Origin of the sequence: Eximiradius sp. (assembly GCA_937127445.1) — a bacterium.
GTDB lineage: Bacteria > Bacteroidota > Ignavibacteria > Kapaibacteriales > UBA2268 > JAKIZO01.
Window position 1 is genome coordinate 57,672 of sequence record CAKZLY010000027.1, and the last position, 57,671, is coordinate 115,342.

A 57,671-nucleotide genomic window follows, 5' to 3' on the forward strand; every position below is an offset into this window, starting at 1 on the left:
GATAATTTTGCAAGTGCCTTTGCTATTTATGGTTCAGCTTTCGTTGCAGCGGCTGCTTATACTTTTAGCGATACATTTTGGTTTAATGCTGTTGAATCAGAAGTATATGCCTCTTCTTCGTTGTTTGTAGCTATCGTAATATATTTGATGATGCGATGGAACGAAGAAGCAGACAATCCGGGAAATGAAAAATACCTGCTTGTCATTGCATATTTAATTGGTTTATCAACAGGTGTACATTTATTGAGCATACTTGCAATCTTCTCGATAGTTCTACTTGTTTACTTCCGTAAATACACTTTTAAATTCACAACTTTTATTCTGGCAGGTATAGTATCAATTGTAGCTTTCTTCATTATTTATAATCTAATTGTTCAATCTATACCGGCTTTTTTGGCAGGACATACACCTGGACGCAATGAAGCGATGGAATATAGTATTAATAATTCTGTGGCTCTTCAAGTATTTGCAATCATTGCAATATTAGCAATAATTTATGGTTTTTATTATTCAATGAAAAATGGCAAGCAAATATTGAGATTGATTACTTCAAGCATTCTTTTGATGTTGATTGGATATACAACTTATACGCATATTTTACTGCGTGCAAATGCTAACCCTCCAATGAATGAAAACGAACCCAAAACATTCACCCAGCTTTCTTCCTACATAGGTCGTGAACAATATGGACAGGCTCCATTTTGGCCAAGACGCTATCAAAGAGAAGAGAGATTTATATATAGATACGAATTGCGAGATGAAGCCGGTAACTATGTATATGGGAAATGGGAACCTCCAACATACGAAACAGTTATCCGTTCCGATGGTACTATGATGAGTGTGCCTAAATTCACAAAAATCAATACTGCCGGTGAATTAGCATATCTTTGGAAATATCAAATTAATCATATGTATATTAGATATTTCTTCTGGAATTTTGTAGGTCGTATGAGTGATGTGCAAGATGCCGGAGTGGCTTGGTTCAACTATGACAAGAAAGATTACGAGACATTGAATTATAAATCTGGTTATAAAGATGAATTCCCTGTTAGATTTTTCGCTTTACCGTTATTATTTGGATTAATCGGGCTATATTTCCATTACGCAAAAGACAAAAAAATGGCATTTATTTATATTATTATGTTCTTAATGATGGGAGTACTTGCTGCAATACAGCAAAATCAGCAGGACCCACAACCACGAGAACGTGATTATTTCTACGCCGGTTCATTTATGGTTTTTGCGATGTGGATTGGTTTTGGTGCATTTGCTTTGATTGATTGGATTTCGAAAGATAAAATAAAGAATGCTTTTGTAATTCCTATAATTATAGTGAGCTTGCTGCTTGTGCCTTTTAATATGGCAGTTGGTGGTTGGAAAATACATTCGCGCGCTGGTAATTATTTACCTTTTGATTATGCATACAATATTCTGCAATCATCAGAAAAAGATGCGATTATTTTTACAAATGGAGACAATGATACATTTCCTGTCTGGTATTTGCAAGATGTTGCAGGTGTTAGACGTGATGTCCGAATAGTAAATCTCTCACTTGCAAATACACTCTGGTATATTGACCAACTGAAGAATAGAGAACCTTGGGGTGCAAAGAAAATTCCGTTATCTTTCCCTGATAGCCAAATTCAAGGAAAAGATGAAGACGATGAAGATGCGCTTTCTTATGAGTTTGGTGAAGCTCGGCAGGTAAACATCCCTGTCAAAAAAGAGATTTTAGCTAAATTTACTGACAAGAGCGATATAATTGAATCTAGGAAAATGAGTTATACGTTCGTTGGTTTACCTCAACAAGGTCGAGACGGAAAAACAAACTATATCTTTAGAGTTCAGGACTTAGTAATAAATGATATTTTGAAACAAACACGTTTCGAAAGACCTGTATACTTTTCAACTACTGTTGGAGGTGGAGACGTGTTTGTCGGTCTTGATGATTTTCTTCGCTTAGAGGGAATGCTGTGGCGGATTTGCCCTGTTAGGAAAAGTGATATGAAAACTGGCGATATTGAAGTTGATATTACTGAAAAATGTTTATTAAATTACGACAACTCTAATAATTATCACAAAGAACCAAATTACGGATTTAAGTTCCGCAATCTTAATAATCCATCTGTGTATTATGATGAAGTTCATAGAAGACTGATGGAAAGCTACCGAATTCTTTTCTATCAAGTAGCTGATAAATTAATTGAACGAAATGAAAAAGAACGGGCTAAAAAACTTTTAGATAAGATAAACGAACTTATTTCACCAGTTCAATTCCCGATGGTTCTCGAATCCGAAAGCAGATTGATTAGAACCTACGAAAAATTAGGTGATAATGAAAATTTACGCAAATATGCCCAAAACTGCTTGAACACCTGTTTAGAATTAATTGACAAAGAATATTTGAAACCTGAATATGTGCGTTGGGAAATTATGGGTAGGCTTTATGGTCCATATAAAATTGCTGCCGATATGTATGAAATACTTGAAAATATTGATGGTGCAAAGGCAATATTAACTCGTTTTGAAAAGCAGGTAGAATCCTACAAGAATTCTATGATTAATATGGGCTATCCTCAAAGCGAAACTAACATTTTGGACCAAAATCTTGCTGATACAAAAGTCCGTATAGATTATATGCAGATTAATATTTTGGTAAAACAAAATAAGCTCAAGGAAGCATACGAAGAAGCCAACAAATTGCTTGATAATTACAGGAGCAAAGAATCGATTGTCTATAAATATGCAGCTATGTATTTAACAAACAAAATTAATGAAATAGCAGCTAAAATGGGATTAGTTGCAGATACAACCAATTCTAATATTATAATGAAAAACCCGAGTGTTCAATAATTTGTTAAACTGAAATAATATTGAAATATGAAAAAAGAATTCTCAAAGGCTTATAATCCAAAAGATGTTGAAAGCAAGTGGTATAATAAATGGATTGAAAACGAAATTTTTAATGCCTATGAAAATACTGAAAAAAAGCCATATAGCATACTGATGCCACCTCCAAATGTTACAGGAATACTACATTTTGGACATGTTCTTAATATCACTTTGCAAGATTTATTTATTCGCTTGAAACGAATGAACGGATTTGAAGCTTGCTGGTTCCCTGGCACAGACCACGCTGGAATAGCAACACAATCTAAAGTCGAAGCTGAATTACGCAAAGAAGGATTAACCCGTTATGACTTAGGTCGTGAAAAATTTGTCCAAAGAGTGTGGGAATGGAAAGAAAAATATGGTGGTATTATTCTTAAACAAATTCGGAAACTCGGTGCATCCTGCGATTGGAATAGAACACTGTTCACAATGGATGAAAGTGCTTCTGATGCTGTGAAAGAAGTGTTTGTGCGTTTATTCGATGATGGTTTGATTTATAAAGGTAAAAGAATTATAAACTGGTCACCTCTTGCTCAGACCGCACTAAGCGATGAGGAAGTAGAATTTCGCGAAGTGAAAGAGTATCTATATACTCTTAGGTATTATTTCCCTGATAACAAGAATTACTTGAAAGTAGCGACTGTAAGACCTGAGACTATTTTTGGTGACACAGCTGTTGCCGTAAACCCAAACGACGCGCGATATAAGCACTTAATTGGGAAAAAGGTTCGCGTTCCGCTAACCGACAGATATGTGGAAATCATTCCTGATGAATATGCCGACCCTACATTTGGAACAGGGTGCGTAAAAATTACTCCAGCACACGACCCAAATGATTTTTTAGTTGGCGAACGCCATAATTTAGAAATCATTAATTCAATTAATGCTGATGGGACTTTGAACGTAGCGGCTGGGGAGTTTGCTGGTCTTGAACGATTTGAAGCCCGAAGAAAAATTGTTGATAAGTTGGAAGAAAATGACTTAATTGAAAAAATCGAAGATTATACACACAATGTGGGATTTTCCCAACGTGGAGGCGAACCGATTGAACCCTATCTCAGTGACCAGTGGTTTGTCCGGATGAAGCCGCTTGCAGAAATTGCTTTGAAACCTGTATTAGATGGACAAATCAAATTTCACCCAAATCATTGGGTAAAGACTTATGAACATTGGATGAATAATATTCGTGATTGGTGTATTTCCCGTCAATTGTGGTGGGGGCATCGCATCCCAGTTTATTATGCTCCTGATGGACGATATACAGCTGCTCGCAACGAAAAAGAAGCCCGTCAAAAGTTAGGAATTGCTGATGATATTCCATTGGTTCAAGACGAAGATGTACTTGATACCTGGTTTTCATCTTGGCTTTGGCCGCTAACTACTATGCGATGGCTTGTTGATGGAAAAGAAGATAATCAAACTTTGAAGAAATTTCTGCCTACTGATTTGCTAGTAACTGCTCCTGATATTATCTTTTTCTGGGTTGCAAGAATGATTATGGCAACAATGTACTTCAAAAATACCATTCCTTTTAAAAATGTATATTTTACAAGCACAATTCGAGACGGTAAAGGTAGAAAACTTTCAAAATCTCTTGGAAATTCACCTGATCCACTTGAGATAATTGATAAATATGGTGCTGATGCTGTTCGATTCACCATGCTTTATCTTGCCCCACTCGGTCAAGATGTTCGACTTGATGTAGATGTTGAGCATCAGGATATACCATCTTGCGAACTTGGACGCAATTTTGCCAATAAAATTTGGAATGCAGGACGTTTCTTAATGATGAAATTAGAAGAAAATGAAGTAAAACTCGAGGGTGAAATTCTAAATGAGAATGAAATGACAATTTCAGATCGCTGGATACTTTCTCGTTTCTACTCTACTTTGGAAAAAACTATTGATTCACTTGATAATTTCAAGGTAACTGATTATTCAAAGTTACTATATGATTTTATTTGGCGTGATTTCTGCGACTGGTATATAGAAATCTTAAAAGTCAATATTAATAATACAAAAAACGTCGAAAGTAAACAAAAATTAATACGTTTTGCAGTTAATTTATATCTCGACATATTGAAAATACTGCATCCTGTTATGCCATATATAACTGAAGAAATTCATAGTATTATTCTTAATTCTGATACTATCAGTATAAGCACCGAACAATATCCACAATTAATAAAAGACAGAATAAACGATGGAATAGAGCAAGATTTCGAACTTGTTCAGATGATTGTTGAAGAAATTAGAAGGCTTCGTTCATCTACCAATATTTCTCCATCACAAAAAGTTCCAGCTAAAATATCAATTAATAACGATGAATTGTTGAGCACTTTCAATGAACTATCAAATGTAATAGCTAATTTAGCAAAAACATCCCCACTGGAAATTGGTAAAAACCTCGAAAAGCCTCAAGGTGCAATTAGTTCTGTTGTTAGAGAAATTGAAATTATTCTTGAAGTTGCCACTTCGATTGATATTGAAAAGGAAAAAGAACGCCTAAATAAGGAGATTGAACGGCTCGAAAGAAATATCAAAGGTAGTCAGAGCAAATTATCAAATGAAAAATTTGTTCAAAATGCACCTGCTGATATAGTTCAATATGAAAAAGAAAAACTGGTAAGTATGCAAGAATCTTTGGCAAAAACAAAGGAAAATTTAAGAAATTTAGGTTTATAATCGCTTAATTAAATATTATACAATAATGAAAAAGGGCTGTCGTTATCTGACAGCCCTTTTGTTTTAGATTTGGTTCTTTTAGTAATTATCAATTTGTGCTCTTTGAAGTCTGTCGGAATAGTCAACATAAACTGTTTTCCATTCGGTAAAAATATCGAATACGGTCCAACCACCTTCGCGATGACCGTTGCCAGTTCCTTTTATGCCACCGAAAGGCATATGGGCTTCTGCACCAATAGTAGGAGCATTGATGTATGTAATACCGGCTTCGATATCACGAATTGCTTTAAATGCATGATTAACATTTCTGGTATAGATAGACGAAGATAAGCCATAATCACAATTATTTTGCAATTCGATTGCATGATCAAGCGATTCAGCTTTTGTAACAGCCAAAACTGGGCCGAAAATTTCTTCTTTAAAGATAGTATGGTGAGGTTCAACATCAGCAATAATAGTAGGTTTATAAAAAGAGCCTTTTGCTAAGTCACCTTCGGTTGCTCGCTCTCCACCACAAATTAAACGTCCCCCTTCTTGCAAAGCTTTAAGAACGTAGTTGTGTATGCTTTCGAGTGCTTTATTGTGAATAACCGGACCAACATCTGTTCCCTCCTTCAATCCATCACCAAGTTTTAATTTTTCAGCACGGTCTTTGAGTAATTGTAGCACTTGTTCGTAAACATCATTATGAACGATTAATCTTGAAGTAGCAGTGCAACGCTGTCCAGTTGTTCCGAATGCCCCCCAAAGAGCCCCTTCAATAGCCAATTCAAGATTAGCATCGTCCATAATGATTTGAGCGTTCTTACCACCCATTTCAAGCGAAACTCTTTTGTTTAATTTACCGCAAATTTCACCAATTTTACAACCAATGTCGGTAGAGCCTGTAAATCCGATTACTTTTACATCTGGATGCTCGACAATCATATTGCCCATACTACCAACACCAGTTAATACGTTGAAAACTCCTGGTGGGAGTCCAGCTTCTTCCATAATTTCAGCAAAGACTACCCCAGAATGAGGAGTTTCTTTTGACGGCTTATAAACAACTGTATTTCCAGCGGCAATTGCAGGAAGAATTTTCCAAGATGGAACTGCAATTGGAAAGTTCCAAGCAGTAATTACGCCAACTACGCCAATTGGAACACGAAAAGATAGATTCATTTTGTTTTCAAGTTCACTTGGAGCATTGTAGCCGAATAATCTGCGAGTTTCGCTTGCTGCATAATAAGCAGTATCGATTGCTTCTTGTATATCACCTTCTGTTTCAAAAGTTGGCTTACCCATTTCGCGAGTCATAATTTTAGCAATTTCTTTCTTCCTACGAGCAAAAATATCGCCAGCCTTACGAATTATATCACCTCTTTTTGGCGCTGGTACAAGGCGCCATTTTTTATAAGCTTCTTTTGCAGCTGCCACTGCATTATCTACATCTTCTTTCTCTGAATAAGCGAATTCACCAATAACATCTTCGTGGTTTGCCGGATTAATATTTTTGAAAGTCTTGCCCAAAACGGCATCAACCCATTGGCCGTTAATGTAATTTTTAAATTTTTCCATTTTACCTCCAATTATTTAAAAGTTGTGAAAATATAATCAGAAAATGATTAAACTAAAAAAATAATATATAAAAAAATCATTAATCTTTTGACAATAATTCTATGATAGTTTTACAAAAAATTGGTAAATCATTAGGATTTCGTGAAGTGATTATTTTACCATCAATTACAACCTCCTGATCTATCCAATAAGCACCTGCATTGACAAGATCATCTTTAATTGAATAAAAGCTCGTAACAGTTTTATTCTCAATAATTTTAGAGGAAGCCAAAACCCATGGACCATGACAGATTGCAGCAGTAATTTTATTTTGTTCATTCATTCTGCGAATAAAGTCTATTATTTGTGGGTCCCGCCTTAAATAATCAGGAGCAAAACCTCCAGGAATAATTGCAGCATCAAAATTTTCATGTCCTATGTTTGTAATTATTTCATCGGGTTTTGCCTTTAGTCCATTTTTCCCAATAAATATGCTGTTTGATGATGCAACAGAAATCACATTTGCTCCAGCTTCCTTCATACGATAGTACGGGTACCAAAATTCTATTTCTTCGTAAAATTCCGCTAAAAAAACAACAACATTTTTTCCATCTAAACACATTTGAAACTCTCAATTTATTTCTAAAAATATTACAAAAATATTCAATAAATCATATTAATTAACTTAAATTAAATCATTGAAAAATAATATTTTATTTTGTTTTCACATAATGATTTTTTATTTTTGTAATCTTAATTTTTTCATTTTAATGATTAAATGGTCGTACAGAGATGTACGTATGTTTAACTAATTTAAATATTTTTGGAGAAATTTAATGTCTGAAAATGAAACTCTTGTTCAAACTTCTGAGCAATCAGCACCGAATCCAATGGCAGAAGTTACCAGTTCACAAAACATTAGCGTTGATGCATTGATGAATTCTGTATCGAAAATTTTAGAAAACGAGTTTGAGAACGTATTAGACCTTGATGACACATCTTTTGAAACTCTTTTTGAACAAAAAGTTGGAACAATAAAAGAGGACCAACTTATTAAAGGTAGAATTGTCAAAATTGTTAAAGACGAAGTTTTTGTTGATATTGGATTCAAATCGTTTGGTGTAGTGCCAAAAGCAGAATTAATCAATGCTGAATCGTATCATATTGGTGATGAGATCGACGTTTATATCGAGAAAATGGAAGATAGCCAAGGGAGAGTTCTACTTTCACGTAGAAGAGCTGATTTCATGCGTATTTGGGACGATATTTTAAAGCTTTACGAAACTCAAGAAGTTACAAGAGTGAAGATTCTCCGCCGTATTAAGGGTGGAATGGTAGTTGATTTATTAGGAATTGAAGCATTTTTACCGGGTTCACAAATCGATGTACGTCCGGTTAGAGATTTTGATAGTTGGGTTGGGAAAAATATTGATGTACGAGTTGTTAAAGTAAACCATCCAAGTGAAAACGTTGTCGTTAGCCATAAAGTACTTCTCGAAGAACAGCTTTCAGAGCAGCGTCAAGCCATTATGGATAAACTTGATAAAGGTTTGGTGCTTGAAGGAACCGTCAAAGCAATTTCTGACTTCGGAGTATTTGTCGATTTAGGTGGTGTTGACGGTCTTGTCCATATTACTGATTTATCTTGGGGACGCGTTACTCATCCATCAGAAATAGTTGAATTAGATCAAACTGTTAAGGTAGTTGTCCTCGATTTTGATAAAGAAAAGAAGAGAATTTCATTAGGAATGAAACAGCTTACTCCTCATCCTTGGGACACTATCGGCGATAAGTATGAAAAAGGAACAAAAGTCGTTGGTAAAGTCGTAAGTTTAACAGACTACGGTGCATTTATTGAAATAGAAAAAGGTGTTGAAGGGTTGATTCACATCAGTGAAATGTCCTGGACACAACACGTAAAGCATCCATCTCAAATTGTTTCGATGGGACAAGTTGTCGAAGCTATAGTTCTCAATATAGATAAAGAAGAGAAAAAACTTGCTCTTGGTATGAAGCAATTAGAACCTGATCCATGGGAAGATTTAATGAAAAAATATCCTATTGGCTCGAAACACAGAGGTATTGTTAGAAACTTAACTAATTTCGGAGTATTCGTCGAACTCGAGCCAGGAGTTGATGGTCTTGTTCATATTAGCGATTTGTCGTGGACCAAGAAAATTCGCCACCCAGGTGAATTTGTCAAAAAAGGTGATGAATTAGAAGTTGTTGTTATCTCTGTCGATCCTGAACAACGTAGAATTGCATTAGGTCATAAACAAATTAATGATAATCCTTGGGATACTTTCGAAGAAACGTACAAGATTGGCACAGAAACAGAAGCCAAAATCGAAAGAATTATTGAAAAAGGTGTTATAGTTGAATTACCTGAAAGAGTTGACGGATTTGTTCCCATTTCGCAACTTTCATTTGCGCCAGTTAAAAATATTAGCGAATATTTTAAAATTGGTGACGTTTTACCATTAAAGGTTGTTGAATTCGATAAAGAAGCAAAAAAAATCGTCTTGTCAGTTGTTGAATGCTTACGCGACAAACCTGTTGATGTTATTGAGGCTTATAATAGCGCTCACCCTGTACCAAATGCTGATAAATACTCAAAAGGCGAAATGTCTCCGGATGAACTTCCAACATACAATCCAGAAGACATTCAAACTGATATATTTAACTATGAGTACCCACCTGATTATTTGCCTAAATCAGTTGAAAATAAAGAAGAAGAAAATACTGCAGAAAATCCATCAAACGAAAGTACCGACAACAATTGATTACCAAATCTCATCTCATATAAAAAAGGGCGGCAATTTGCCGCCCTTTTTTGTCAATTTATTTGATGCTCCGAAAGGTATCCTTACAATGCATAGTGAAAAACTATTATCACAAATTTATAACGAAAAACTTATATGATGTTTTTATTGTTAAAATAATTATAGTATCTTCAAATTTCTCAATTATCAAACTTATGTTTTGTAAGTATATTATTGAATTTTTTACTATATTGTAAAGATTATTTAATTATTTTTCTGTTATTTTTGAAACAAATAATGTAATGATTTTATTCTAATATATTTTAAAATTTTTGGAGGTAAAATGAAAAAACTATTATTTTTATGTTTCAGTTTACTATTAACATTTATGAGCCTCGAAGCACAAAAAAAATCGGCATCTGACAATCCATTCTTTAAGCCTTACAACACTCCTTATGATGTTCCCCCTTTCGACAAAATTAAAGAAGAGCATTATTTACCAGCCTTTGAAAGAGGATTGAAAGAAGCTTATGCTGACATCAAAAAAATCGCTGACAACAAGCAAGCACCTAATTTTGCCAATACAATCGAAGCATTAGAATTTTCAGGTGATCTATTGCAGCGAGTTTCTTCTGTATTCTTTAATTTAGTCAGTTCAAATTCAACTCCTGGTATGCAAAAAATAGCTCAGGAAATCACTCCCAAATTATCGAAATTCAACGACGACATACTTTTCAATGAAAAATTATTTGCACGAATCAAAGCTGTTTATGATAATCGTGAAAAAGAAAAACTTTCACCAGAACAATTGCGATTACTTGAACAAAAATATCAGGATTTTGTTAAAAACGGTGCTCTACTGGATAAAACCGCAAAAGAACGACTTGCTCAAATTAACCAAAGGCTTTCAACTCTGCAATTAAAATTTAGAGATAATGTTCTTGCAGAAACAAACAATTACAAGCTATACATTGAAAAAGAAGAAGATCTTCTTGGTTTGCCCAGTAGTATTGTAGAATCAGCAAAAGAGGCAGCAACCCGCGATGGACAACCAGATAAATGGCTGTTCACACTTCATAATCCAAGTATTATGCCTTTCTTGCAATATGCAGATAATAGAGATTTAAGAGCACAAATCCTTAAAGCATACTTAAATCGCGGCAATAATGACAATGAATATGATAATAAAGAAATTATTAAAGAAATAGTATCATTATCCCAAGAAAAAGCTCGTTTATTAGGTTTTCAAAATTTCGCTGAATTTGTTATTAGCGATAATATGGCAAAAACTCCTGATAGAGTTTTCGAATTGCTCTATCGTCTATGGGAACCAGCACGAGAAAATTCCATCAAAGAAGCTCAGGAATTGCAATCATTGATTAATAGAGAAGGCAATTCTTTTAAACTTGAAACCTATGATTGGCGTTATTATACTGAGAAATTGCGACGCGAGAAATATGAAATTGACGAAGAAAAACTTCGCCCATTCTTCCCACTTGAAGGTGTTATGCAAGGTGCTTTTACAGTTGCAAATAAATTATGGGGAATTAGATTTAAAGAAATTAAAAATGTTCCAGTATATGATCCAACAGTTCGTGTTTTTGAAGTAACAGAAGAAAACGGAAGTCATATCGGATTATTTTTCATAGATTACTACAATCGTTCGAGCAAACGTGGTGGAGCTTGGATGAACAATTTAAGAGAAAGAAAAATAAAAAATGGTAAAACAATTTATCCTATTGTGTTCAATGTATGCAACTTCCCTCCACCGACTGAAAACACACCATCATTGCTTTCACTGGATGAAGCAGAAACTTTATTCCACGAGTTTGGACATGCTTTACACGGATTATTTGCAAACAATGCTTATCCAAGCATAGGTGGAACAAATGTTCCACGCGATTTTGTCGAACTTCCTTCGCAAGTTATGGAAAACTGGTTTTCTGAACCGGAAGTATTACGTACTTTTGCTCGTCATTATCAAACAGGACAGCCAATTCCTGATGAAATCATAGAAAAAATCCAAGCAAGCAGTAAATTTAATCAAGGATTTGCCACTGTTGAATATTTAGCAGCATCTTTGCTTGATATGTACTATTATACAACTGATAGAATTGACGATGTAACTGAATTTGAGAATAGAATAGCCCAACAGATTAATTTACCAGAAGAAATTCCATTCCGCTACCGCTCAACATATTTTAATCATATTTTTGGCGGCGGATATTCTGCAGGTTATTATAGCTATATTTGGGCTGGAGTTCTTGACAGCGATGCTTTCGAAGCTTTCAAAGAAACTTCGCTTTTTGATAGAGCAACAGCTGAATCGTTTAGAAAAAATGTACTAGAAAAAGGTCATACCGATGATCCAATGAATTTATATATTAAGTTCAGAGGAAAAGAACCACAAATTGAGCCATTACTAAGAAAAAGAGGTTTAATGAATTGATTTTAAGTTAAAGCAATAAAAAGAAAGAGGCTGCCCATTAAAAAGCAGCCTCTTTGTGTTATGATAATTTCCAATGAACACTTTAAAAATATAAAAATTGATACTTTTTGAATTACATCAATTGAATGTATAGCAAAGGCAATATTTCATATAACAAATTTTTTATCATTGTTCGTCTATAGCATTGTTCGTCTATAGTCTATATAAAATTATTTATTATTTATTATTTATTATTTATTATCATTAAATATGCGTGATAAGAAAAAAGTACTGGTCGCAATGTCTGGTGGAGTTGACTCATCAGTTGCTGCCGCATTACTTGTCGAACAAGGCTTCGAAGTGATTGGACTAACCATAGCCACTCACAAGATTGATGACGACTGCCGTCCGGTGGAAAACAAAAAAAGTTGCTGCTCATATACAGGAAGTATAGACGCTTACCGAGTTTGTCAAATATTAGGAATTGAGCACAAAATGATAGATTTGACAGAAACTTTTAAAAATACCGTTATCAACAACTTTATCGAAGAATACTTACACGGACGTACTCCCAATCCTTGCGTAGAGTGTAATACTAAAATAAAATGGGGTCCTTTTCTGACAAAAGCAAATGAATATGGAGCTGAATATCTTGCAACAGGTCATTATGCCAAAATTATGAAAAATGAAAACAACGGAAGATATTTCATTAGAAAAGGTATGGATAAAAGCAAGGATCAATCATATGCACTGTGGGGACTTTCGCAGGAACAATTAGCAAGAACTATTTTCCCACTTGCTGAATATACTAAACAAGAAGTTAGAGAAATTGCAAAAAAATATAGTTTGCCTGTGTTCAATAAAATTGAATCTCAAGATATTTGTTTTATTCCAAATAATGACTATCATTCTTTTATTGAGAAGCAAGTCCTAGATATTAACGAAAAAGTAAGCAGTGGAAATATTATTTTCCGTGGGAAAATAATTGGAAAGCATAAAGGATTCCCTTTCTATACTGTTGGACAACGCAAAGGACTTGGTATTTCATTTAGCAAACCACTGTATGTAAAAAAAATTAACGCACAAGATAATATCATAGAGGTTGGTACTATCGAAGAAACATATGATAATGGGTTAATTGGTGAAAATGTAAATTTGATGAAATACAATGAGTTGTCCGCACCAAAGGCTTTCTCTGTTAAAATTCGCTATAACGACAAAGGTAAATCTGCCTCTTGTATAATTAATGAGAATGGGCTGTTGAAAGTTGACTTCATCGAGAAAAGGCAAGCTGTTGCTCCAGGACAATCTGTTGTTATTTACGAAGAGGATGATGTTGTAGGCGGAGCAATAATAAAAGAAGCATTTTAATGAAACATTGATTAAAAATCATTTATTTATCTATTAATAAAATAAAAATGCTTTATTTTTTAAATTAAATACTTTATTTTTGGAAAATAATCAGTAATTTTCTGTGTTGTAAACTATAATAGTGAATTTATTATGAAAAAAATTGCAATGCTTACAAGTGGAGGTGATGCTCCAGGAATGAATGCTCATATTAGAGCGGTAGTTCGAGCTGCGATATACAACGGATTAGAGATTTATGGAATCGTCGGTGGTTATTCTGGATTAATTGAAGGTAACTTTATTAAATTAACACGTAAAGAAACTGCCAATATAATAGCTTCAGGTGGGACCATACTAAAAACAAGTCGTTCAAAGGAATTTATGAATGCTGGCGGTAGAGCAGCTGCTGCTGAACAGCTGAAAGAAAACAGTATTGATGGACTTATTTGTTGCGGTGGAGATGGCACTTTTCACGGTGCTCATGCTTTGTGGGAAGAACATGGTGTTCAAGTAGTATGCACACCTGGAACAATAGATAATGACCTTTATGGTACTGATTATACAATCGGATATGATACTGCAATCAATACTGCTGTCCAGGCAATTGATAAGATTAGAGATACAGCAGATTCTCACGGTCGAGTGTTTTTGATTGAAGTTATGGGACGCCACGCTGGTTTTATTGCAATGGATGTTGGAATTTCTTGTGGCGCTGAATATATTGCAATTCCTGAAATCGCCACCAATTTGGACCTACTATATCAGAGAATTCTCAAGCAAGGAAGAACAAGGCGCACAATTATCATCGTTGGTGAAGGAGATGAATATGGTGGTGCTGCTGTAATTGCTGAACTAATGAAACAAAAATACGACATTGAACCTAAAGTATCTATTCTGGGACATATGCAACGAGGTGGTGCACCAACTGCAAGAGACCGTGTACTAGCAAGCCATTTAGGTGTAAAAGCAGTGGAAGCTTTGCTCGACGGTAAAACTGACGTTATGGTTGGTAAAACAATGCATGAAATTGTATATACCCCACTTGTTGAAACCTGGACGAAAAAGAAAAAAATATTTAATTATATGATGGAATTATCTGATATATTAGCGTAGTTTTACATTTTAGTATATAATAAATGAATAATTTTGTTCTTTACGAAATTTCAGAAAAACCTGATGTCATCAAATGGGCTGAAAAAGCAGCCCATATATTGTGTGAAGCAAATGTTAATTGTTTTGCGCGTCAAGAAGCAATCGAACAATTTTCAGATGAAATAAGGAGCAAGGTTAATCCCATTGAACTTAACGAGTTTGGGAAAGTCGCTGATGTAGTAATTACATTTGGTGGAGACGGAACAATTTTATCTGCTTGCCACAAGTTAATAAATTATGATGTGCCTATAATGGGTTTTAATGTTGGGAAATTAGGTTTTTTAGCTGAGTTTTCTGTACATAATTTAGAAAAATCACTTAAAAATCTATTGGATGGGAATTATAGGTTAATTGATCGCTCTGTATTAGAAACTCAAATTAACGGGAACACATTTTTTGCTCTCAATGACTTTGTGTTTGAGAAAAAAGATTCTCCGCGAATGATTACAATTCAAGCTTATGCAAATGATCATTATGTAGGTGAATATAGAGCTGATGGACTAATTATTTCAACTCCGACAGGTTCAACGGCATATTCTTTGTCTTGTGGAGGACCGATCATTTCACCTTCAACAAAAGCAATTTGTCTTACACCAATTTCTCCTCATTCACTCACATTGCGTCCATTAGTGGTTGATGACAGCAGCGAATTGAGATTTGTTGTATTCTCACCAACGGGAAAAGTTAATTTTGTTGCCGATGGACAGTTGCAAACAATATTATCAGATGGCGACACTGTCAATATTTATATTTCGAAAAACAGAGTGAAACTGATAAAACCAATGGAAAGTGCTTTTTATGACTTAATCCGAACAAAGCTCCATTGGGCTGTCAATCCTGTTCAGGGATTTAATAAAAATATTGAAAATTAATTTAATGTAAATTATGTTTTACTTATTATCAAATTTTCTAAGAAATTATTTTGATATACCAGGAATTGGATTATTTCAATACATTACATTTCGCTCGGCTGCTGCTGCAATTTCCGCACTAATCATTTGCTTCTACTTCGGACCTAAAATAATCAATAAGCTTCGAAGAAAACAGCTCGGCGAACAAGCTAAGAGAGAACTCGCAACAGTAGGCAATCACTCCCTGAAAGCTGGCACTCCAACAATGGGCGGTTTTATTGTATTGCTTGCCGTACTACTCCCTACTGTTCTTTGGGCAAATGTAACAAATATGTTTGTGATTCTAATTCTACTCACAACACTATGGTTAGGAATTGTTGGCTTTATAGATGATTATCTTAAAGTTGTCAAAAAACTTCCAAATGGCCTAATTGGTAGGTATAAAATTGTTGGACAAGTTTCTATCGGACTAATTATAGGTGCAACAATATATTTTTTCCCAGAATGGTTTTTCTCATCATTTAATAAATACAATACATTGACAACTATACCATTTTCAAAGAATTTTAATTTTGACTTTGGGATATTTTATATTCCAATGGTAATTTTTGTGATGACTGCTACTTCAAATGCAGTTAATTTAACAGATGGATTAGATGGATTAGCAATAGGCACTGTTGGAATTTCAGTTTTTGCACTTGCTTTGATTGCATATGTTTCAGGAAACGTAACTTTTGCAAAATATTTAAATATAATGTATTTACCGGGTAGCGGTGAAATAACAATTTTTGCAGCATCTATTATTGGTGCAGCTTTGGGATTTCTATGGTTTAATTCATATCCTGCCCAAGTATTTATGGGTGATACAGGCTCTCTCGCACTTGGTGGAGCATTGGGTGGTATGTGTATTTTATTAAAAAAAGAATTTCTTTTACCTATTGTTGGCGGAATATTTTTTGCTGAAACATTATCTGTAATCATTCAAGTATCTTATTTTAAATATACAAAAAAGAAATATGGCGAAGGTCGTAGATTATTCAAGATTGCTCCACTACATCATCATTTTGAAAAATGTGGGATTCACGAATCAAAAATAGTTACACGTTTTTATATTATAGCTGTTATGCTCGCAATAATTACTATGGCAACATTCAAAGTTCGTTAATTTGCTGGATATTCGACGTGTAAATCATATTCTTCCGCACGAACTATTTTTGCTTTAATAATAACGCCTGGTAAGAACTTCTTAGTGGATTTTATTATAACACCATTATCAATTTCAGGTGCATCGAATTGTGTTCTACCTATATAAAACTTTTTATTCTCATCATCTATAATAACATCTATTGTTTTACCAATTAGCGATTTATTTCGTTCAAGCGATATTTGCTGTTGTAATCGCATTATTTTGTCAAGTCTTTCATCTTTGATTTTTTGTGGAATAGGATCGCCAAGAGAATATGCAGAGGTACCTTCCTCTGGTGAATATGTAAATACTCCAAGCCTTTCAAATTTTTGCTCTTCTACGAACGTATATAGTTCTTCAAAATCCTGCTCTGTTTCGCTGGGATATCCCACAATAAAAGTTGTTCTAATCGCAACCTCAGGAATTGTATCTCTAATTTCCTTGATTAACTCAATAATATTCTCTTTTGTTGACCGCCGCTTCATTGAATGAAGCACATTGTTTGAAATATGCTGCAATGGCAAATCAATATATTTACAAATATTATCGTGTTGAGCAATAACTTTCAACACTTCTTTCGGGAAATTTGTCGGATATGTATAAAGCAGGCGAATCCACTTAAATTCAAAATTATCAGCTAAATTGTTAAGCAAAAACGGCAATTTATATGTTCCGTAAATATCTTTTCCATAGAAAGTTGTGTCTTGGGCAATAATATTTAGCTCCTGAACACCTTGTTTCAATAAATCTTTTGCTTCTTTTAATAATTCTTCCATACTGCGAGAACGATATTTTCCTTTAATAAGTGGTATAGCACAAAACGAACAACGATGGCTACATCCCTCAGAAATCTTTAAATAACTATAATGCGAAGGTGTCATCAAAAGACGAGTATAATCAGATACGTATTTTTTCCCGAAAGAATTTACAATTTGCTTGTAGGGCTCAATTCCGAATATCTCATCAATTTGTAATATTTGATTTTTCAAATCAGGATAACGTTGAGAAAGACAACCGAACACTATGAGTTTTTTTATTTTGTTCCTGCGGCGCAATTCAGCCATTTGTAGGATTAATTGAATACTCTCTTCTTTTGCAGGTTTAATAAAGCCACAAGTATTAATTATTACAGCTTCAGCCTCATTTAGATTGTGTGTTAATTCAAACTGTTTACCATCCAAAATACCAGCAAGACGCTCGCTATCAACTAAATTTTTATTGCAACCTAATGTAAATATTGCTATTTTTTTTATTTCGTTACTCACAATAAATCATCTTAATAAATAAAAGATAAATATACTAAAAATATGAATATTTCCAAAATAATATGAGAAATATCATAAGATTGGTATTTATAAATAGTTTGCAGGTGTTTGTAGCAACAATAAATTGACACTATCTATACAATTACATTCAAATCTTGCCTTAGCAATAATCCCATAAAAATAGTATCCGGCTATTATTCCAATTAATATCATTATTATTATCTTAATTCTATCAGAAAGTTTGAAAAAGCTAAGACCCCAAAAAATAAGTATAAATTGCCAGACGTAATTAGTCAAGTTGAAATTGATTGGAATAATAAAATTATGAATAATGCTAATTAATCCAAATGAAATAAAGAAAGTCCCGAAAAAAATACTCGATTTTTTCATAATTATTTTTCACTTTTTTTGGTAATCAACAATAATACACCAATAATAATAAGTATTATTGAGAAAAATATCCCTCTATCCCAAATTGGGAAAAATTCATTGATAAAAAACAATACTCCTAATACAAGAAGTATTATTCCTAATATTGTTCGACTTTGAAGTTTGTTTGAATTTATTTCAGTTTGTTGCTCTTCCTCCTCGACAACTGGTATAAAGTCACTTGAAAAAATTGGTTTTGGTCGTTCAGGAACAATAATCCAAAGAACTATATAAGCAATAAAACCAACTGCATAAGAAATCGTAGTAATGATAAATAAGGCACGCACAAGCACCGGGTCAATATCAAAATATTCAGCGATACCTCCGCATACTCCGGCAATTTTTCTATCAATATATGAGCGATATAATTTCTTTGTCATAACAATATTCCTTATTACATATTCTTTATTAAAATACGTAGTGAAAAATAAATATGTTTCAAAAAAATTAGAGTTCTAATTCTAATACAACCGGGCAATGGTCAGAACCAAATACTTGCGGTAATTGACGAACATTTTTTACGAATTGGACTAAATCATTAGATATAAGATGGTAATCAATTCTCCATCCAATATTTCTTTTGCGAGAATTTGCTCGATTGCTCCACCAAGTATAATGTCCACCCTCCTTGACAAACAATCGAAATGCATCTGTAAAACCAGTAGCGAAATATTCTTCCATTTTATCACGTTCTACTTTTAAAAAACCAGAGGTATTTTCATTTTCTTTTGGATTTGCCAGATCAATTTCCGTTCGAGCAGTATTGAAGTCGCCCATAATAATAACTGAGCGGCCTTTTTTCAAGATTTTTTTTATATAATCCAGCAAAGCATCGTAAAAGTCAAGTTTATAATCTAATCTTGGATCGTCTGTATAACCCTTTGGGAAATAAACATTAAATAAAACAAATTTATCGAAATCAGATTCAATAATTCGTCCTTCGTCATCAAATTTGGGAATTCCCATGCCATAGTTAATAGATTGAGGTTCTAATTTGCTAAAAAGAGCCACACCACTGTAGCCTTTTTTAACTTTACAAGAATTGTAATATGCAAAGTAGCCTGGTGGCACTCGAAGATTGTCAGCAATTTGTTCTGGAGCTGCTTTTGTTTCTTGTAAACCAATAATATCTGGCTGCTCCTGTTCAATAAAATTAAATAAATTATTATCAAAAGAAACATTATCAAGGCGAATACTTTTATTCTGCCCTGTAATTGCTCTATATCCGTTGATATTCCAAGTAACAATTTTCATTTTTTATCTTCCTTATGGATAAAGTCTATCTATTTGCCAATTACCGTCTGGTAATAATAAATAGCGAAAACGGTCGTGAAGACGACTGGGACGACCTTGCCAAAATTCAAATTGCTCAGGAATTAGTCTATAACCACCCCAGTGAGGTGGAAGAGGAACATTTGTTGGGTATTTAAGTATAAGCAAAGCTACTTTTCTCATTAGAGTAAATCGAGACTTCAATACTCTACTTTGCTCGGATGCCCAAGCTCCAAGACGGCTTGTATATGGACGCGATTGAAAATAATGGTTAGATTCCTCGGTAGTTAGCTTTTCAATTTTTCCTTCGATACGAACCTGACGCTCAAATTTATCCCAGAAAAAAAGCATTGCTGCATATGGGTTTTGTTGGATTTCCTGACCTTTACGACTTTCGTAATTTGAATAAAAAACAAAGCCATTACTATCATAACCTTTAAGAAGCAAAATACGTGAAGAAGGTTTCCCTTCGTTATTGACTGTTGATAAAGCAAAAGCATTAGGGTCAGCGAAATCACCTTTTAAAGCATCATTGAACCAAATTTCGAATTGCTCGAATGGATTTTTTTTAATGCTTTTTTCATCTAAACTAAATTTACCATAATCGTGACGAATACTTGAAATGTCTTCTCTGTTCATCAATTGTTTATTCCTCTAATAATTTTAGGACAGGTATAATATATGTTACCATTACTATCAACTTCTAAACTTAGAATCCCGTTTTCAGTAAGCGAGTTTAAAATAGTTTTTGCTTCTGTAGTTGACAAAGCAGTTTTTAAGCTAAATTGCACTTCATTGATTTTATTATCGTTCTCTGCCAGATATTTTAAGACAATATGCTCATATTCTCTTAATTTCCCTACTTTAATAGACATTTTATATTTTTTGCGCATTAAGTAACCAATAATAAGTGGGACAACTCCCATCAATAACACAGTGAAATCAGTTTCTTGAACAGAATTAGATAACAAAGACGATACAACAAAAGCACCACCAAAAACAGTATAGAAAAGCCCCCACACCCAAAGAAAATTTGCCCATCTTTTATATGATGGAGATTTTGGTAAATCAATATCCTTGAAATTGTCTGGCATAACAAGAATTAATATTTGTTTCACGCTCAAAAATAATCATAAAAAAATCAAAAAAAAACATATTTATTAAAAAAAATACTTGTTTTTTTATGGAAAAGTCTGTAATTTTGTATCCTTAATAATGATGATTGTTCTTTGATTTCGAAATAATTCCTGAGTAGCTCAGCTGGTTAGAGCATCTGACTGTTAATCAGAGGGTCGGGGGTTCAAGTCCCTCCTCAGGAGCATAAGAAAAGCCTTGAAAAACAAGTTTTTTCAAGGCTTTTTTGTTAGCCACTACACCCTATTTGTTTCTCATAATCCTGCACTTTTTTAAAAAATATTTTGGACTTTATACGGACAATTATTGTCTTGATATTTGAATTAATACCCTTAACCAATAAGCACATTAATATGTTTTAATATAAAAAAAAACTGCCTCCCAAAATGAGAGGCAGCTTTTTATTGTTTTGAATAGTAGTATTATTTCACTATTACTACGTTATGAACTGCTGTTTCACCATTTCCAGAAACTCGTAAGAAGTAGTTACCGCTTGGCAACTGACCAGTTGCATTAGTCAATTCTATTGTAAAGTTATGAGAACCATTAGCTAAATTAACATTATTAACGTAAACTGTTTCACCAATTACATTAACAAGTTCAATGCGATACAAACCAACATTTTCAACTTCGAGAGCAAATGAAATTCTGTCGGTTGCTGGATTTGGAGTTAATGAAGTAATATGCAATGTAGTTGCAACTTCAATTTCGTCTGCATCTTTACGCGAAGTCTGGCGAGTACGTGGATTGTTTGCTGATAGTTCAGAAGAAGTGTTGTAAATAATTGCTCCACTATTTTGGTTGTACTCAAATACGTGGAATGTGTAATATTGCAAGCGTTCAAGACCAGTTACAGTAATTGGACCACTACCGGTGCCGTTGTAAACGATATAATAATCTTCGCCATTAACTGTATGCTTAGTAATTAGATTGCCGAAGAATGGATCAGCAAGATAATTAGTGTTGTTTTGCGGAATGAAGGCATTTGCGGGCCAGCTATTTTGTTTAGTAGCTACTACAATGCGACCGTTACCAGTACCATTAGTCCAGCTTAGAGTAATTTGAGTACGACCCCAGTTAATCCAATTGATTTGTGTGGCCTGATTTGGTAGAGTAATAACGTTGAGCGTAGCTACATTACTTGGAATTGTAGTACAACTTGTTACTAATGCACGGTATTGGTTGCCGTTCATACTATTTAAAATGTAAGTAAGCGATAAGGTATTAGATGTAGCGCCTGGAATATCGTTCCAAGTATTGCTACCATAAGGTTTAACCTGCCATTGAACTGTATTTGTAGGATCTTGTGTAGCAACAGTGAAAGTAACATTTGTATATTCTTGTGCATAAAGGTCAGTTGGTTGAGCTGTTATTACAGGAACTGGAATAACTGTAATTGCAAATGTTCCAGAATTTACGCATCCATTATTGTCAGTATAGGTATAAGTAATGGTGTGAGTACCAGCACCAGCTGCAACTGGGTCAAAAATGTTGTTTGCAACACCATTACCCGAATAAGTTCCACCCACAGGAGTTGCACTTGTCAGTGCAAATGGCGGATCAATAATACATACTGTTGAAGCATTAGGAACATTGATTGGTGGTAATGGGTTGACTGTTATTGTAAACTGAGCTGAGTTTGTACACCCTTTATTATCAGTATAGGTATACGTTACTGTGTAAGAACCGACACCGTAAACAGATGGATTAAATGAAGTGACAGGAGTTCCATTGATTAAGTATGTACCGCCAATTGGTGTTGCACCTACTAGATCGAACTGAGGAGCATCAATACAAACAGAGATGTTTTGCGGTACATTGATTACAGGCAATGGATTCACTGTAATTGTAAATTGTGCTGAATTTGTGCAATTGTACTCACCTGTATATGTATAAGTAATGGTATGAACGCCTGCACCAGCAGTAGCTGGATTAAATGTGGTGATAGGAATACCATTAAATGTATAAACACCACCCGTAGGAGTTCCACCAGAGAGAGTAATCGGATTGGCGTCAATACAAACTTCAAGATTATTAGGAGCAGTAACTACTATTGAATTAATAACTGTAATTGTAAAGTCAGCTGAATTAGTGCAACCATTAGCATCTGTATAAGAGTAAATAATAGTATGAACGCCAACACCGGCTACTGACGGGTTAAAGATACCGTTGGAAACACCAGGTCCGCTGTATGTTCCACCAACAGGCAAGCCACCTGTAAGAGTTTGAGGAGAACCAGCAACGCAAATTTCAAAATTAGCGGGTGCTGTAACAACTGGTAATGAATTGACGACTGCTGAAAAGCTTGCAGTGCCCGTATTACCATATGTATCAGCAATATTAGCAGTTAGCAAAGCATTACCGATATTATTCCAAACAACATTAATACCATTTGCAGTTGTTGTAATCTGTGCATTTAAGTTTGAAGTCCAGTTAATATTTGCAACTGAAACGTTACCAAGATTAATAGTGTAACTATTAGTGGAACCTATACAGACTGAATTAGGACCTGAGATTGGATTGATTGGATATGTATTGACATTTTGTATAGATGACCATTCTGATACTGCTAAGCCACGCTTAGCACGAACTTTGTATTGATACTGAGTATTTGCAGTTGCAAACAAGTCTACAAAATATGCACCGCTGGTAGTAGCATTTCCAACATCAATAATGTCATTGTTTAACCAAAGTTCAAATCCATCTATTGGCTGCGCAACGTTATAGTTCCAGTTTGCTGTAAACATATCGTAAGAAACGTTTGTTGCGGGCGCAACAATAGGTGGAGTAACATTAAACGCTGTTTCAACAAGACGTGGATTCATTACACCGGCAAATGGGTTGTAGCGAACACCACTATTGGTGTAATATTCAACAACAAACACATTGTAACGGGTTGAAGGTGTTAAGCCGGAAATTGTAACAGTACGAGCAGCACCTGTGAGTTGTTTTACAACATAAGTTCGTTTGCTGCCATAACGCAACTCAACAGCGTTTGCAAGGTTTCCATTTGTAGCGGCATAATTAGATAAATCACTGCTTAACGTTGCTATTAGCTCATACCAATCGTTTGAAGAAAGCTCATCTGGTGAAACAAGAACTAATCTTCCTTGACCATTACCATTTATCCAAGCAGCATTAATGGAAGTTGTACCAATATTGTTGAAAACAATAAAGCGTGCAGCGACATCATTATATTCTGGGATGTTTGCACCCTTAACGTTATTGGAAGCATTTCTTGCTATGCCATAAATATCAGTAGATGTCAGAATTACTGGGCTAATGAAATCAGGATCTGACAATACAGCATAAGTAACAAATGGCATATTAGTTTGGAATGGAACAACTTTCATCTTTGCATTAGCATCTTTTGTTGTTGCAGTTTGCCAAGCGGAAAGTGTAGTGTGAGCAGTTGAGTTGTTGATAGTGTAACCAATTCGTAAGTTGGATGAACCAGCTAATTGATAAATATTATGATCTAAATTATCGAACAGTGATGCATTATGAACATAATAAATGTAGTTTTGTGCAGTTGAAGCAGTAGTTTTATTAACAAATATGTTGTTTCTTACATCAACATCTTGGACAGAAGTATTGCTTACAAATAGAACACCCGAATAGCCAACACCACTATGAAGCATTCCATTCATAAGTACAGTATTGTTATAAATCCGGATATGACGACCATTGCTAATAAGAATAGCATATGGATTGTTTTGAACATAAGTTGGATTGACACTACCGTAGCCAGAAATGCCCCAAATCATATTGTTTTCAATATTTATTGGAGTTGAAGCGCTATTGACTGCATTACCACTTATGTTGATACCATATGCACAACCATTAGCACCTGCAGTAAATAATGTACTATTCAAATCAAATATCTTGTTACCTTTTATTGTCAAACCTTGATTAGCACCAGTTGAAACAAATATACCACTAACATTTGCAATGTTGTTATTCAATAATCCTGCATTAGTAATTGAGTTGTTCAGAATTTGAGCATTTGCACTTGTCTGAACAAAAATACCATACAAGCGGAAATGTTTTACTATATTATGCTCAACAACGGCATTTGCAGAGCTTACAAGATTTATACCATATTGGGCACCAGGATATAAATCCGGTTTAGAAGTAAAGATTTCGTTGTCCTTAACAAGAGCGTTGTTTGCTGAATTAATCACAATACCAATGTTTTGAGGATTAATAACAGTGTTGTTTTCTACAATAGGTGCGTTTAAGCTATAGAGCTCAAAACCATTGTATAACAATCCTGCAAACTCTTCTGCACCGAATGTATTATTCTTAATTACAACACCAGTTGGACGGTTAGCAACATGTCCCTGGAAGAGAATACCGCGTTTAGCATTAAGGAATTTGTTGTTTTCAATTACAACATTATTATTTGGAGCAATTGGAGTTGCACCAATTGTAGTAGCAGCACCAGAGAAAATACCAGCAGTATTATACAAGTTAATATCTTCTGTTGCAGTTGCTAAAATAGAATTCTTAATTTCAATATTCTCTGCACCAGCTGCTTCAGTATTCATAGAAGCGAGCCAAATAGCTACACCATTGGCTGTTGCAGTATTAATAACTTTGAGTCTGTAGTTTTCACCATTGAATTTAATTCTGTTAGCACCGTTAAGCTTGAACACAGCTCCATCGGCAACGTTTGCAGATATGGTTCTCAATGCTAAATTGTCAGTAGTTATAGTTATTGTGTGGCCCGTACCAAAGTATTCAGGGAACTCAGAAATATTTACCTGACCAGGTTCAGTAATATCAGATATTGCAACAAGAGATACATTGCCACCTACTAACGCACCATTATTGTAGATCTCATTGAAAAATGCTGTAAATGTTGGAAAGTGCGCATTTGAACCAGTACCAATGTTATATGTACCCATTAATACATAAGGTGCAGTCGTAAATGAGCGAGTTTCACTCCAATCAGACACATTAAATGAGCTGATTGCACGAACCCGCCAATAGTATGTAGTTGTATATCCAAGCTGTAAAGTTGTAGAAGTTGAAGTTACTACTTCAGTTTTAATAATATTTGTGAAGTATTGATCAGTTGCAACTTGAAAACGATACATTGTAGCTTCGCTTACAGGTTGCCAGCTAAATGATACATTTGCTAACACATCAACTGCATTATTTGTAGGCGCTACTAATGTAGGCATAGTAAGCGGTTGAACTGAAAATCCAAAGCGAACATTTGGCAAACTTGAACTTGAAGTTAGAGAAGTTGGCATATTGTTATCATCTCGGGCTGCTCTATGACGATTTGGTGTAACTGATGTAAATGCATAAGTTGGATATGCACTGATCCATGATTGATTATGTTTAACAACCAAAACACTTAAATTACTTGTTCCATTATAAACAAAAGGTGTTGTTAAATTCACTTGCATCCAACCTGATGTAGCATTATTTGTAAAGCTACCGTGATATACACGAGTATAGGTAGCAGAATCATAAGAACCTGTTGCGAGTGAGTTATCAGTTGTATGCTTCATAAATATTGAAACAGGTCCAATTGGATTTACATCTGTACCACCAACTTTGTTGTAAGCAATTGAAGTTATTGTCATTGGAAAACCAATTTCATTTGCAAGGTATATCGCTTCAGAGGCACTCATATTATAATAACGATCTAGTGGATAGGATTGCCCTGATGTACCAGTACCAATAGTAATGAAAGGAGTTGGAGATGCTACTGTACTGAATGATCGAACTACACTCCAAGCACTTTGATATTGGGTATTGTAGGCTTTCACTCTCCACCAGTATGAAGTATTAAAATCTAAACCATAATAAATATAGTTTGTTGTACTTGTATTAATTTCTGCTACTTTGTTCATCAGATATGCATCAGAATATATTTCAAGAATATAGCCAGTTGCATCTATGTTATTTTGCCATTGGAAAGCAACATTTATATTTAATCCAGTAGCTCCGTTAGCTGGTGCTACAAGAACAACTGGGAAAATAGCAGGACGAGTTGTAAATTGGCGTGTTTCAGACCATAAACCAGTATAGTTAGTATTTTTGCCACGAACTCGCCACCAGTATTGAGTTTCGTATTGCAAGTTTACAATTACACTTAATTCGGTTGTAGTTGTTGTATAATAAAGATTTGAGAAGTTTTCATCTGTTGCAATTTGAATTTCATACTGTGTTGCATCTACATTACTATTCCACGAGAAGATACTTTGAATTGGCAAATTCTGAGTGTTATTAGCAGGAGAAACTAATACAATTGGATAAATCGCAGGACGAGTTGTAAATTTCCAAGCTGGTGTAAATAAGCTTGTGTTTTGGTCATTATAGCCTTTTACACGCCAATAATAATCAGTAAGATATTGCAAGTTTGTTAATGTATACGATGTTGCAGTTGTATTGACTTCAACTAAAACAGTTGTGAACGTTGGACTCGTGGAAACTTGCAATACATAGCCAGTTGCATCTAATGCAGGTACCCAAGTTAATACTACTGAGCCAATTGGATGGTCAGTAGAGTTATTGGCCGGTGATAGCAACTCTGGTTCAAGCGTTTCAATTTCAAGAACACTGTTACCCGTTTGAGCAGACGCCGATCCATAGCTCACAATTGCTTTATAGGTACCAGCGTGAGTTGGATTCGTTGAAGAAATGGAAAGTGTGTTGTTGTTTATAGTAATGTTATTTACTCCACTCGTTATAGGATTGTTATTAAACAACCATTGATAAGTAAAGCCTGGGAAATGACCAGCAGGAACTGTACGAGCAATTCCATCAGCGAATGCAGTAACCGCTGGGACAAATGTCAAATCAAATGTTGCATTTGAACCTTTCTTTGTAAGAACTGGCAAATCAGTTTGAATAGTTATTGCAGATGGTTGTGCAATATCTGCACCTGCAAGATTATTGACAGATGTTCTTGTTTCGCCGTGAATATCAGTTGCAGGGATTCCTGTAAAGAGTGGTTTACGCAATGTTTCATCGAGTAGTGATGCTCCTTGAACAATAGGATTATTATGAGCAATAAATGTCAAATCACCATAAGTTGAGTTCTGATCAAAACCAAGTGGTGCAACAGCAGAAAGATACGCACTATATGTTGAAAGAGTTGTTGAACCTAATACTGCAAATACTGGTTTATTACCGCCATTGAAATAATGGTTATAATCAACATAATATGATAATGAATCATGATATGTAAAGTTCAGCCAATAGATAGTAGATTGAGCATTTGAAGAAACTTGGTTTGTAGCGTTAATAATTATATTGTTTCGAATTCGAACATTTTTTACTGTATTCGACACTATAAATATTGCTGAATTCCTTGGATTTAGTGAATTCGGAGCAATCGTTCCTGCCATATTGATTGTGTTGTGATAAATATTCACACCGTTAGTTGTCCCACCAATACGAATAGCGAAATCATTATCTGTAGTGCTTGTATTAGTATAGCCAAAAGAATATAAGTTGGATATAATATTATTTGCAATAGTAGCATTTGTAACAGTGGCAGCAATATTTATTCCATAAGCGCCATAACCACCAGTAGAAGCATTTGAAAGCCCTGTTATAATGTTTCCTTCAATCACAGGGTTATTGAATGTGCCGGAGGCAAGTTCAATAGCAGCAAGGTTAGGCGATGAAGCTAGAACCATATTTCGAATAACATTGTTTTTGATTACTGGAGCAACGCAACCATTTAAAATAATACCACGGACTCGAACAGTCATAGCATCAGCGATGTCACCAATATTATTTCCGATAATTTGCAGACCAGTTAAGCCATCACCTAATATTCTAATTCCGTGATAAGCACGTTTAATATTATTATTCAGTATGCTCAAATTATGGCTGGTAGCATTGTTGTTTGAGGAGCCTGTAACGTCGCGAAGCAATATTGCATAAACAGACGAACCAGTTCCATCTGTACCGATAATATTGAGATTTTTCAAAGTAATATCGGTCGCTCCATTTGTTGAACTACCAATTATTTCTATAATATTTGAAGATGTTGCTGCATTGATGTTTTGGATTGTCAGAGAATTCTCACCATTCAACAAGCCATCAAAAGTAATTCTATCCGCCTGATTAATCACAATACAAGAACCTGATTTATTAAATGTAAGTGTTCTAGCTTGTTGCGAAGGTTTAATTGTAACTGTAAAACCACTACCGCCTTCTTCTACAAGCTGATTAAGAGCTACTGTCCCTGGTTCAGTAATATCAGATACAATTTCAATAGTAACATTACCCGTTAAAACACCATTGTTTAAGGCATTAAATAACCCATTTGAACCTGTTAGAGTTGTAAATGTCTGATTTTCACCAACTTGATATGTGCCACTATAAGCAAAGGACAAAACATATGATGTAGTTACCCCTGTTACTGGGAAATTCCCAGCTACAAGTTCAGTTGAGTTTGGGTTTGTAGCAAAAGTCCCACTTGATGCTCCCACCAAAGCATTCGAAGAATTATCTTGTGCAATAACAAAGTATTGAATGACATCACCCGGTGCAACACCACCATAAATAAGAGAATAATCAAAAGTAAAAGTATATTCGTCTTGACCGGTTAAATTGCCAACAGTATATTTCCATCCATCAGATGTATTGTTGTTATCAACAAATGTGTTAGCGTTAGTTGTCTTTCTGTAATACAATCGAGGTGAATTTGTTGGATGAATTTCACTTACATCTGTAATTGTTGCAATAAGTGTTCTGTTTGTAAGCAAAGCGGTATTGCCAAGAGGTGTAAATGTAATAGAAGGAGGTATGGCATCGCCACTTTGTTCATAAGCCCCTAAGGTTGGAGCAGTATTTGAACGAGGATTTCCCAGAATATCAATAGTTACTGTTGATATTGGAGTACCTAACCCAACTACAGGAGAACCAACGAAAGGTGTCAATTCAGTATTTGAATTAAATAGAGGATCAATAGAAACAGAATTTATATCCTGAGTAACTATTGCTTGCCAGTCAGTCAATGTAGCCCGATCGCTACCTACAAAACCAAGAACTGCCTGTGAACCAGAAGCATAGTAATCATTATAATTAATAGTTGAGCCTGTTAAATTACCTGTTCCTGCAAGATATATAGCATATGCTTTAGAACCAGTAAAGCTTTGTCTTGAATTTGCAAAGATGTTATTGCGTATATTCAAACTGGTTGAACTAGTTGTAGTAACAAGCAATGCAGCAGATAAATTAGCTGCAGCATTAGTTGCCGTAGCTGTGCCAAATAAATTAATACTGTTGTGGTATATTTGGTGACCTGTCCCAGCAGCAATCCTTATTCCAGCAAGTGCATACGAAAGAGTAGTTTTATTTGAATTATCGAAAATACCAGCAATTACATTGTTAACAACAACACAGTTGTTTGGACTTGTCCCACCAATCCAAATTCCTTCAGCTTGATACGAGGTTGATGTTGAGGTAGAATAAATATTCTTAATAATATTTCTGCTGAAATTTACATTAGCCGAACCTGACGAATATATACCACGAGCGTCAGCACCGCTAATGTTGCTAATAGTATTTAGATATACATTTGATGTACCGGAAGATGAAAGATAAATACCACCACAAGCACTTGTTGAGGTAATAGAGGTAATATTTGAAATTGTGTTGTTATAAATATTACTATTAGCACCGGAAACAAGATAAATACCGTAAGTAGTTGATGTAGTATTGCAATTTCTTATTATGTTGTTAAAGGTATTACCAGCACTTGAACTTGCATAAACCCCATAAAAAGTTGTTCCAGAGCAATTCTCTATAGTATTGCCAGAAACATTGAAATTACCGCTTGAACTTATAAAATAAATACCACCAAAAGTGGAAGCACTTGTAATATTTTTAATAGTATTATTTGAAACTGTTGCACCAGTAGAAGACGTGAAATACATAGGATAGTATGAAGAAGAACCTGTGGTCACGCAGTTTTCTAACGTGTTACTTGTAATAACTGCATTTGGGGAATTTCCAAGATAAATATTATATTGAGTGGTTGAAGTATTGATATTAAAAGCATTACTGATAATATTAGGAGCAGAGCAATAGGATAAATAAATTGCATAATAAAGTCCATCACCCGCTGTTGCATTATTACCAAAATTATTGTTCGAAATGTTGATATTTGTAGCTTGACCAGTAGATAAGCCATTAATCCTTATCCCATAGTAAATTTTACGAAAATTATTATACTCAATTGTAAGATTATTAATCCCCGTTGCACCAGTTGTCAAAGTTGTTCCCGTAGCACCAGCAAGAATACCATAAATTGTTGATGTAGAAGGAGATGAACCAACAAAATTTACATATCTAATTATGTTGTTTTGTGGACCATCGCCAGCTGTAGTTTTAGTTAAACGAATGCAAATACCATTAGCAGAAGCATCATTTTGAATTGTAAGAGCAGGGGTTGAACCAGCTTGATTAATACGCCCATCGATAGTAACGTTATCTGCATCTTGAAGCTCGATTATTCCATAAGCTACATTACCCGAAATAGTAGCATTAGTTGTAGGATAAATATTAACCTGAGCATAATTAGCAGAACCGACACCGGACGCATTAAGCACAGCAATATCAGTTTCAGTCGTATTGCCAGTAATTTCGACATTAATAATGCCCTGATGAGTACCAGCATTAATAGCGTCGAAAGCTGCTTTAAGATTGCTGTATTGAATTCCATTAATCATCACTTGCGCATTTGCAAATGATGCAGCAGCCAAAGCAATGGCTAAAATTGAATAAAATCGTTTGAAAAAATTAAACATAGAAAACCTTTTATATTGTTAAAAATACTATGGTAATAAAATTGATGACAAAATAACATAGTAAAGAAAGTCAGTTTTCACCTTCTTATTAGAAAAACATACATATTTGAAATACTACTAATATATAATTTACTCCCAAAAAACTATAAATAGCTATAATTAGTAAAGTATTCTCAGAAGTTAATTTAACAAAAAAATACTAAAAAACAATATTAAATTTACTTTGAATAAAAAGAAATAATCTATAACATAAGTAACCAATAATAGAGCCGATCATTGCACCAGCAATTACATCTGATGGATAATGAACTCCACAGTAAACTCGAGTATAAGCAATAATTATTGCAATAGAAATAAAAATATACCAGTACCGCTTAAAAAAACCTGATAGTAGAATTGCAGCTGCAAAATTATTTACAGCGTGCGACGAAGGGAACGATTTTCCACTACCGCAGCTAACTAACAACCGAACATCAATAAGTTCGTGACAGGGGCGCAATCTTCCTACAAAACTTTTAATTACAGAGCTACTAAGCTGATCGGAAATCACAACAGTGATAACTAACAATAATGCTACAATTTGTCCACGGCGCCCACCTTTCCATATCAAAATAAATAGAGCAATTGCATAAACTGGCAATAAATACTTCTCCTTTGTAAGAATAGGCATTATCGCGTCAAACACTGGATTGACAAAAGCTTGATTAAACAGTCTAAACAAATACAAATCTATCCCGAATAGTGTTTCCATCTCCTCCATCTAATTGATTATTTCAAAATGTATTGCTATATTTGCTAAAAAGTATAGGTAAAAATATGAATAATGAAATAATTAAACAAAACTTTTTAAATATTAAATCTATAATCGAACAAACTTCAAAAAAATTTTCAAAAAATCCAGAAGATATTAAAATTATTGCTGTCAGTAAAACTCATAGAATAGATGCAATTTCTGCTGCATATTCGGCAGGCGCAAGAATTTTCGGTGAGAATTACGTTCAGGAATTAGTTGAAAAGCAATCTCAATTATCCGAAAAAGGGATTTTGCCAGAATGGCACTTCATTGGTCACTTGCAAACAAACAAAGTAAAGTATATTGCTCCATTTATATCCTTAATTCACTCAGTAGATAGCGAAAAATTAGCTTCGGAAATTGCTCGTCAGGCTGAAAAACACAACCGAACAATTGATATTTTGCTGCAAATCAACACTTCCGGCGAAATTTCAAAATTTGGCTGCGAACCGGATGAAGCAGTAAGCCTTGCTGAAAAAGTTTTGGGATTGCCTAACATAAAACTCAAAGGACTTATGACAATTGGTACATTCTCCAATAATGGAACTGTAATTAGAAAGGAATTTCGATTATTAAAAAGTATTTTAGAAGAAATTAACAACAAACTTGGACTGAATTTGGCCGAACTATCAATGGGTATGAGTCACGATTACGAAATTGCGATTGAGGAAGGTTCAACGATGGTTCGTATAGGAACTGCAATTTTTGGTGAGCGATATTACAATCGTTAATCTTTTTTGAATTTTTCGAGTAATTTTTGCATTTTTTCTGGATCTTTTTCGATATCTTCTATTGCTTTTCGTGTTTCTAAACTTCCTTTCTCGATTCCAAGCGAACGAGCAATTTCATTTAATCTTGCAGTCTCAATAATAAATTCTTTGCCAAGTTTCTCAATATTTTTTTGTTTTATTTTTCTTTGTTCTTCAACGAGGTTCATAGCAATTTCAAATTTAGCAGAAACAGTTTTTTTAGGTTTGATATCTGGTTCTATATCGCAAGCTTGCAAGTTTGCTTCTTTCTCAGTTTGTTCGGAGCGTATTACATCAATAATATTTTCGATGGCTTTTTGTTTATCTTCAAAGTTAATGTTTTCAGGTTTTGGTATAGTTTTTTCTTGTTTTATTTCATCGATGGAAGGCTTTTGCTGTTTTGAATAAGCACGAGCCGCCATCAATTTTGCAGTTTGATCAGTTTTTTTCTTATCATTGGCTTTGGAAGAATTATTTTTATCTTTTGGCTTATGTGTTTTTTTGAGTACTTCTCGCTGTTTTTTCTGTCGCCAACGAAGGTATAAGTAAACAACAAGCAAAAATAACCCAGCAACAATACCACCGACATAAGTCAGAATTTGTTTATAAATCGCTGGGATCTCGTCTTCGTTTTGGACAGTATCTTTAAATATAGTTTCAAATTTTTTTGCTAATTCACTTGTATCTTTTGATGATGATTTATCTTGAATTATCTTTGGAACTAAACTTAAATGCGAAACAGGCTCCAAGCACACTGTATCAGTTTCAATAATGTTTGCAAGTGAAATTTTAGGAGAATAAGTAAATCCAGTTTTGGATTGAAATAACTTTGCATATTTAGATGCACTATCTAATTGATCTTTTAGAGCATAGATTTGCGAGATTGCCGCATATAAATCAGGGACATCAACTCCGTTCAATTCAGCAAAACGTAAATTATGCACGGCAGAATTGATTTTACCTTGTTGCAAATACAAAAGTCCCAGATAAAATGCAGCTAATGGCTCTTGACGAAGGCTTGCAGAAAATAGCAACCGTTGAGCAACGTCTGTAATATTGTCTTCCAAAGCAAGCAGTCCTTGACGAAGCGTATCTTCAGACGGTGTTAAATCCATCCAACGGAAAGTCTCGACAATTATTGAACGAGTAAATGGCAATGAAACAGCAGTATATCCAGTTTGTTCATTTAAAGAAATATAAATTGTAAGACTATTTTTTTGCGAATTAACATAAACGTCATTTATTATGCCTTTACCTTGTTTCATTCGAGATGTATCAGCGACCAAACAATTATTCAAAGTAAGAATAATTTTCATTTTGTCGTCGGACAAATTGGATTTAAAGTTTATAGGAAAATTTTTGAAAAATAAGAATACTCTATTTTTATTGTCAATAGTAATGTTTTTCAGCATTTGCTGAGACAATAGAACATTGCTGCAAAAAATAAACGCAAAAATAAAAATCAATATTTTGCAATTAATCTTCACTCTGTTTTTGCGATTGGTAATACAATCCTAAAAGTAGTGCCTTTGCCAAACTCAGAAGCAAAAGAAATACGTCCTTTGTGATTATTAATTATTAGCTTTGAGATATATAGATTTATAGCAAGTTTCTCTTTTTCAGTAAAATGCGGTTCAAAAATATTTTGGAAATCTTCTTCTGCGATGCCTTCACCTGTATCAGCAATGCTAATTGAAGCTTTTTTATCGCTTTGCTTGAAACAACCAATAGTTATTGTCCCACCATTTGGCATAGCATCCCGAGCATTGAGCAAAATATTTAGTAGAACATGCTGAATTTGGTTCCGATAGCATTCGCAAAATATATTTTCATTATCAAAAGAAGTAATAATTTTAACATCTTTATTTTCAATTTGATGCTGCAAAATCGAAATTGTCTCTTTAATCAGATCTTGCAATATTATGATTTCTTTTGCCTCACTTGCATTAATTAAATTCTTAATAAAACCATTGAGATATTCAATACGTTCAATATTGCTTTGAATAATCTCTGCACGGCGTTCAATATTACCGATAGAGCGAGCAATTAAATTAACATTCGCTTTGATAATATTAATTGGACTATCCATTTCACGTGCAACAACACCCGAAATTTCACCAACGGACATAAGAATAGAAGTGTTTAACAATTGACTATTCAGCACATTAAACTTATTTGAAATTTCTTCTATTTGCTTTAATAGAATTAGATTTAACAATGCAGAAGATATTATTTGCAATGTATTTTGAAAAACAATTATTAGTTCTTCTTCGATAGCGTCGTGCTGAAGTATTGTGCTTGCGAGAAAAACGCCAAAACGCTTTTCATTTCGAGCAATAGGGAAAATAAGTATAGAATTTTGTTTGATAGCAGTTTCGTCAAAATTTGGAATTGCTTTAAAGCAATTTTGTTCGAAAATCCAATCTAAAATGCCCTGTTCTTCTAAATGGTAAATATAGTTATCTAAAAAAACAGATGTTTCGGAAGTGCTTATTGGCTTTAGTTCTCCATTTTTATCATAAAAATAGAAATTGCTCTCAATTGCAGATGCATTTTGCACAAATAATTTATGAGTTTTGTCTGCAAATTCTCTATCAGAAACGCATAAAGAAATATCAATTGCTGAATTAATCAGGTTTTGATAATAATGATGCTTTTGATAAAGTTCTATTTTATTAGTATCAGATTTAAATCGCTCAATTTCATTTTTCAAGTAATCGATTGTATTTTCAAGAGTTTCGATATATTCCTTTTGTTCAATAGATAAATTAAACTTCTGTTCTTCATTGTGTTCAGATATTTTATATTTACGACGATCAGCCATTGGATATATACACTTTTAATGTAATTATCAAAAATAATACAAAATTGAGTAATAAAAAATAATTATTTGTTATAAAGAGAAATCTGCAAAAGTAAAATTCCCAAAGCAATCAGTTGTGCAATAAAAAGAGATAAGACAGTTGCAAATGTAAGTTTACTAATTACTTCAATTGGACGAGATTTGTAAAAATCATATTTGATAAATGGTAAATGTAGCAATATCATATAAAGAAGTGCAAAAATCAGGTACCTTATCTCATCAATACTCACAAAATCAAGATTACTCACTAAAATAAAAGGTATTATTTTATCGAAAACAATTTTTCTTTTTGCAAACAATTTCTTTTCGTTGGTAATTAGTATAATTGAAATAGGGACACAAGCTACCGAAACGAGATTGATAAAAATAATTCGATAATCGTAAGGAACAATAGAAATTGCAATAAAAGCTATTAAAATTGGCAGAGCCAACTGCAAATGCTTTAACTCTCCTGTTCCCCAAAAATTTAAGATATCGATTTTTTTAACCATCAATTTTTGGAGTTAATAGTTGGTAAACGTATTCTATCAATGAAATTAGTGAAATAATAGTTATCAATAGCATTGAGTAATAAACATAATCAGAAAAAATTAAATTTCGAATAGTCATAGATGCTTCACCTTTTAAGTAAAAGCTTGAAAGATTAAGAGATAGAATTACGAAAATAAAAATCATTTGAAGTGTTGTTTTGAATTTTGCTATGAAAGACGTTTTGATTCTTTTATTCGAAACTTTTACTAATCTTAAAAAAGTTGTCAAAAAATCTCGCAATAGAATGATAACAACCATCCAAATAGGAACAATTTTAACAATCACAAAAGCAATAAAAACAGATGTAGTAAGGAATTTATCTGCAAGTGGATCTGCAAAAGCCCCCCATTCAGAAGTAGCATTCATTTTTCGAGCTATATATCCATCAAAAAAATCAGTTATTGCAGCTAACACAAAAATAATAGCAGCCAAAAGAATAAAATCTCTATTACTGCTCAGGAACAGCACAAAAAACAATGGTGCAGCCAATGCTCTAAAAAAAGTCAGAATATTAGGTAATTTGTTTATCATACGATATATTTTTCGGCTGTTTGAATAATGCTACAAAAACTATCACCTTTAAGAGAAGCTCCACCAATTAAACCACCATTTACATTCTCAATAGATAGTATCTCATCCGCATTTTTTTCAGATAGACTACCACCATATAGTAGATAAATATGATTAGCATTATCTCCAAATTTGTTAACCAAAAGTTGACGTAAAAAATTATGAGCTTCTTCTACTTGCTCTCTTGTTGCAGAAATACCTGTTCCAATTGCCCAAACAGGTTCGTAGGCTACAACAACTCTTGCAATTATTTCATTAGATACACCCGCCAAATCCTTGTCCAATTGATTTTTGAGAACATCGAAAGTTTTACCTTGATTTCTTTCTTCCAGTGTTTCGCCTATACATAAAATTGGTGTTAAATTATGCTCCAAAATAGCTAACAGTTTCTTATTAATTAATTCATCATCTTCCTTAAAATAAGAACGTCGTTCTGAATGACCAATAATGATATGACTAACGCCACAATATTCAAGCATTGGAATTGAGATTTCACCTGTGAAGGCACCTTTTTCCTCAAAATAGCAATTTTGAGCACCTAAAAGTAGTTCAGTATCCTTCACAATTTGTCCAATAGCATAAACACTTGTAAAAGGTGGACACACAAGGACACGAGATTTGAGCGTTGCATTAGTTTTCATAAATCCCAAAATGTATTCGACAAGCTTTTGCGATTCGAATACATTTGTGTTCATTTTCCAATTCCCAGCAACCAGCATATTTTTCATTGTTTTACTCCACTAACTTTATATATTTTATAATTTTTCAAATTTTGATCCGATTCAAATCCAAACCCTTCAATAATTTCAGATGGAGAAGTAATCCGAACAAAAACATTAGAAAAAAACTTTTGCTGGGAATGGCTCCATTTTAAGAAAGATGTTTCCAATCGAGTATTAGTGCTATCTGAATATACCACAATGTTCCCGAAAGCAAACATATCGAGGCTGTTATCATCAACACGTGCACTATCAGCAATCAGCCAGGTAGTTAACACTTGATTTTTATTGAACAATTCAAGCCTCAATCCACCATCAATTAAAGTTTCACTCCGTGAAGAGAAAACCCTACCTCGTTTTCCTTTAAGAATTGCTCTTGTCCAGTTCGAATCAATAAATCGGATATCAAAATTTTGAGCAATTTGGTCAGGTTGAATATCTAAATCAAGCGAATCAAGAGTATTGGGTCTTGAAGCTTTTTCCTCTTCGCAAGATGTTGTGGCAAAAATTAATGTTAGAAATATAAAAAAATAAACGATATTTTTTGTCAACAATTTAAGCATTCAGTTGCCGTTTGATAAATTCATTTAATTCTAAAATATTGTAAATAAAATTGTCTGATTCATCAAGTTTAATTTGAGTAGCTGAATCACTTTTTGCTTTTTCAGGTTCGGGATGGGTTTCAAAAAAAACACCGTCTATTCCAATTGCAACAGCCGAGCGAGCAAGTGATTTAACAAACTGACGATAACCACCTGATTGTTCTCCAAGCGATGGTTGCTGAAGTGAGTGTGTCGCATCATAAATTACAGGCAAACCGCTGCTTTTCATAACAATTAAAGAACGCATATCAACTACTAAATCGTGATAACCAAAAAAAGTTCCACGTTCAGTAAGCCACACTTGTTTGTTACCAGTTGAGATTACTTTTTCAGCAGCTTTTATTGCGTCTTTGGGTGCCATAAACTGAGCCTTCTTGATATTTACAATTTTACCTGTTTTTCCTGCTGCAACAAGTAAATCGGTTTGACGAGAGAGAAAAGCTGGGATTTGCAAAACATCAACATATTTTGCAGCAAGTTGGGCATTATCTGGACCATGAATATCCGTTAGGGAACGAAGATTATATTTTGAAGAATATTTCTTAATCCATTCAAGGGCAATTTCATCACCAACACCTTGAAAAGAATTAACACTTGTTCGATTTGCTTTTCTGAAGGATGCTTTATAATAAAAAACACAATTGTATTTTCTTGCTATCTGTGATAAGTGCTCTGTTGTCTGTGCAACAATTTCCTCACTTTCGGCAAGGCAAGGACCTGCAATAATAATAAATTTATTATCCATAGCTACTTCGATTTAAGTTGTTGAATTTCTTTTTCAGCTTTCTCAATATATGAAGAAAGCCCAGGGACACTATCTGCAATTTTAATAAATTCAGAAAAATCATTTATGGCATTCTCATTTTGTCCAATCATTTTATAAGCAAGAGCTCTATTGAAATATACTTGTGGTTGATTAGAATTAATTAGCAAGGCTTTAGAGAAATTTTCCACGGCTTTGGAATAATTTTTCAAGTTGTATTCAGCATTGCCTGCTTTAATGAAAAGATTTGAATTATTCGCAGAAATATCAATTGCTTTGTAATAATAAGTTAATGCTTTATCGAATTCATTTTTCTCAAAATGGACTTCCCCAAGACCAAAATTAGCATTAAAATTCTGTGGATTGATTTGTATTACTTTCTCATAATCACTCAAAGAGCGTTCATACATTTCAAGCTCAAAATATATTGCAGCACGATTAAGCAAAGCGTTTTCATTGAAACCGTTTTGTTCAATCACTTTATCTAAATCACTAATAGCATCAATTTTTTTCCCCATTTCATACAAAGCAATAGCACGACCAAGCAAAGCATCTTTATCGTTTGGATTTGCTTGAAGATATTTATTAAAATCACCCAGGGCATCTTTATAGTTATTCAATTGTGACAAAATAAAAGCTCGCAGACGATAATTTAAAATTTGGTCTGGGTTTAACTTAATAGATTGATTAATATCGAATAGAGCTCTTTGGTATTCAGCAATTAGATAATACATTTCTGCACGAGCTTGATAATAATTAGGATTTTTAGGACTGAGATTAATTGCAGCGGAGAAGTCGGCAATTGCTTTCTGATAATCTTTCTTTTCTGAATGAAGAACTCCACGACTATAATAAGTGGAAGATTTTTCTGGGTCTATCTTTATGATATTATTAATTTCATCGATTGATTCATCAAATTTCTTTTGTCTCATCAATGATTGCACTAAATTTTCTCGATATTCAATTGAATTGCTATCAAATTCAATTGCTTTTCTAAAGCACAATTCAGCTGAGTAAGCACTATCCATTGCAATTAATATAGCACCTTTAAGATTATAAGTATGTTCGTTTTGAGCTTTTAGTAGCACACTATCTATTAATGATAGAGCTACTTGATAGTTTCTATTGTGATATTCTTGAACAGATTTATTGAACATAAGCAAAACATCATCACTTAGTTGAGCACGAGACAAGTAAAAAGAACAGATAATAAATATAAAAATATAGTTTTTCATTTCAAATACTCATTAATATCTATGACTTCACCTTTTATTTTGAAAATTGTTTCAATCTTTATTTCAGTGTTTAAGCTTCTTGAAACGGGGCAACTTTTAATAATGTTTACGAATAGTTTTTTGCCTTCTTCATCAAGATATATTGGGAAATCAATATCAAGATAAATAGTAGAAATTCTTCTATAAGGAACGTTTGTCATTTCCTTTTTAGCAGAAATACGCAAACCTTGAATATCAAGATTGCGACCACGAGCAGCAATACCCATAATTGTTGCTATACACGAAGCAATAGAAGCAGCTGTAAGATCAGTAGGTGATATATATTCAGCTCTACCGTGGTTATCTATGGGTGCATCTGTTAAAAAACTTGTTTGAGAAGGTTCGTGAGTAACCTTACAATGCAAATCACCTAAATATTCGACATTTATTGTAACCATATCTGCCTAATTATCTAACAATGTTTATACAAAATTAACAAAATGACATAAATATTTATGTTTTATTTGCAATCGATCCTCCTACAATAAAATCCAATGCCATAAGCAGTAAAAAAATACCATAAATAATTTTTACGTATTTAGTTCTTAGAGATAAAGTAATTTTTGCACCAATAATTGCTCCAAAAACAATGCCAATTGCAATAGCAATAGCAAAATTCAATACAATAAAACCATTGTTGAAATAAACAATCACGCCTGGCAACCCAACCGGCAGTAGCAATGCACCTAATGATGTACCAATCGCATTTTTGGGATGAAACCGAAGCACATACATTAGAAATGGTGTAATTACAAGCCCACCACCAATACCAAACATTCCCGAAAGAATTCCAGCTAGCACTCCAATAAACAATGGGAATAAGGGCGAAACGGTATTTTTATATTCATAGACAATTTTTTCAGACTTATTCTTTTTTATAAGCTCTAATGGCTTAATAAAATAGAAACTCACAAATAATAGAAAAATACCGTATATTATTTTTAAAATTTTAGAACTAATAGCTGCAACAGCTTCTGCTCCAAAATATACTCCAATAGATAACCCCAAAGCAATCAAGGCAGCAACTTTAATATTTAAAAAACCAGATTTATAGAATTTTATACAGGCAAAAATCCCAACAGGCAATAAAAGTGCGGCAAGAGAAGTCCCAGTGGCTATGTGCAAAGGCAACGAAAAGATAATAATTAAAGCTGGAACAATTACTACCCCACCACCAATGCCAAACATACCAGCCGCAATTCCAGCAATAGTACCAATTATTAGAGCAATTATTATATCGAACATTAATAATCTTCTCCTTTTTGGGCAAGTTCCAAACGTTTTTTTTCGATTATTTTTAGTTTATTCGCGACAGCTTTGGCAAGATTAATTTTCCGAGCATTTGCATAATTTAGTAAAGCGATAAAAGTATCTGCAGCTTCATCAGCTATTTGTTCCAGTTGGACAAATTTTCCTTTCCAAATTTTTTTTTCTAAATTAGCTAATTCTCCTGCTTCTCCATTTAATTCTAAACAAAAAAATTCAGGGCTACGTTGTAGAAAATATTGATTTTGGTAACCATCAAAATCTCTTTGGATGTTAGCCAGGTATTCTTCTAATAATTCAAAATATCCATTAATCATTTCTCCACTCCATTATTTTCAAGCACTATAAAAGTAAATATTGAAAAATTTCTATAGTAATCCCATTAAATAAAAAGACTTATATTCAAATTTTCTCTCAAAGTGAAAACTAAAATATTTTTCGAAAAACGACAAAACCTTTGAGAATGCAATTTTGTTTTCAGGGACAGTATCTAAAAGATTCAGTGGTAATCTAAATATATTTTGTAAATATAAAGCAGTTTGATAATCAAAAATTAATGTATTTTTCTGATTTGAGCCTAACATAATTGGTCGTCCATCTTCAATAGAAAAGGCATATTTTTCGTTTTTCGGTAAATCATTATCAAGCATAAAATCAAATTGAAGCCAAAAACCAAGAGTTTCTGCAAGCTTAAACTGTGAAGCAACAAAAAAATTAAACGGATTTGAAGAGATATTGTTTAATAAATTTAAAATATTTACTGAATAATCAAACAAGTCTTCAAAAGCATTGTTTTCACCTAATGAAAGATAGAAAGATTCTATCATCATCATTCCACAAGTAATGTGCTCGAGCGAAGAAAAAATTGCATTCATTGGTACAACATTCGATGCAGATGCCAGTAAATGCAGCCCTTCCCTATTTTTGTCATAGTAAGTAATTTCCAGAATACTCATCGGTTGCGATACAAAATGCAATTTGCTTTTAGGATTGCGCAGTCCTTTTCCAATAAGAGATATTCTCCCTTTTTCGCGGGTAAAAACCGAAATAATTTTGCTCGATTCACCGAAATCAAACGAATGTAAAACAATAGCAAGCTGCTTCTGGATCATCACTTCAAATAATTATTTTGAGCTAACATATCAACTTTTGCTTAATATGTCTTTCATTTTGGAAATTAGCGGTATTGGTGTAGGGTCTTGTCCATTAAGCAAAGCAAGCCAATAGCTTACCCAATCACCTAAATAGATTAAATCGAAAATACGTTCAAGCAAACTATCAGCATCACTTTGAAGCTCAATTACTACATTACCCATATCAGAAAAAATTTGTTTAATTGCTTTAAAACGCTTTGAAATTTGTGGATTTTCGTCTTTATCACGTAGCAGAATAAAAACAAAGTGATTGATTAACAAACTTGGTTCAATCCAGGAATTAATTTCGTTATGATTCATTTCAGGAAGCAATCCACCAAAAGCTAAATTCTTGGAATTTTCTTGAATTTGACCACGCCAACGAAGATTTACAACGTCTAATGTATTTTCGGATGAATAAATTACAGGTATTTTCCCTTTAATTTGTTTCGCAATTGAAAATGAAAGATTACGATTGGTATTTTCTGAATAGATTTTTGATTTGTTGATTAATAACTCTATGGTAGTTTCAATATTATTTAATATTATCTTTGAAATGTTGTTTTTGGTAGCATTAATGCGAATTAGAAACAATAGCAAGGTGAAAAAAGAATAACCAAGTGCGCATCTTGGCATAAAACCTGATGGAATATTTATAACAGGATAACCGTCTTTTCTGGCTAATTCTTCGAGTTTTCCCCCACTTGTAATAGCTAATATATTTTTTGTACGACTCTTTGCTAAATTATAAGCAGAAATGGTTTCTTCTGTTCCTCCTGAATAAGATGATGCAACCACATACCAGCTTTCGTCAATATAGTTTGGAATTTCATAATTTCTGTTAATGAAAATTTGAAGGTGATTCGCACCCGGCATTTGTTTGCAAAAAGAACGCAGCAAATCGCCGCCAATTGCCGAACCACCCATTCCAAGTATTAAAAATTTAGTCGGCAAAATATCAATATTATAATAAATTTCACAATTTCTAGCAATTTCGATCGCTTCTTTTATTTGTTGTGGGAAATCGAGCAATACTTGAAACATTGAAGCAGAATCAAATTTTCTCAAATCATCAAAATTCTCAATCATCTTTAACCTTTTTCGATTTACAATTAATTAACATGAAAATTACAAAAAATTTCAATACAATATTAATCTTATTGACCTTTGTTTAATATTTTTTTATGTTAAGAAGAGAATTAAAATAGAACTATTCATATTTTTTTACAATTAATAAAAAAAGAGGCTGATATAGAACTCAGCCTCTTGATAAATGATATATAAACTAATTAACCTTAGGAGTGCCAGTATCGAAACCTTCAAACAGTTTCCCCATAGGCCCATCAATATTGATTTCGCCAAAAGTCGTTTCGTATTTACGAATATTATCGTTTAAAGCACGAAGTAGTAATTTTGCATGTTGGGGTGTCATAATAATTCGCGACATAACTTTTGCTTTTGGCACACCTGGAAGCAACCGAGTAAAATCAAATACAAACTCCGCAGGCGAATGCGAAATAATTGCTAAGTTCGAATAAATACCTTCGGCTTCTTTTTCGCCGAGTTCTATACTGATCTGTTGTGGCTGATTTTCTTTCTTATCCATAAAAACACCTATATTATTTAAGACTTTCAAATTTTGACTGAACTTCTTTAAGTTTCTTTTCGTTTTTCATATCACTATAGATTTTAATCATTTTTAGATAATAATTGGATTTTTTACTATCGTCAATTTTATTTTCAATTGCTTCTAATTTAAAAACAACAGCATCTAATTTATTCTTTTCGTTTGTTACTAAATAAATATTGGCAAGTTCAGCCAGAACGTCCATATCATCTTTGAATTGCTCGGTATTAAGAGAGCGTTCAAAATAATCAGCTGAATTTCTAAGATGAGGCATAAACGCTTCAACATTAATTTTGTATTTAGGATCCTTGTCTAATTTATCTTGCTCAGAAACCTGGATTTTATATGCTTTGTTTTTGTATGCAGACGCAATATTTCTTAGCGCAAAATCATAATTTGGGTCAATAGATAGTGATTTTTGATATTTTTCAATAGCACTATCATAATTACCGAAATTCATCAATAATGAGCCATATTGTTCCCAATAAATTTTATTTTCAGGATCAGCTTTGATCAGTTCTTCCATTTCTTTAATAGCAACATCTTTCTTATCCAGTTCAATATAAAGGTTAATCAAAGAAGTGTTTGCATCGGCATTATAAGGTTCTAAAATTGTAAGCAATTTAACATAACTGAGAGCAGCTTCTTTGTTTTTCAAACTGTGATAATAATATGATGCAAGAGCTCCTATTGGAGAACTATTAAGTGGAGTGAATTGCGTTTGCTCGGCAGGCAACCAATCTCTTGGTGGATTAACACGCCAACCTGCAACTTGCCATTGACCATTTGCCTTATCAGAGAAGAAATAAACAGTACGACCTTTAACAACATAAGTATCGGTTCTGATTGAATCGCCCGACATATTGATTGAAGAATTTACTTTTGATGGCTTTCCAAACTTTTCAGATAACTTTTCAGTTGGGAAATTAATATAAACATTGTTTGCCTTTGCAAAATCTAATTCAGGTTTAATATTTTCAACATATTTGTTGTAAGCTTCCATTGCTTTTTCTTGGTCGCCTTTAAGCTCGTGAAGGCTTGCTTCAATAATGTAGAAGTCAACAATACGAGGCATATAATATGTGCCAATTTGAGTAAAAGTAACGCCTTTGATGTATGCTTGTTCATCTTTTGTTTTATTATATTTAGCATAGTTGTTCCAAGCCTCGTTATATGCATTTACCCAAAGAGCATTTCGCATACCAACTTTTCTTTCTTTAATAATACTAATAGTATCTTTATCCATCAACTCTTTGAAAACAAGATGAGCATTTTCAATGTCACGCAGTTGAATATATGAATCTGCAAGTAAAAGTTTTGCTTCATAATTATTAGGATTTTTCTGAATTTCAAGTTTCGCGAATTCAACTGCTTTTTGGTAATCTTTGTTTTGATACGCAACTTTAGCTGTGGTCATTTCACGTGAAGAACACTGTGAACCTTGCATCAACAATGCAGAAACTACCAAAATTAATACAATTTTAAAGCACTTTTTCAATTTTTTGTCTCCTATAATTATTTGTAATTTTCAGTTTATAAAAAATATAATTTATTGAAAATAGTCGAATTCTCAAAATTAATATAAGAATTATTGGCAATCATAAATTATCATAGAATATAAAATCGATTTTTTGATTAATTTTGTTTTTTCCAAAATTATAATTATAATTATAATTATTATGATTTTAACAAAAGTTCAAAAATGGATGAAATATGGCAAGGAATGGATGGAGAGCTTTGCAAACAAGCCTTATGCCTTTCAAGCGTTATTTATTATTTCTTTCATAGAAGCTTCTTTCTTTCCGTTGCCACCTGATATATTGTTGCTTGCAATTGCAATAAGCGCTCCGGAACAAGGATTTAGAGCTGCTTTTTGGTGTACAATTGGTTCAGTGATAGGTGGAATTGGTGGCTATTACATTGGTTGGGGATTGATGGAAATAGTTGGCAACAGAATCATCGATTTTTATCACGCACAAGATGCTTGGCTAAGAATTGTTGAAGCATATAATAGTGAAGTTGGGATATGGTTTCTTGCTTTAGCTTCATTTACACCTATACCTTATAAAGTTGCTACAATTGCAGCTGGTGCAGTAAATATGGAGTTTTTCTCATTCGTTGGGGTTTCCCTAATTGGAAGAGCTGCAAGATTTACTCTTGTTGGCGGTCTAATTTATTTCTTAGGTCCCAAAATAAAATATTTCATAGACAAATACTTCGATAAATTATCAATTGCTTTTGCAATACTCTTAATTGGAGGATTTGTAGCAATAAAATATATATTTTAAAATGGATTACAAAACCAAAACTGTTCAGGTTCATATTATTCGCTTCAATAAAAATGAAGAAAAATATGAGCAATTAATTCTTAAGCGCAATGAAAACGCTAAGCCATATCCCAATGTATGGCAAGTGGTAACTGGTTGTATTGAAAAATTTGAAGCACCAATCGAAACAGCTATTAGAGAAGTATTCGAAGAAACTGGGATTGTTCCGGTTAAATTGTGGAACCTGCCTTATTTAGCTTCTTTTTACAGCTATCGTGAAAATGAAGTGAATTTTTCACCAGTTTTTGTCTTTGAAGTATATGATGATGCAAAAGTAAATATTTCACATGAACATTCAGATTACAAATGGATTGCATTAAGTGATATTTCAAAATATGTTATGTTTCCGAGCCACGTTATTGCTTCTGATTATATTGAGAAATATATTATTACTAACGAAAATAATCATTTCTACCTAATTGACGAAAGCATATGGAAAAAATAACTGCTTGTGTGGTAACATATAACAGGCTCGATTTATTGAAACAAGTAATTGATGGACTTAGAAATCAAACTCGTAAAATTGATGAAATAGTCGTAGTGAATAATTGCTCTAATGATGGGACCTACGAATGGTTAGTAGAACAAAATGATATTACAACGATTACTCAGGAAAATCTCGGAAGTTCAGGGGGCCAGTACACTGCTTCAAAATATGCATATTCAAAAGGAGCTGATTATATCTGGCTAATGGACGATGATGTAGTAGCAAAACCAAATTGTCTGGAAATTTTGCTTAAATATCGAAATAAATATGATATTTTATGCCCATTAAGGTATAATATTGAAGACGTTTATTTGAATGATGTAAAAAAAATAACTCTTGACAACCCTTTTAAAAGTATCTGGAGAGAAATAATTTCAGATGATGATTTAAAAAACGAAGCCATTCCAGTTGAAGCATTTACATTCGAAGGACCGCTTATTCATAAAACTGTATTTGAAAAAATTGGACTTCCTGAAAAGAATTTTTTCATTTACGGTGACGACACAGAATTTTCAGTTAGAGCATTAAAAAATAATTTCAAAGCAGCTGTAATAAGAGATGCTATTTTTATCAGATTAATTACTCCTGTACCTGATAAAGCAAAATTCACTTGGAAAACGTATTATATGGTTCGTAACTTGTCAGCAATTGATAAGCTTCACGGGGATGGATTTGTTCCGTATATAAGGCCAATTGGCTATTTTTTAACATTTTTGAAAACAGTGGAGAACTTTAAACAGCTCAAAACATTATTCAAAGCATTAATTGATGGCTATAAATACAAAAGTACAAATTAAGCTTCAACGGGTAATCCATTCTTTTTCAGCCACTGCCTGATTTGCATTGAATTATTAGAAGCAGGTGCAAGTTTCAGGAATTGATTGAAATCTCTCGCAGCATCAGAAAATTTATTGTCAGCTCGGAAAGCGCTACCTCTATTTAGATAACCTAATGGATTATCTGGTCTTATTTCAATTGCTAAAGTAAAATCCTCTTGTGCTTTTTTATAATATCTAAGTTTCATAAAACAATTGCCCCTTCCAATATAAGCCTGGTAAAGCCTTGGATTGAAAGTTATCGCTTTACTATAATCTTTAATTGCCTCTTTGAAATTACCGAGGACATAATTAGAATTGCCTCGTCCCAGATAAGCATTGGCAAATTTTGGTTCAATTTCGGCAGCCTTATCGTAATCAAGAATAGCATCGAGATATCTTTTGGAATTATAATATGCATTTGCTCTATTGTAATACAAAACAGATGAATTTGGATTAAGATTGATAGCACGGGTATAATCTTTTGCAGCCTCTTCAAAATTTTTCAAAAAGAAATTTGCAATTGCCCTGTTGCTAAAAATATCTGGTATAGGAATTTTCTTCTCAATTAAATAGTCGAAATCTTTGAGTGCCTTATCGTACTGTTTTAGTTTAATTAATGTTAGTGCTCTATAGTTATATGCTATAGGATCATTTGGTTTTAATGCAATGGCAGTAGAAAAATCTTCGATAGCATTTCTATACATTCCTAACGCCCCATAAGCAATACCCCGAGAAATAAAAGCTGTTTCGTTAGATGGCTCCATAGCAATAACTTTTGAGTAATCCTCGATGGCCTCTTTATATTGCTTCAATTCAAAAAAAGTGTTTGCACGATATAGAACTGCTTCGAAATATGTAGGATTTAAATCGATTGCTTTATTGAAGTCTTCAAGTGCTTCCCGATATCTTTTTAATTTTAAAAAGCAGACACCTCTTTTGAAATATGCAAAAGGAAAGTCAGAATTTAGAGCAATTGCGGAATTGAAATCTTCGATAGCAGCTTTGTAGGATTTCATCTCTAAATATATTGAACCTCGCTTAAAATAAGCAAATGAGAGATTTGGGTTCAATATAATTGCGTTATTTAAATCGCTAAGAGCTTCGTCAAGTTTATTTATGTTGATGTAAAGTTGCGCCCGCTTGAAATAACCATATGCAGCACGTGGATTAATTTCCAAAGCCTTGCGATAACACTCCAACGCTTTTTCAGTTTCACCAGATTTTGCAAATTGGTCGCCTCTATCTATCCAAAGTTCTGATTCTTTAAGTGTTTCGTTCATCTAAACTCCGAAAGTTCAGTAATGAAACAAGCAATAAACATACCAATAATATCGATTTAACTTGCAAATTCTTTAATATAAAACGTAGAAATTTGGATAAAATTAGATTTATTAAAAAGAGAGAAAACAATCTTAGCGAATTCACAATTTTCGCTTTACAAAAAACCTTTTAATACTACACAAAATTACACAAAAAGAAACTTATTCCAGCTTTCTTCCGAAATATTGGCAAACTGCTTTAACAAATGAATGTGGCTGGGCTTTTTAGGTTTGTTTAAAAGTTTCACTCCAGCTTCTTCGGGTGTTCTATTGCCTTTTTTTGAATTGCAAGAATGGCAAGCTGTAACAAGGTTTTCCCAAGTGTCTTTACCTCCACGAGAACGTGGTAAAACGTGGTCAATAGTAAGATCGGACTTTGTTTTACCACAATACTGGCATTGATAATTATCGCGTCGCATTATATTTTTTCGTGAAATCTCGATATAATTCGAAGGGCGACGAACAAAACTAAACAGCCTAATGACGCTTGGATAAGGGAAAACGCTTGAAATAGTGTGAATATGCATACCATTTCTCACTTCAATAATTTCAGCTTTCATTAGCAAACTCAGGATAATTGCTTTGCGAGGTGAGCAGACACTTACAGGCTCGTAACCTTGATTTAAAACGAGCACCCTACCATTTAGAATAGGATTTTTAGAATTGTAATTTTGTGTTTTTTCAGCTATTTGCAATTGATAACTGAATTTTTAAACTCCTAAAAATAATTTAATAATATTCTAAATTACAAATAATATTTTTGTAAAAAAAGTGTTTGACATAAAATTAATTTTATTAATCATAAATTAACGGTTAGTATGATGCTCACATCAAAAAATAACAAAAAAACATTCACATTAGGAATACTTGGGGGTGGTCAGCTTGCTAAAATGATCGCACTCGAATCGTATCGTTTAGGTTTGGAGGTCGCAATTATTGAAAACGGAGCTCACTCGCCAGCTGGAGATATGACAAAACTTGAATTTACCGAAGGATGGCATAATCAAATCAATCTTGATGAATTTATCAAAGCTTCTGATATTGTTACGTTAGAAAATGAGTTTATTGAGCCGGAAATACTTGAATATATCTCTAATTTCATTAATGTATTTCCTTCGGCAAAAACTATGCGTTTTGTGCAAGATAAATTTAATCAAAAAACAGTATTTTTTAATAATAATATTCCAGTCCCTGATTTTTCATCAGTCGATACGATAGAAGAAGCATCTAAATTTGGAGAAAAATTTGGCTATCCATTTCTTATCAAAACAAGAACGCTTGGATATGATGGATATGGCAACTATACAGTAAAAAATATAGATGATATTAGCACAGCCTTCGCCAAATTTAGTTCAGATGGCAAGCAAAGAAAACTTATGGCAGAACGGTTTGTTGATTTCAAGAGAGAACTTGCAGTGATGGTTGCACGAAGCCTTTCTGGAGAAATTGCTGTTTATCCAGTTGTAGAAACCATTCAAGAAAATCATATTTGCAAGGTTGTTTTAGCACCGGCTGATATTACTGCTGAACAAAAGAATATCGCGCAGGAAATAGCGGTAAAATGTGTTGAAAGCATCGATGGTATTGGTATTTTCGGGGTTGAAATGTTCGAGGATAGTAATGGTGAAATTATCGTCAATGAAATTGCGCCAAGACCACATAATTCAGGACATTACACAATAGAAGCATGTAGAACTTCACAGTTCGAAAATGTGATTCGTGCAATAACTGGACTTCCACTTGGTTCAACTGAAATGATCGCTCCCGCTGCTTGTATGGTGAATTTACTTGGTGAAAGAGATGGCTCGGGTATCCCTGCTGACGTTTCGAAAGCATTGAGTTACGGCAAAATCAAATTGCATCTTTATAATAAAAAAAGCTCAAGAAAAGGAAGAAAGATGGGGCACATCACTGCACTTGGAAATACAACAAAAGAAGCATATGAAATTGCTATCTTAGCATCTCAATCAATTGTTTGGTAGAAGTATATTTGGTAAATTATAAATAATTTTCAGTTGCTATTTTTTTCAATATTTTTTAGCATTCTTTGCATAATAAATTTGAATGCTATTCCGGCACATATTACAAAAACACCACCAAAAGTCAATAATATTTCCTTGATGATTATTCCTGCTACAATAAATGCTAATCCTGCAATCACATTAGAAACAACTATAATGATCGATGCAGATCTGATTTTTTTTTGAAGAGAATCAACCATTTTTTCGTCCAATTTTTTTTCTATATAATGAAACGTTTTTCAAATGTTCTTCATAAGTTCGAGCAAAATTATGCAACCCAGAACCATCTCCTTTTGCTACAAAAAATAGATAATCATGTTTTTCATAGTTCAACACTGCATCAATTGAACTTTTGCTTGGCGAATTAATCGGACCAGGTGGCAATCCAACATATTTATAAGTATTATAAGGGCTATCATAACTCAAATCTGAATATGTTAGACGTGAAAATTTATTTATTGCATATTGGACAGTGGGATCTGCTTGAAGAGGTATTCCTTTTGCCAATCTATTAATATACACACCAGCTACTTTCGGTCTTTCTTCAAGAACCGGCGTTTCTGCTTCAACAATTGAGGCGAGCGTTATCACCTGATGCCGGTTCATATCAAGCGGAAGACTCTTTCCCAAAAAATTATTCTGCCAAATATTTTCGAATTGATTAATAAGAAAAACAATCATTTCTTCTTCGCTTTTCCCATAATCAATAAAATATGTGTTAGGGTATAAATAACCTTCAACGGTTGCCGCTGGAATGTTAAACTTCTGAACAATTTTGGAAGAATGTGCTAACTGAGCAAACTTAACACTATCAATATCGAGCTCTTTTTGGAAAATTGAAGCATATTGTGCAGTATTCATACCTTCTGGCATAGTTATTTTCTTTTTGAAAACAAATTCCCCGGTATAAAGACCAAGAAAAAGCTTAAAATTACTTGTGTTCGGTGGAATAATAATAGTGCCTTGGTTAATAGTTTTATTTTTGGGAATAAACACGCGAGAAATCATCAAATAGAGTTCTTTATGCTTTAAATATCTGTGTTTATTTAATTCATCGAATATTTTAGAAACGGTATAACCTTTGTTGATTTTAACCACAACACTCTTATTTATATTCGGAGAATAGAAGAGAGAGTAAATTATATAAATAGTAGTAATTAATAAAATAGCAAAAAATATCAGAATGATTTTTTTCATAAATTATTTAATTCCATATTCGATAAGTTTTCTATAAAGCGTTCTTTCACTAATTCCCAAAGCACGTGCTGCCATTCTACGATTATTGGAAAATTTACTCAAAGCAGCAATTATCATCTCTTTTTCAACTAATTCTAAAGGTTTTATTTGAATTTCATTTTCTAAAATATCACTTTGAAAATGGAGGTTTTGCTTTAAAGAATGGATTTCTTCAAATAATAAATCAAAATTCCCAGCAATTCTACCTAAAAAATGTTTGATATCAACAATATCATTTTTAATTTCTAAAATTGATTTGAAAAGAAGGTTGGTATCTGTATCCGGCAAGTCTTTTGAAATAGAAATAATTGAGTTTGTCTTAGGTATTTCGCTACGTTTATATTCAGGCAGAGCTGGTGGAATATATTTAAGTAAAATTTCACGAGTAATAAAAGCACCTTTTTCTAAGGTAACTATTGTTTCGATTAAATTTTTAAGTTGTCTGATATTTCCTGGCCAAGGAAGCGATTTGAGTATTGTGATTGCTTCATACGAAATTCCTTCAAATTTGAATTTATATTTTTCAGCGATACGTTCAGCAAAAAATTCAACCAGCAAAGGAATATCTTGAACGTGTTCTCTTAATGGAGGAAGTTCGATTTGGACAGCATTCAGCCTAAAATACAAATCCTGACGAAAATCCCCTTTCGCAACTTCCTCTTCAAGATTACGATTTGTAGCAGCAATTACTCGCGCATCCACTTTTCTTATTTCAGGTGAGCCAAGCCGAGAAAATTGCCCCGTTTCAAGGACACGTAATAATTTTACTTGTGTCCCAATAGGCATCTCTCCTATTTCATCAAGAAAAATAGTGCCTTTATCTGCTGTTTCAAAGAAACCTTTACGAGTTTCGACTGCACCGGTATAAGCACCTTTCTCGCTTCCAAACAGTTCAGATTCAAGCAAGGTTTCAGGTATTGCTCCGCAATTAACACTCACAAATGAGAATTTTTTTCGGTTACTTAATGAATGAATCGCATTTGCAAAAACTTCTTTGCCAGTTCCAGTTTCACCTGTAATGAGAACAGTTAAATCAGTAGGTGCAACCATTTCTACGGTTTCAATAGCTTTCTGAATTTCGGGTGAATCACCAATAATTCCGTATCTTAACTGCAGCAAATATCTGAAATCACGCTTAATATTAGTATCGTCCATTGATTTAGCTCCTAACCTTTGCACTCCATTCTTCCCAACCACCTTCGTATAAGAACACTCTTTTAAAGCCAAATGAATGTATCAATATTTCCGCTAAATGATGACTTACATCACAAGAACCACCATCACAATATACAATTATTGTTTTATCTTTAGGAAGAGATAATATTTTAGGAATTAAAGTTGCTTCTTCCTCGTAAGCAAATATGTTTATTGAATTTGGTATATGAGCAGTTTGATAAGCCTCAGGTTGGCGAGCATCAATAATAATAAATTTATCTGATTCAACAATTCTTTTCATTTGTTCAAAAGATACTATTTTGAAATCGCCGTGGCTTTTGGCATCACTTTCATCACTTAAAATAATATTTTTATTTGCAGGTAGGCTATCTTTAACAACTGTTTTAAGGGTATCAATTTTAGAAAGTGGTTGATTAATTAGTGTGTCACTCTTAGCTTGGTCAATGAGATTTGATTCATCGAACAAAAGTGAATCCGCTATGATTTTACTTTTTTGGGGTAGCAAACCAAGACCGTTCGGATTTAAAGCATTATAGATAATAGCAATTACAATTGAAAACGAAATAATTATTAATGATTCATTAAAAACTTTTTTATTAAACATTAAAAACCTCTTTTTTTCCGTAATAAGTTATAAGCTTCATTAATTTCTTTGGTCTTTTGTTCTGCCAACAATCTTATTTCTTTTCCCATATTTTGTACTTTGTCTGGATGATACTCCTTTATTTTAGATAAATATGCTCTTTTTATTTCATCATTCGATGCATCAGATGCAATTTCTAAAATAGAGAAAGCCATTTGCTCATCTATATCAATAGTAAAATTACTTTTCCGATCATTCTTTTGATTATGAGATAAATTTTCAAACTCTTTTTTTAAGTCATTATCCAAATCAACATCAAAAAAATCATTACTATCGGTTGAATTCAATTCTGATTTCAATATATTTTTAATTCTATCAAAAATTTGTTTCATTTAGCTATCCAAAGTACTTATAAATATTATCAATAACATCATCTATTGTTTCGGCATAATCAATTAAGTAAGATCGCTCAAGAAGTGCTTCTGAATAAAAAGACATAGTTTGTATAACTTCATTCCATTGGTCGCCGTAACAAACGATTGGTTTATTTTCTCCCATAACTCCTTTTTCTTTCAAAGCCCAAACAGCAGCGAATTCAAGAAGTGTTCCAGTTTCTCCAGGAAGAACAATATAAGCATCACCTATTTCAATTAGTTTTTTCAGCCTATCGAAATAATTATCCAATCTTATTTCTTCATTAATATATTTATTAGGTTGCCTATTCTCAAAAAAATTTGTTGTAACTCCGATCCTCTTGATGTTGTAATCTTTTGCGCCTCGTAAAACAGCTTCCATAATCCCGGAATATCCACCAGTAGCAATATGGAAATTCTTTTCGGCAAGTAATTTGCCTATTTCCAAGCCACTTTGATACTCTGGTGTACCTTCAGTATAGGTCCCACCACCAAAGACAGTAATAACCGGCATAATAACACCTAAAAAAATACTAGTTTTTAGACGTAAAAGTATGTTGTTTATTAACAAAGATAAATAACATAGTTGAAAAATTATGCTATTTTTTTATATATTTGCAATTATTAACTAGTAGGGAATATCAAAATGGCTAAAATACTTGAAGGTTTTTTTAGTGCAAAAGGGAAAAAGTTCGCAATTGTGGTTTCTCGCTGGAACCAGTTTATAGTTTCCAAAATGCTTGATGGAGCTTTAGATGCTCTTAAAAGAAATGAAGTCGACGAAGAAAACATAACAATTGCTTATGTTCCTGGTGCATTCGAAATACCACTTGCTGTAAAGAAATTTGCCGCAACTCAGAAGTATGATGCAGTAATTGCTATCGGTGCTGTTATTCGTGGGGCAACACCACACTTTGAATATATAGCATCGGAAGTAACTAAAGGAATAGCTTTAAGTTCATTAGAAACTGGTATCCCCTGCATTTACGGAGTACTAACTACCGATTCGATTGAACAAGCTATAGAACGTGCTGGGTCGAAATCAGGTAATAAAGGCTTCGAAGCAGCAATGAGCGCTATCGAGATGGTTTCACTTTTTGATAACCCAGAATTCAAATAAGATGTGGAAAAAGATTCTATTCCTAGTTTGCTTATTATTCTGCAAATCAAGCATATTTTCACAAAATCTTTTTTTGTTTGATTGGCAACTATATACCTCATATAAAAATGTTACTGTTTCAACCGTTGATAATTATGGTAATATATGGTGTGGAACTAATGGTGGTATTTTTGTCTACTCACCATCAGATAAAAGTTTTAAAACATTTAATTCGATGAATGGTCTTTTGAGTAACAACGTTTCAGCTATTCATTCCGATTCGATTTCAAAGTTAATTTTTGCAGGTTTTTCAGACGGAATGATTGAAATTTTCACTAAAGACTTCAATATTCGCCACATAACAAGTATCTCGACAAGTGATTTTCCTAACTTAAAAATAAACAAAATTATTTCTTATAATGGGTTTTTATATATTGCAACAGGTTTTGGAATCGTTGTATACGACATCAATAAAGGAATTTTTACAACAAGTGTTGTTAAAATTGCAAATTGGGATAGAACGGAGAATATAAACAGTATTTATATAGCAAACAATAAAATTTGGGCTTCATCTAAAAGCGGAATTGCTTATTGCGAACTAACTAAATTCATTGAAATCCCAAGCAATTGGGAAGTAGTTGAGTTTTTATCTACAAACCAAAATGTGGTTTCAATTACTCCTTTTCAGAATCAATTGCTTTTTTGTAATTCAAGAGAAGTATTTGCTGTTGATAATAATTCAATAATAAATATTGCTGAAGTGAATGATGAAATTATTGAACTGATTTCAAGTAGAAATTCATATTGGATTGTTACTCGAAATGGCATTATAGATAAAGAGGGCAATAATATTTACACGAATGAATGTAATGGTGGATTCCTAAATGACAATCTAATGCTTATCAATACAACGTCGGGAATAGTAATTTTTCAAAATAATAATTCAAGCAACCCAATTTCTCCAAACTCACCTTCGAATAATACTTTTTCGAGCCTTGCAATTGACAAAAATGGCGTTTTATGGTCCACAAGTGCACACTTGCAAGCACTTTTTTATAAGGGTGGTATTACAAAATTTGAAAACGGTATTTGGGAAAATTTTACATCTAAGGAATTCCCGATATTTATTACAGACAATTTTTACAACGTTGCAATTATTAACGATCTTCTTTATAGCAGCAGCGTTGGTGGAGGTGTTGCTTATTGCAATCCTTACCAAAGACCTTTACAATTCTCATTTCTTTCAGAAAGAAATGAAAAATTTGTTGGAACGAAAACTGAAACTGATACTTTCCTATTTGTTGGCGATTTTAAATCTGATGCAAAAGGCAATACTTGGTTCACAAACTGGGGAAAACAAACTGCCGGTCCAATCCTTTTAGTAAGGGCAAGTGATGGGAAATCTTATCCATTTTCAAATTGTTACAAATCAGATGAACGCCGTATATTAAAACTTGAAATTGATAACTATGGGACAAAGTGGATCGGTTCGTATCCAGGAGAAGGTATTGGCATTTTTTACTTTAATGAGAAGAATACTTTTGAAAATACTTCTGACGATGTTTGTGGA

Annotated in this window: 48 protein-coding genes and 1 tRNA gene (2 of these 49 cut by a window edge); 16 read left to right on the forward strand and 33 right to left on the reverse strand. The window is 33.4% G+C overall.

Annotated elements, in window-relative coordinates:
* Both AC6QZF_RS08400 and AC6QZF_RS08405 read left to right on the forward strand, forming a co-directional pair.
* Positions 1-2,853, forward strand: partial view of a glycosyltransferase family 117 protein gene (locus tag AC6QZF_RS08400; RefSeq protein ID WP_499799434.1) — the 3' portion only. The gene continues 321 nt to the left of window position 1, outside the view; the window shows 2,853 of its 3,174 coding nt (coding positions 322-3,174); the start codon falls outside the window, past its left edge; the stop codon is at positions 2,851-2,853.
* Positions 2,854-2,880: 27 nt separating this feature from the next.
* On the forward strand, positions 2,881-5,577 hold the full coding sequence (locus AC6QZF_RS08405) for a valine--tRNA ligase (protein WP_499799435.1): 2,697 nt from the start codon (positions 2,881-2,883) through the stop codon (positions 5,575-5,577).
* Positions 5,578-5,655: 78 nt separating this feature from the next.
* On the opposite strand, the gene AC6QZF_RS08410 is transcribed toward AC6QZF_RS08405, so the two are convergent.
* Complete coding sequence (locus AC6QZF_RS08410; RefSeq protein ID WP_499799436.1) at positions 5,656-7,137, reverse strand: aldehyde dehydrogenase family protein; 1,482 nt, start codon at positions 7,135-7,137, stop codon at positions 5,656-5,658.
* Positions 7,138-7,216: 79 nt separating this feature from the next.
* Positions 7,217-7,738: a type 1 glutamine amidotransferase domain-containing protein gene (locus AC6QZF_RS08415; protein WP_499799437.1), complete on the reverse strand. Its 522-nt coding sequence runs from the start codon at positions 7,736-7,738 to the stop codon at positions 7,217-7,219.
* A 214-nt stretch (positions 7,739-7,952) separates the two neighbouring features.
* On the opposite strand from AC6QZF_RS08415, the gene rpsA reads away from it, so the two are divergent.
* From rpsA to mraY, 6 genes are all read left to right on the forward strand, one after another.
* Complete coding sequence (gene rpsA, locus AC6QZF_RS08420; protein ID WP_499799438.1) at positions 7,953-9,899, forward strand: 30S ribosomal protein S1; 1,947 nt, start codon at positions 7,953-7,955, stop codon at positions 9,897-9,899.
* Positions 9,900-10,221: 322 nt separating this feature from the next.
* Positions 10,222-12,327 carry a M3 family metallopeptidase gene (locus AC6QZF_RS08425; protein WP_499799439.1) on the forward strand — a complete coding sequence of 702 codons (2,106 nt, stop codon included), beginning with the start codon at positions 10,222-10,224 and terminating at the stop codon, positions 12,325-12,327.
* A 249-nt stretch (positions 12,328-12,576) separates the two neighbouring features.
* Positions 12,577-13,677: a tRNA 2-thiouridine(34) synthase MnmA gene (gene mnmA / locus AC6QZF_RS08430; protein WP_499799440.1), complete on the forward strand. Its 1,101-nt coding sequence runs from the start codon at positions 12,577-12,579 to the stop codon at positions 13,675-13,677.
* 132 nt (positions 13,678-13,809) lie between these two features.
* The gene (gene pfkA / locus AC6QZF_RS08435) at positions 13,810-14,769 is read left to right on the forward strand and encodes a 6-phosphofructokinase (protein WP_499799441.1); all 960 of its coding nucleotides are present in this window, start codon (positions 13,810-13,812) and stop codon (positions 14,767-14,769) included.
* 23 nt (positions 14,770-14,792) lie between these two features.
* Positions 14,793-15,680 carry an NAD(+)/NADH kinase gene (locus AC6QZF_RS08440; protein ID WP_499799442.1) on the forward strand — a complete coding sequence of 296 codons (888 nt, stop codon included), beginning with the start codon at positions 14,793-14,795 and terminating at the stop codon, positions 15,678-15,680.
* 13 nt (positions 15,681-15,693) lie between these two features.
* Positions 15,694-16,824 (forward strand): phospho-N-acetylmuramoyl-pentapeptide-transferase, encoded by a 1,131-nt coding sequence (gene mraY / locus AC6QZF_RS08445; RefSeq protein ID WP_499799443.1) that lies wholly within the window; start codon positions 15,694-15,696, stop codon positions 16,822-16,824.
* Here the strand turns inward: mraY and rimO are convergent.
* From rimO to AC6QZF_RS08475, 6 genes are all read right to left on the reverse strand, one after another.
* Positions 16,821-18,110, reverse strand: a complete 1,290-nt coding sequence (gene rimO / locus AC6QZF_RS08450; RefSeq protein ID WP_499799444.1) for a 30S ribosomal protein S12 methylthiotransferase RimO — start codon at positions 18,108-18,110, stop codon at positions 16,821-16,823. The genes mraY and rimO overlap by 4 nt on opposite strands.
* Before the next feature lie 87 nt (positions 18,111-18,197).
* Positions 18,198-18,500, reverse strand: coding sequence for a hypothetical protein (locus AC6QZF_RS08455; protein ID WP_499799445.1), 303 nt, complete (start codon positions 18,498-18,500; stop codon positions 18,198-18,200).
* A gap of 2 nt (positions 18,501-18,502) precedes the next feature.
* On the reverse strand, positions 18,503-18,919 hold the full coding sequence (locus AC6QZF_RS08460) for a PspC domain-containing protein (RefSeq protein ID WP_499799446.1): 417 nt from the start codon (positions 18,917-18,919) through the stop codon (positions 18,503-18,505).
* Positions 18,920-18,986: 67 nt separating this feature from the next.
* Complete coding sequence (locus AC6QZF_RS08465; protein ID WP_499799447.1) at positions 18,987-19,793, reverse strand: exodeoxyribonuclease III; 807 nt, start codon at positions 19,791-19,793, stop codon at positions 18,987-18,989.
* Positions 19,794-19,805: 12 nt separating this feature from the next.
* Positions 19,806-20,450, reverse strand: coding sequence for a pyridoxamine 5'-phosphate oxidase (gene pdxH, locus AC6QZF_RS08470; protein ID WP_499799448.1), 645 nt, complete (start codon positions 20,448-20,450; stop codon positions 19,806-19,808).
* The gene (locus AC6QZF_RS08475) at positions 20,450-20,905 is read right to left on the reverse strand and encodes a hypothetical protein (protein WP_499799449.1); all 456 of its coding nucleotides are present in this window, start codon (positions 20,903-20,905) and stop codon (positions 20,450-20,452) included. Before AC6QZF_RS08475 ends, pdxH begins: the two co-directional genes overlap by 1 nt.
* Before the next feature lie 151 nt (positions 20,906-21,056).
* On the opposite strand from AC6QZF_RS08475, the gene AC6QZF_RS08480 reads away from it, so the two are divergent.
* Positions 21,057-21,130: transfer RNA gene (locus AC6QZF_RS08480), tRNA-Asn, on the forward strand.
* 237 nt (positions 21,131-21,367) lie between these two features.
* On the opposite strand, the gene AC6QZF_RS08485 is transcribed toward AC6QZF_RS08480, so the two are convergent.
* Together AC6QZF_RS08485 and AC6QZF_RS08490 are read right to left on the reverse strand one after the other, a co-directional pair.
* Positions 21,368-31,732, reverse strand: coding sequence for a right-handed parallel beta-helix repeat-containing protein (locus AC6QZF_RS08485; RefSeq protein WP_499799450.1), 10,365 nt, complete (start codon positions 31,730-31,732; stop codon positions 21,368-21,370).
* 199 nt (positions 31,733-31,931) lie between these two features.
* Positions 31,932-32,483 (reverse strand): phosphatase PAP2 family protein, encoded by a 552-nt coding sequence (locus tag AC6QZF_RS08490; protein ID WP_499799451.1) that lies wholly within the window; start codon positions 32,481-32,483, stop codon positions 31,932-31,934.
* Between the two features lie 65 nt (positions 32,484-32,548).
* On the opposite strand from AC6QZF_RS08490, the gene AC6QZF_RS08495 reads away from it, so the two are divergent.
* Positions 32,549-33,256, forward strand: coding sequence for a YggS family pyridoxal phosphate-dependent enzyme (locus AC6QZF_RS08495; RefSeq protein WP_499799452.1), 708 nt, complete (start codon positions 32,549-32,551; stop codon positions 33,254-33,256).
* On the opposite strand, the gene AC6QZF_RS08500 is transcribed toward AC6QZF_RS08495, so the two are convergent.
* The 15 genes from AC6QZF_RS08500 to AC6QZF_RS08570 all read right to left on the reverse strand — a co-directional run bounded on the left by AC6QZF_RS08500 (position 33,253) and on the right by AC6QZF_RS08570 (position 46,120).
* A complete protein-coding gene (locus tag AC6QZF_RS08500) occupies positions 33,253-34,590 on the reverse strand; it encodes a tetratricopeptide repeat protein (RefSeq protein WP_499799453.1) in 1,338 nt (445 codons plus the stop codon). The genes AC6QZF_RS08495 and AC6QZF_RS08500 overlap by 4 nt on opposite strands.
* Positions 34,591-34,757: 167 nt before the next feature.
* Positions 34,758-36,098 (reverse strand): sensor histidine kinase, encoded by a 1,341-nt coding sequence (locus AC6QZF_RS08505; RefSeq protein ID WP_499799454.1) that lies wholly within the window; start codon positions 36,096-36,098, stop codon positions 34,758-34,760.
* A 62-nt stretch (positions 36,099-36,160) separates the two neighbouring features.
* Positions 36,161-36,628 (reverse strand): hypothetical protein, encoded by a 468-nt coding sequence (locus AC6QZF_RS08510; protein WP_499799455.1) that lies wholly within the window; start codon positions 36,626-36,628, stop codon positions 36,161-36,163.
* Positions 36,621-37,199 (reverse strand): CDP-diacylglycerol--glycerol-3-phosphate 3-phosphatidyltransferase, encoded by a 579-nt coding sequence (pgsA, locus tag AC6QZF_RS08515; protein ID WP_499799456.1) that lies wholly within the window; start codon positions 37,197-37,199, stop codon positions 36,621-36,623. The genes AC6QZF_RS08510 and pgsA overlap by 8 nt, the downstream gene beginning before the upstream one ends.
* Positions 37,196-37,966: a triose-phosphate isomerase gene (tpiA, locus tag AC6QZF_RS08520; RefSeq protein ID WP_499799457.1), complete on the reverse strand. Its 771-nt coding sequence runs from the start codon at positions 37,964-37,966 to the stop codon at positions 37,196-37,198. Before tpiA ends, pgsA begins: the two co-directional genes overlap by 4 nt.
* The gene (gene lptC, locus AC6QZF_RS08525; protein WP_499799458.1) at positions 37,963-38,520 is read right to left on the reverse strand and encodes an LPS export ABC transporter periplasmic protein LptC; all 558 of its coding nucleotides are present in this window, start codon (positions 38,518-38,520) and stop codon (positions 37,963-37,965) included. Before lptC ends, tpiA begins: the two co-directional genes overlap by 4 nt.
* Positions 38,513-39,304: a 3-deoxy-8-phosphooctulonate synthase gene (kdsA, locus tag AC6QZF_RS08530; protein ID WP_499799459.1), complete on the reverse strand. Its 792-nt coding sequence runs from the start codon at positions 39,302-39,304 to the stop codon at positions 38,513-38,515. The genes lptC and kdsA overlap by 8 nt, the downstream gene beginning before the upstream one ends.
* 2 nt (positions 39,305-39,306) lie before the next feature.
* The gene (locus tag AC6QZF_RS08535) at positions 39,307-40,557 is read right to left on the reverse strand and encodes a tetratricopeptide repeat protein (RefSeq protein ID WP_499799460.1); all 1,251 of its coding nucleotides are present in this window, start codon (positions 40,555-40,557) and stop codon (positions 39,307-39,309) included.
* The gene (locus tag AC6QZF_RS08540) at positions 40,554-40,994 is read right to left on the reverse strand and encodes an OsmC family protein (protein WP_499799461.1); all 441 of its coding nucleotides are present in this window, start codon (positions 40,992-40,994) and stop codon (positions 40,554-40,556) included. The genes AC6QZF_RS08535 and AC6QZF_RS08540 overlap by 4 nt, the downstream gene beginning before the upstream one ends.
* A gap of 55 nt (positions 40,995-41,049) precedes the next feature.
* On the reverse strand, positions 41,050-41,841 hold the full coding sequence (locus AC6QZF_RS08545; protein WP_499799462.1) for a sulfite exporter TauE/SafE family protein: 792 nt from the start codon (positions 41,839-41,841) through the stop codon (positions 41,050-41,052).
* Positions 41,841-42,179, reverse strand: coding sequence for a hypothetical protein (locus AC6QZF_RS08550; RefSeq protein WP_499799463.1), 339 nt, complete (start codon positions 42,177-42,179; stop codon positions 41,841-41,843). The genes AC6QZF_RS08545 and AC6QZF_RS08550 overlap by 1 nt, the downstream gene beginning before the upstream one ends.
* A gap of 51 nt (positions 42,180-42,230) precedes the next feature.
* Positions 42,231-42,974, reverse strand: a complete 744-nt coding sequence (recO, locus tag AC6QZF_RS08555; RefSeq protein WP_499799464.1) for a DNA repair protein RecO — start codon at positions 42,972-42,974, stop codon at positions 42,231-42,233.
* Between the two features lie 30 nt (positions 42,975-43,004).
* Positions 43,005-44,084: a bifunctional phosphoglucose/phosphomannose isomerase gene (locus AC6QZF_RS08560; protein ID WP_499799465.1), complete on the reverse strand. Its 1,080-nt coding sequence runs from the start codon at positions 44,082-44,084 to the stop codon at positions 43,005-43,007.
* A gap of 196 nt (positions 44,085-44,280) precedes the next feature.
* Positions 44,281-44,601 (reverse strand): DUF3467 domain-containing protein, encoded by a 321-nt coding sequence (locus tag AC6QZF_RS08565; RefSeq protein WP_499799466.1) that lies wholly within the window; start codon positions 44,599-44,601, stop codon positions 44,281-44,283.
* A gap of 13 nt (positions 44,602-44,614) precedes the next feature.
* Positions 44,615-46,120: a tetratricopeptide repeat protein gene (locus AC6QZF_RS08570; RefSeq protein ID WP_499799467.1), complete on the reverse strand. Its 1,506-nt coding sequence runs from the start codon at positions 46,118-46,120 to the stop codon at positions 44,615-44,617.
* A gap of 181 nt (positions 46,121-46,301) precedes the next feature.
* Here AC6QZF_RS08570 and AC6QZF_RS08575 point away from each other — a divergent pair, with 181 nt between their 5' ends.
* From AC6QZF_RS08575 to AC6QZF_RS08585, 3 genes are read left to right on the forward strand one after another with little or no spacing between them, the layout of a single operon-like run.
* On the forward strand, positions 46,302-46,910 hold the full coding sequence (locus AC6QZF_RS08575) for a YqaA family protein (protein WP_499799468.1): 609 nt from the start codon (positions 46,302-46,304) through the stop codon (positions 46,908-46,910).
* 1 nt (position 46,911) lies between these two features.
* Positions 46,912-47,394 (forward strand): NUDIX domain-containing protein, encoded by a 483-nt coding sequence (locus tag AC6QZF_RS08580; protein ID WP_499799469.1) that lies wholly within the window; start codon positions 46,912-46,914, stop codon positions 47,392-47,394.
* Complete coding sequence (locus AC6QZF_RS08585; protein ID WP_499799470.1) at positions 47,382-48,233, forward strand: glycosyltransferase family 2 protein; 852 nt, start codon at positions 47,382-47,384, stop codon at positions 48,231-48,233. The genes AC6QZF_RS08580 and AC6QZF_RS08585 overlap by 13 nt, the downstream gene beginning before the upstream one ends.
* Here AC6QZF_RS08585 and AC6QZF_RS08590 read toward each other — a convergent pair.
* Together AC6QZF_RS08590 and AC6QZF_RS08595 are read right to left on the reverse strand one after the other, a co-directional pair.
* On the reverse strand, positions 48,230-49,534 hold the full coding sequence (locus AC6QZF_RS08590; RefSeq protein ID WP_499799471.1) for a tetratricopeptide repeat protein: 1,305 nt from the start codon (positions 49,532-49,534) through the stop codon (positions 48,230-48,232). The two genes, AC6QZF_RS08585 and AC6QZF_RS08590, sit on opposite strands and share 4 nt — an antisense overlap.
* Before the next feature lie 185 nt (positions 49,535-49,719).
* Positions 49,720-50,268 (reverse strand): HNH endonuclease, encoded by a 549-nt coding sequence (locus tag AC6QZF_RS08595; RefSeq protein ID WP_499799472.1) that lies wholly within the window; start codon positions 50,266-50,268, stop codon positions 49,720-49,722.
* Between the two features lie 123 nt (positions 50,269-50,391).
* Between AC6QZF_RS08595 and AC6QZF_RS08600 the strand changes: the two genes are divergently transcribed.
* Positions 50,392-51,555 carry a 5-(carboxyamino)imidazole ribonucleotide synthase gene (locus AC6QZF_RS08600; RefSeq protein ID WP_499799473.1) on the forward strand — a complete coding sequence of 388 codons (1,164 nt, stop codon included), beginning with the start codon at positions 50,392-50,394 and terminating at the stop codon, positions 51,553-51,555.
* 29 nt (positions 51,556-51,584) lie between these two features.
* Here AC6QZF_RS08600 and AC6QZF_RS08605 read toward each other — a convergent pair whose 3' ends face one another.
* The 6 genes from AC6QZF_RS08605 to AC6QZF_RS08630 are packed head-to-tail and all read right to left on the reverse strand — an operon-like array spanning position 51,585 to position 55,516.
* Positions 51,585-51,794: a hypothetical protein gene (locus AC6QZF_RS08605; RefSeq protein ID WP_499799474.1), complete on the reverse strand. Its 210-nt coding sequence runs from the start codon at positions 51,792-51,794 to the stop codon at positions 51,585-51,587.
* A complete protein-coding gene (mltG, locus tag AC6QZF_RS08610; RefSeq protein ID WP_499799475.1) occupies positions 51,787-52,791 on the reverse strand; it encodes an endolytic transglycosylase MltG in 1,005 nt (334 codons plus the stop codon). Before mltG ends, AC6QZF_RS08605 begins: the two co-directional genes overlap by 8 nt.
* Positions 52,792-52,794: 3 nt before the next feature.
* Positions 52,795-53,985: a sigma-54 interaction domain-containing protein gene (locus tag AC6QZF_RS08615; protein WP_499799476.1), complete on the reverse strand. Its 1,191-nt coding sequence runs from the start codon at positions 53,983-53,985 to the stop codon at positions 52,795-52,797.
* A 4-nt stretch (positions 53,986-53,989) separates the two neighbouring features.
* Positions 53,990-54,610 carry a rhodanese-like domain-containing protein gene (locus tag AC6QZF_RS08620; protein WP_499799477.1) on the reverse strand — a complete coding sequence of 207 codons (621 nt, stop codon included), beginning with the start codon at positions 54,608-54,610 and terminating at the stop codon, positions 53,990-53,992.
* Complete coding sequence (locus AC6QZF_RS08625) at positions 54,610-54,981, reverse strand: J domain-containing protein (RefSeq protein ID WP_499799478.1); 372 nt, start codon at positions 54,979-54,981, stop codon at positions 54,610-54,612. Before AC6QZF_RS08625 ends, AC6QZF_RS08620 begins: the two co-directional genes overlap by 1 nt.
* A gap of 4 nt (positions 54,982-54,985) precedes the next feature.
* Positions 54,986-55,516, reverse strand: a complete 531-nt coding sequence (locus AC6QZF_RS08630) for an LOG family protein (RefSeq protein WP_499799479.1) — start codon at positions 55,514-55,516, stop codon at positions 54,986-54,988.
* A gap of 132 nt (positions 55,517-55,648) precedes the next feature.
* On the opposite strand from AC6QZF_RS08630, the gene ribH reads away from it, so the two are divergent.
* A complete protein-coding gene (gene ribH, locus AC6QZF_RS08635; protein ID WP_499799480.1) occupies positions 55,649-56,122 on the forward strand; it encodes a 6,7-dimethyl-8-ribityllumazine synthase in 474 nt (157 codons plus the stop codon).
* 1 nt (position 56,123) lies between these two features.
* A protein-coding gene (gene porZ / locus AC6QZF_RS08640) for a type IX secretion system anionic LPS delivery protein PorZ (protein WP_499799481.1) crosses the window boundary here: on the forward strand, positions 56,124-57,671 show its 5' portion. The gene runs 687 nt beyond the window's last position; the window shows 1,548 of its 2,235 coding nt (coding positions 1-1,548); it begins with the start codon at positions 56,124-56,126; its stop codon lies off the right edge, out of view.

Bases quoted from the DNA above. Each gene is read 5' to 3' on its own strand.
- ribH (WP_499799480.1), top strand. From the start codon at position 55,649: ATGGCTAAAATACTTGAAGGTTTTTTTAGTGCAAAAGGGAAAAAGTTC.
- recO (WP_499799464.1), bottom strand. From the start codon at position 42,974: ATGATCCAGAAGCAGCTTGCTATTGTTTTACATTCGTTTGATTTCGGT.
- AC6QZF_RS08440 (WP_499799442.1), top strand. From the start codon at position 14,793: ATGAATAATTTTGTTCTTTACGAAATTTCAGAAAAACCTGATGTCATC.
- pdxH (WP_499799448.1), bottom strand. From the start codon at position 20,450: ATGAACAGAGAAGACATTTCAAGTATTCGTCACGATTATGGTAAATTT.
- AC6QZF_RS08585 (WP_499799470.1), top strand. From the start codon at position 47,382: ATGGAAAAAATAACTGCTTGTGTGGTAACATATAACAGGCTCGATTTA.
- AC6QZF_RS08540 (WP_499799461.1), bottom strand. From the start codon at position 40,994: ATGGTTACAATAAATGTCGAATATTTAGGTGATTTGCATTGTAAGGTT.
- AC6QZF_RS08565 (WP_499799466.1), bottom strand. From the start codon at position 44,601: ATGGATAAGAAAGAAAATCAGCCACAACAGATCAGTATAGAACTCGGC.
- AC6QZF_RS08410 (WP_499799436.1), bottom strand. From the start codon at position 7,137: ATGGAAAAATTTAAAAATTACATTAACGGCCAATGGGTTGATGCCGTT.
- AC6QZF_RS08485 (WP_499799450.1), bottom strand. From the start codon at position 31,732: ATGTTTAATTTTTTCAAACGATTTTATTCAATTTTAGCCATTGCTTTG.
- AC6QZF_RS08625 (WP_499799478.1), bottom strand. From the start codon at position 54,981: ATGAAACAAATTTTTGATAGAATTAAAAATATATTGAAATCAGAATTG.
- AC6QZF_RS08405 (WP_499799435.1), top strand. From the start codon at position 2,881: ATGAAAAAAGAATTCTCAAAGGCTTATAATCCAAAAGATGTTGAAAGC.
- mltG (WP_499799475.1), bottom strand. From the start codon at position 52,791: ATGAAAAAAATCATTCTGATATTTTTTGCTATTTTATTAATTACTACT.
- AC6QZF_RS08465 (WP_499799447.1), bottom strand. From the start codon at position 19,793: ATGAAAATTGTTACTTGGAATATCAACGGATATAGAGCAATTACAGGG.
- AC6QZF_RS08575 (WP_499799468.1), top strand. From the start codon at position 46,302: ATGATTTTAACAAAAGTTCAAAAATGGATGAAATATGGCAAGGAATGG.
- mnmA (WP_499799440.1), top strand. From the start codon at position 12,577: ATGCGTGATAAGAAAAAAGTACTGGTCGCAATGTCTGGTGGAGTTGAC.
- AC6QZF_RS08455 (WP_499799445.1), bottom strand. From the start codon at position 18,500: ATGAAAAAATCGAGTATTTTTTTCGGGACTTTCTTTATTTCATTTGGA.
- AC6QZF_RS08615 (WP_499799476.1), bottom strand. From the start codon at position 53,985: ATGGACGATACTAATATTAAGCGTGATTTCAGATATTTGCTGCAGTTA.
- AC6QZF_RS08495 (WP_499799452.1), top strand. From the start codon at position 32,549: ATGAATAATGAAATAATTAAACAAAACTTTTTAAATATTAAATCTATA.
- AC6QZF_RS08500 (WP_499799453.1), bottom strand. From the start codon at position 34,590: ATGAAAATTATTCTTACTTTGAATAATTGTTTGGTCGCTGATACATCT.
- AC6QZF_RS08580 (WP_499799469.1), top strand. From the start codon at position 46,912: ATGGATTACAAAACCAAAACTGTTCAGGTTCATATTATTCGCTTCAAT.
- AC6QZF_RS08550 (WP_499799463.1), bottom strand. From the start codon at position 42,179: ATGATTAATGGATATTTTGAATTATTAGAAGAATACCTGGCTAACATC.
- AC6QZF_RS08600 (WP_499799473.1), top strand. From the start codon at position 50,392: ATGATGCTCACATCAAAAAATAACAAAAAAACATTCACATTAGGAATA.
- AC6QZF_RS08490 (WP_499799451.1), bottom strand. From the start codon at position 32,483: ATGGAAACACTATTCGGGATAGATTTGTATTTGTTTAGACTGTTTAAT.
- AC6QZF_RS08475 (WP_499799449.1), bottom strand. From the start codon at position 20,905: ATGCCAGACAATTTCAAGGATATTGATTTACCAAAATCTCCATCATAT.
- AC6QZF_RS08425 (WP_499799439.1), top strand. From the start codon at position 10,222: ATGAAAAAACTATTATTTTTATGTTTCAGTTTACTATTAACATTTATG.
- AC6QZF_RS08505 (WP_499799454.1), bottom strand. From the start codon at position 36,098: ATGGCTGATCGTCGTAAATATAAAATATCTGAACACAATGAAGAACAG.
- AC6QZF_RS08590 (WP_499799471.1), bottom strand. From the start codon at position 49,534: ATGAACGAAACACTTAAAGAATCAGAACTTTGGATAGATAGAGGCGAC.
- AC6QZF_RS08535 (WP_499799460.1), bottom strand. From the start codon at position 40,557: ATGAAAAACTATATTTTTATATTTATTATCTGTTCTTTTTACTTGTCT.
- pfkA (WP_499799441.1), top strand. From the start codon at position 13,810: ATGAAAAAAATTGCAATGCTTACAAGTGGAGGTGATGCTCCAGGAATG.
- pgsA (WP_499799456.1), bottom strand. From the start codon at position 37,199: ATGATAAACAAATTACCTAATATTCTGACTTTTTTTAGAGCATTGGCT.
- lptC (WP_499799458.1), bottom strand. From the start codon at position 38,520: ATGCTTAAATTGTTGACAAAAAATATCGTTTATTTTTTTATATTTCTA.
- AC6QZF_RS08545 (WP_499799462.1), bottom strand. From the start codon at position 41,841: ATGTTCGATATAATAATTGCTCTAATAATTGGTACTATTGCTGGAATT.
- AC6QZF_RS08605 (WP_499799474.1), bottom strand. From the start codon at position 51,794: ATGGTTGATTCTCTTCAAAAAAAAATCAGATCTGCATCGATCATTATA.
- rpsA (WP_499799438.1), top strand. From the start codon at position 7,953: ATGTCTGAAAATGAAACTCTTGTTCAAACTTCTGAGCAATCAGCACCG.
- kdsA (WP_499799459.1), bottom strand. From the start codon at position 39,304: ATGGATAATAAATTTATTATTATTGCAGGTCCTTGCCTTGCCGAAAGT.
- AC6QZF_RS08510 (WP_499799455.1), bottom strand. From the start codon at position 36,628: ATGGTTAAAAAAATCGATATCTTAAATTTTTGGGGAACAGGAGAGTTA.
- AC6QZF_RS08415 (WP_499799437.1), bottom strand. From the start codon at position 7,738: ATGTGTTTAGATGGAAAAAATGTTGTTGTTTTTTTAGCGGAATTTTAC.
- AC6QZF_RS08630 (WP_499799479.1), bottom strand. From the start codon at position 55,516: ATGCCGGTTATTACTGTCTTTGGTGGTGGGACCTATACTGAAGGTACA.
- mraY (WP_499799443.1), top strand. From the start codon at position 15,694: ATGTTTTACTTATTATCAAATTTTCTAAGAAATTATTTTGATATACCA.
- tpiA (WP_499799457.1), bottom strand. From the start codon at position 37,966: ATGAAAAATATGCTGGTTGCTGGGAATTGGAAAATGAACACAAATGTA.
- AC6QZF_RS08460 (WP_499799446.1), bottom strand. From the start codon at position 18,919: ATGACAAAGAAATTATATCGCTCATATATTGATAGAAAAATTGCCGGA.
- AC6QZF_RS08620 (WP_499799477.1), bottom strand. From the start codon at position 54,610: ATGTTTAATAAAAAAGTTTTTAATGAATCATTAATAATTATTTCGTTT.
- AC6QZF_RS08560 (WP_499799465.1), bottom strand. From the start codon at position 44,084: ATGATTGAGAATTTTGATGATTTGAGAAAATTTGATTCTGCTTCAATG.